General features: G+C 71.6%; 51 protein-coding genes (1 of these 51 running past the window's edge). 23 read left to right on the plus strand and 28 right to left on the minus strand.

Translation table 11 applies throughout. The features are described from left to right. Positions 1 to 111 precede the first annotated feature (111 nt). Genes ACFV88_RS15100 through ACFV88_RS15110 form a run of 3 tightly spaced genes read right to left on the minus strand, consistent with a single transcriptional unit; the run spans position 112 to position 2,683 of the window. A complete protein-coding gene (locus ACFV88_RS15100) occupies positions 112 to 774 on the minus strand; it encodes a hypothetical protein (RefSeq protein WP_385490633.1) in 663 nt (220 codons plus the stop codon). 57 nt (positions 775 to 831) lie between these two features. After that, positions 832 to 1,431, minus strand: coding sequence for a histidine phosphatase family protein (locus ACFV88_RS15105; RefSeq protein ID WP_385490636.1), 600 nt, complete (start codon positions 1,429 to 1,431; stop codon positions 832 to 834). Positions 1,432 to 1,474: 43 nt separating this feature from the next. Next, on the minus strand, positions 1,475 to 2,683 hold the full coding sequence (locus ACFV88_RS15110; RefSeq protein WP_385490639.1) for a pyridoxal phosphate-dependent aminotransferase: 1,209 nt from the start codon (positions 2,681 to 2,683) through the stop codon (positions 1,475 to 1,477). Between the two features lie 128 nt (positions 2,684 to 2,811). Here ACFV88_RS15110 and ACFV88_RS15115 point away from each other — a divergent pair, with 128 nt between their 5' ends. The 3 genes from ACFV88_RS15115 (at position 2,812) to ACFV88_RS15125 (ending at position 5,293) form a co-directional block, all read left to right on the plus strand. Then, complete coding sequence (locus tag ACFV88_RS15115) at positions 2,812 to 3,492, plus strand: winged helix-turn-helix transcriptional regulator (protein WP_385490641.1); 681 nt, start codon at positions 2,812 to 2,814, stop codon at positions 3,490 to 3,492. Between the two features lie 96 nt (positions 3,493 to 3,588). After that, a complete protein-coding gene (locus tag ACFV88_RS15120) occupies positions 3,589 to 4,251 on the plus strand; it encodes a TetR/AcrR family transcriptional regulator (RefSeq protein WP_385490644.1) in 663 nt (220 codons plus the stop codon). Between the two features lie 184 nt (positions 4,252 to 4,435). Next, a complete protein-coding gene (locus ACFV88_RS15125) occupies positions 4,436 to 5,293 on the plus strand; it encodes a lipase family alpha/beta hydrolase (RefSeq protein ID WP_385490646.1) in 858 nt (285 codons plus the stop codon). A 30-nt stretch (positions 5,294 to 5,323) separates the two neighbouring features. Here the strand turns inward: ACFV88_RS15125 and ACFV88_RS15130 are convergent, their stop codons facing one another. Beyond that, positions 5,324 to 6,487: an agmatine/peptidylarginine deiminase gene (locus ACFV88_RS15130; RefSeq protein WP_385490649.1), complete on the minus strand. Its 1,164-nt coding sequence runs from the start codon at positions 6,485 to 6,487 to the stop codon at positions 5,324 to 5,326. Between the two features lie 193 nt (positions 6,488 to 6,680). Between ACFV88_RS15130 and ACFV88_RS15135 the strand changes: the two genes are divergently transcribed. Next, positions 6,681 to 7,262 carry a TetR/AcrR family transcriptional regulator gene (locus tag ACFV88_RS15135; RefSeq protein WP_385490652.1) on the plus strand — a complete coding sequence of 194 codons (582 nt, stop codon included), beginning with the start codon at positions 6,681 to 6,683 and terminating at the stop codon, positions 7,260 to 7,262. Positions 7,263 to 7,313: 51 nt separating this feature from the next. Further along, positions 7,314 to 7,745, plus strand: a complete 432-nt coding sequence (locus tag ACFV88_RS15140; protein WP_385490654.1) for a DUF3995 domain-containing protein — start codon at positions 7,314 to 7,316, stop codon at positions 7,743 to 7,745. 39 nt (positions 7,746 to 7,784) lie between these two features. Here the strand turns inward: ACFV88_RS15140 and ACFV88_RS15145 are convergent, their stop codons facing one another. From ACFV88_RS15145 to ACFV88_RS15155, 3 genes are all read right to left on the minus strand, one after another. Next, positions 7,785 to 8,354, minus strand: a complete 570-nt coding sequence (locus ACFV88_RS15145) for a hypothetical protein (RefSeq protein ID WP_385490656.1) — start codon at positions 8,352 to 8,354, stop codon at positions 7,785 to 7,787. 67 nt (positions 8,355 to 8,421) lie between these two features. Further along, a complete protein-coding gene (locus tag ACFV88_RS15150; RefSeq protein WP_385490658.1) occupies positions 8,422 to 10,329 on the minus strand; it encodes a KedN5 family methylcobalamin-dependent radical SAM C-methyltransferase in 1,908 nt (635 codons plus the stop codon). Between the two features lie 450 nt (positions 10,330 to 10,779). Beyond that, positions 10,780 to 10,911, minus strand: a complete 132-nt coding sequence (locus ACFV88_RS15155) for a hypothetical protein (RefSeq protein WP_385490661.1) — start codon at positions 10,909 to 10,911, stop codon at positions 10,780 to 10,782. A gap of 74 nt (positions 10,912 to 10,985) precedes the next feature. On the opposite strand from ACFV88_RS15155, the gene ACFV88_RS15160 reads away from it, so the two are divergent. Beyond that, positions 10,986 to 11,396 carry a DUF6027 family protein gene (locus ACFV88_RS15160; protein ID WP_385490664.1) on the plus strand — a complete coding sequence of 137 codons (411 nt, stop codon included), beginning with the start codon at positions 10,986 to 10,988 and terminating at the stop codon, positions 11,394 to 11,396. 19 nt (positions 11,397 to 11,415) lie between these two features. On the opposite strand, the gene ACFV88_RS15165 is transcribed toward ACFV88_RS15160, so the two are convergent. The 7 genes from ACFV88_RS15165 to ACFV88_RS15195 are packed head-to-tail and all read right to left on the minus strand — an operon-like array spanning position 11,416 to position 19,399. Beyond that, positions 11,416 to 12,306, minus strand: coding sequence for a dimethylarginine dimethylaminohydrolase family protein (locus ACFV88_RS15165; protein WP_385490667.1), 891 nt, complete (start codon positions 12,304 to 12,306; stop codon positions 11,416 to 11,418). Positions 12,307 to 12,343: 37 nt separating this feature from the next. Continuing rightward, complete coding sequence (locus ACFV88_RS15170) at positions 12,344 to 13,597, minus strand: sulfotransferase (protein ID WP_385490670.1); 1,254 nt, start codon at positions 13,595 to 13,597, stop codon at positions 12,344 to 12,346. Beyond that, positions 13,590 to 15,521 (minus strand): methyltransferase domain-containing protein, encoded by a 1,932-nt coding sequence (locus ACFV88_RS15175; RefSeq protein WP_385490673.1) that lies wholly within the window; start codon positions 15,519 to 15,521, stop codon positions 13,590 to 13,592. Before ACFV88_RS15175 ends, ACFV88_RS15170 begins: the two co-directional genes overlap by 8 nt. Further along, a complete protein-coding gene (locus ACFV88_RS15180; RefSeq protein ID WP_385490676.1) occupies positions 15,518 to 15,970 on the minus strand; it encodes a rubrerythrin family protein in 453 nt (150 codons plus the stop codon). Before ACFV88_RS15180 ends, ACFV88_RS15175 begins: the two co-directional genes overlap by 4 nt. 1 nt (position 15,971) lies before the next feature. Continuing rightward, positions 15,972 to 16,715, minus strand: a complete 744-nt coding sequence (locus tag ACFV88_RS15185; protein WP_385490679.1) for a class I SAM-dependent methyltransferase — start codon at positions 16,713 to 16,715, stop codon at positions 15,972 to 15,974. Continuing rightward, positions 16,712 to 17,731 carry a sulfotransferase family protein gene (locus ACFV88_RS15190; protein ID WP_385490681.1) on the minus strand — a complete coding sequence of 340 codons (1,020 nt, stop codon included), beginning with the start codon at positions 17,729 to 17,731 and terminating at the stop codon, positions 16,712 to 16,714. The genes ACFV88_RS15185 and ACFV88_RS15190 overlap by 4 nt, the downstream gene beginning before the upstream one ends. A gap of 3 nt (positions 17,732 to 17,734) precedes the next feature. Beyond that, complete coding sequence (locus ACFV88_RS15195; RefSeq protein ID WP_385490684.1) at positions 17,735 to 19,399, minus strand: B12-binding domain-containing radical SAM protein; 1,665 nt, start codon at positions 19,397 to 19,399, stop codon at positions 17,735 to 17,737. A 178-nt stretch (positions 19,400 to 19,577) separates the two neighbouring features. Between ACFV88_RS15195 and ACFV88_RS15200 the strand changes: the two genes are divergently transcribed. Together ACFV88_RS15200 and ACFV88_RS15205 are read left to right on the plus strand one after the other, a co-directional pair. Continuing rightward, positions 19,578 to 20,732 (plus strand): sulfatase, encoded by a 1,155-nt coding sequence (locus tag ACFV88_RS15200; protein ID WP_385490687.1) that lies wholly within the window; start codon positions 19,578 to 19,580, stop codon positions 20,730 to 20,732. Further along, complete coding sequence (locus tag ACFV88_RS15205; protein WP_385490689.1) at positions 20,729 to 22,084, plus strand: MFS transporter; 1,356 nt, start codon at positions 20,729 to 20,731, stop codon at positions 22,082 to 22,084. The genes ACFV88_RS15200 and ACFV88_RS15205 overlap by 4 nt, the downstream gene beginning before the upstream one ends. Here ACFV88_RS15205 and ACFV88_RS15210 read toward each other — a convergent pair. After that, a complete protein-coding gene (locus tag ACFV88_RS15210; RefSeq protein WP_385490692.1) occupies positions 21,992 to 22,981 on the minus strand; it encodes a transcriptional regulator in 990 nt (329 codons plus the stop codon). The genes ACFV88_RS15205 and ACFV88_RS15210 overlap by 93 nt on opposite strands. 356 nt (positions 22,982 to 23,337) lie before the next feature. On the opposite strand from ACFV88_RS15210, the gene ACFV88_RS15215 reads away from it, so the two are divergent. From ACFV88_RS15215 to ACFV88_RS15240, 6 genes are read left to right on the plus strand one after another with little or no spacing between them, the layout of a single operon-like run. Further along, on the plus strand, positions 23,338 to 25,008 hold the full coding sequence (locus tag ACFV88_RS15215) for a non-ribosomal peptide synthetase (protein WP_385491221.1): 1,671 nt from the start codon (positions 23,338 to 23,340) through the stop codon (positions 25,006 to 25,008). Beyond that, positions 25,005 to 26,273, plus strand: coding sequence for an FAD-dependent oxidoreductase (locus tag ACFV88_RS15220; protein WP_385490694.1), 1,269 nt, complete (start codon positions 25,005 to 25,007; stop codon positions 26,271 to 26,273). The genes ACFV88_RS15215 and ACFV88_RS15220 overlap by 4 nt, the downstream gene beginning before the upstream one ends. Further along, the gene (locus tag ACFV88_RS15225) at positions 26,267 to 26,839 is read left to right on the plus strand and encodes a DUF6875 domain-containing protein (protein ID WP_385490697.1); all 573 of its coding nucleotides are present in this window, start codon (positions 26,267 to 26,269) and stop codon (positions 26,837 to 26,839) included. The genes ACFV88_RS15220 and ACFV88_RS15225 overlap by 7 nt, the downstream gene beginning before the upstream one ends. Further along, the gene (locus ACFV88_RS15230) at positions 26,836 to 34,203 is read left to right on the plus strand and encodes an amino acid adenylation domain-containing protein (RefSeq protein WP_385490700.1); all 7,368 of its coding nucleotides are present in this window, start codon (positions 26,836 to 26,838) and stop codon (positions 34,201 to 34,203) included. Before ACFV88_RS15225 ends, ACFV88_RS15230 begins: the two co-directional genes overlap by 4 nt. Positions 34,204 to 34,205: 2 nt before the next feature. After that, on the plus strand, positions 34,206 to 35,189 hold the full coding sequence (locus tag ACFV88_RS15235; RefSeq protein ID WP_385490702.1) for a methyltransferase: 984 nt from the start codon (positions 34,206 to 34,208) through the stop codon (positions 35,187 to 35,189). Further along, positions 35,186 to 36,307, plus strand: coding sequence for a cytochrome P450 (locus tag ACFV88_RS15240; RefSeq protein WP_385490705.1), 1,122 nt, complete (start codon positions 35,186 to 35,188; stop codon positions 36,305 to 36,307). The genes ACFV88_RS15235 and ACFV88_RS15240 overlap by 4 nt, the downstream gene beginning before the upstream one ends. A 63-nt stretch (positions 36,308 to 36,370) precedes the next feature. Here the strand turns inward: ACFV88_RS15240 and ACFV88_RS15245 are convergent, their stop codons facing one another. From ACFV88_RS15245 to ACFV88_RS15255, 3 genes are read right to left on the minus strand one after another with little or no spacing between them, the layout of a single operon-like run. After that, positions 36,371 to 37,204, minus strand: coding sequence for an SDR family oxidoreductase (locus ACFV88_RS15245; RefSeq protein WP_385490708.1), 834 nt, complete (start codon positions 37,202 to 37,204; stop codon positions 36,371 to 36,373). Continuing rightward, the gene (locus ACFV88_RS15250; protein ID WP_385490711.1) at positions 37,201 to 37,461 is read right to left on the minus strand and encodes a hypothetical protein; all 261 of its coding nucleotides are present in this window, start codon (positions 37,459 to 37,461) and stop codon (positions 37,201 to 37,203) included. The genes ACFV88_RS15245 and ACFV88_RS15250 overlap by 4 nt, the downstream gene beginning before the upstream one ends. Beyond that, a complete protein-coding gene (locus ACFV88_RS15255; RefSeq protein ID WP_385490714.1) occupies positions 37,461 to 37,679 on the minus strand; it encodes a VOC family protein in 219 nt (72 codons plus the stop codon). Before ACFV88_RS15255 ends, ACFV88_RS15250 begins: the two co-directional genes overlap by 1 nt. Between ACFV88_RS15255 and ACFV88_RS15260 the strand changes: the two genes are divergently transcribed. Further along, a complete protein-coding gene (locus tag ACFV88_RS15260; protein ID WP_385490717.1) occupies positions 37,656 to 38,384 on the plus strand; it encodes a substrate-binding domain-containing protein in 729 nt (242 codons plus the stop codon). The genes ACFV88_RS15255 and ACFV88_RS15260 overlap by 24 nt on opposite strands. A gap of 24 nt (positions 38,385 to 38,408) precedes the next feature. Here ACFV88_RS15260 and ACFV88_RS15265 read toward each other — a convergent pair whose 3' ends face one another. The 7 genes from ACFV88_RS15265 to ispH all read right to left on the minus strand — a co-directional run bounded on the left by ACFV88_RS15265 (position 38,409) and on the right by ispH (position 47,375). Continuing rightward, the gene (locus tag ACFV88_RS15265; protein WP_385490720.1) at positions 38,409 to 39,017 is read right to left on the minus strand and encodes a hypothetical protein; all 609 of its coding nucleotides are present in this window, start codon (positions 39,015 to 39,017) and stop codon (positions 38,409 to 38,411) included. Between the two features lie 254 nt (positions 39,018 to 39,271). After that, positions 39,272 to 40,297, minus strand: a complete 1,026-nt coding sequence (locus ACFV88_RS15270; RefSeq protein ID WP_385490722.1) for a hypothetical protein — start codon at positions 40,295 to 40,297, stop codon at positions 39,272 to 39,274. A 54-nt stretch (positions 40,298 to 40,351) separates the two neighbouring features. After that, the gene (locus ACFV88_RS15275) at positions 40,352 to 41,890 is read right to left on the minus strand and encodes a prenyltransferase/squalene oxidase repeat-containing protein (protein ID WP_385490725.1); all 1,539 of its coding nucleotides are present in this window, start codon (positions 41,888 to 41,890) and stop codon (positions 40,352 to 40,354) included. Between the two features lie 103 nt (positions 41,891 to 41,993). Continuing rightward, on the minus strand, positions 41,994 to 43,067 hold the full coding sequence (locus tag ACFV88_RS15280) for a polyprenyl synthetase family protein (protein ID WP_385490728.1): 1,074 nt from the start codon (positions 43,065 to 43,067) through the stop codon (positions 41,994 to 41,996). Next, positions 43,064 to 44,206, minus strand: a complete 1,143-nt coding sequence (ispG, locus tag ACFV88_RS15285) for a flavodoxin-dependent (E)-4-hydroxy-3-methylbut-2-enyl-diphosphate synthase (RefSeq protein ID WP_385490731.1) — start codon at positions 44,204 to 44,206, stop codon at positions 43,064 to 43,066. The genes ACFV88_RS15280 and ispG overlap by 4 nt, the downstream gene beginning before the upstream one ends. Further along, complete coding sequence (locus tag ACFV88_RS15290; RefSeq protein WP_385490734.1) at positions 44,203 to 46,062, minus strand: 1-deoxy-D-xylulose-5-phosphate synthase; 1,860 nt, start codon at positions 46,060 to 46,062, stop codon at positions 44,203 to 44,205. The genes ispG and ACFV88_RS15290 overlap by 4 nt, the downstream gene beginning before the upstream one ends. Continuing rightward, positions 46,059 to 47,375 (minus strand): 4-hydroxy-3-methylbut-2-enyl diphosphate reductase, encoded by a 1,317-nt coding sequence (ispH, locus tag ACFV88_RS15295; RefSeq protein ID WP_385490737.1) that lies wholly within the window; start codon positions 47,373 to 47,375, stop codon positions 46,059 to 46,061. The genes ACFV88_RS15290 and ispH overlap by 4 nt, the downstream gene beginning before the upstream one ends. 565 nt (positions 47,376 to 47,940) lie before the next feature. Here ispH and ACFV88_RS15300 point away from each other — a divergent pair. From ACFV88_RS15300 to ACFV88_RS15320, 5 genes are all read left to right on the plus strand, one after another. After that, positions 47,941 to 48,231: a hypothetical protein gene (locus ACFV88_RS15300; RefSeq protein WP_385490739.1), complete on the plus strand. Its 291-nt coding sequence runs from the start codon at positions 47,941 to 47,943 to the stop codon at positions 48,229 to 48,231. A 24-nt stretch (positions 48,232 to 48,255) separates the two neighbouring features. Continuing rightward, on the plus strand, positions 48,256 to 48,990 hold the full coding sequence (locus ACFV88_RS15305) for a hypothetical protein (RefSeq protein ID WP_385490742.1): 735 nt from the start codon (positions 48,256 to 48,258) through the stop codon (positions 48,988 to 48,990). A gap of 972 nt (positions 48,991 to 49,962) precedes the next feature. Continuing rightward, positions 49,963 to 50,901 (plus strand): HipA family kinase, encoded by a 939-nt coding sequence (locus tag ACFV88_RS15310; RefSeq protein ID WP_385490745.1) that lies wholly within the window; start codon positions 49,963 to 49,965, stop codon positions 50,899 to 50,901. A gap of 41 nt (positions 50,902 to 50,942) precedes the next feature. Beyond that, positions 50,943 to 51,248 carry a SelT/SelW/SelH family protein gene (locus ACFV88_RS15315; RefSeq protein ID WP_385490749.1) on the plus strand — a complete coding sequence of 102 codons (306 nt, stop codon included), beginning with the start codon at positions 50,943 to 50,945 and terminating at the stop codon, positions 51,246 to 51,248. Positions 51,249 to 51,524: 276 nt separating this feature from the next. Continuing rightward, positions 51,525 to 51,842, plus strand: a complete 318-nt coding sequence (locus ACFV88_RS15320) for a DUF5955 family protein (protein WP_385490752.1) — start codon at positions 51,525 to 51,527, stop codon at positions 51,840 to 51,842. A 39-nt stretch (positions 51,843 to 51,881) separates the two neighbouring features. On the opposite strand, the gene ACFV88_RS15325 is transcribed toward ACFV88_RS15320, so the two are convergent. Beyond that, positions 51,882 to 52,697 (minus strand): IclR family transcriptional regulator, encoded by an 816-nt coding sequence (locus tag ACFV88_RS15325; protein ID WP_385490755.1) that lies wholly within the window; start codon positions 52,695 to 52,697, stop codon positions 51,882 to 51,884. A gap of 160 nt (positions 52,698 to 52,857) precedes the next feature. Then, complete coding sequence (locus tag ACFV88_RS15330; protein ID WP_385490758.1) at positions 52,858 to 53,064, minus strand: hypothetical protein; 207 nt, start codon at positions 53,062 to 53,064, stop codon at positions 52,858 to 52,860. Between the two features lie 180 nt (positions 53,065 to 53,244). Between ACFV88_RS15330 and ACFV88_RS15335 the strand changes: the two genes are divergently transcribed. Next, positions 53,245 to 54,501, plus strand: coding sequence for a sensor histidine kinase (locus tag ACFV88_RS15335; protein WP_385490761.1), 1,257 nt, complete (start codon positions 53,245 to 53,247; stop codon positions 54,499 to 54,501). Next, entirely contained in the window at positions 54,498 to 55,169 is a 672-nt protein-coding gene (locus tag ACFV88_RS15340; RefSeq protein WP_385490763.1) for a response regulator, read from the plus strand. The genes ACFV88_RS15335 and ACFV88_RS15340 overlap by 4 nt, the downstream gene beginning before the upstream one ends. Before the next feature lie 15 nt (positions 55,170 to 55,184). On the opposite strand, the gene ACFV88_RS15345 is transcribed toward ACFV88_RS15340, so the two are convergent. After that, complete coding sequence (locus tag ACFV88_RS15345) at positions 55,185 to 56,189, minus strand: Gfo/Idh/MocA family oxidoreductase (RefSeq protein ID WP_385490766.1); 1,005 nt, start codon at positions 56,187 to 56,189, stop codon at positions 55,185 to 55,187. A 60-nt stretch (positions 56,190 to 56,249) separates the two neighbouring features. Between ACFV88_RS15345 and ACFV88_RS15350 the strand changes: the two genes are divergently transcribed. After that, positions 56,250 to 56,639: the start of a GntR family transcriptional regulator gene (locus ACFV88_RS15350; protein WP_385490769.1), read on the plus strand. 417 nt of this gene lie beyond the right edge of the window; 390 of the gene's 807 nt are visible here — the first part of the coding sequence; the start codon lies at positions 56,250 to 56,252; its stop codon lies off the right edge, out of view.

Here is a 56,639-nt window from a genome sequence, read left to right on the forward strand (position 1 = left end):
CCCGAACCCCCACCACGACCCCCGCCACATGAACGGGACCGACACACCCAAAACCGACAGCACGGGATTGACGAACGACATAGAGGCACCCCCCCCGCGGATGGGGTGCGGTCAGTCGCGGCGGGGGGAGGCGAGGAGGTGGCGACGGCCGCCGACCCGGGGTTCCGTGTGCTCGCTGACCTGCCAGCCCGCCCGGCCCAGAGCGTCGGCGCAGGCCCGCAGCCCGGCCGCGTCCGCCGCGTACACGCCGACCGCCTCGGGCTGCGCGGACTCCACCACTCGGTACCCCGGCCCCTGAGCGGTCTCGGGCACGCACCCCGCCGCCTCCAGCGCGAGCGCCGCCGCCGCGAGGAGGTGCGTGCGCTCCCAGCCGCAGGGTCGGTCCGTCGCCGCGTCCGTACGGGTCATGCGCCGTAGTTCCAGCAGCCCCGTCCAGGCACTGGCCACCTCACGGGCCCGACGGGGGCCGCCCCGGTCCGCCGCGTCACCGCCGAGGCGGGCGGCGAACACCCGGCCGGCAGGGGCGGGGTCGTCCACCACGGCGTCGGCCACCACGGCGTCGGCCGGCCGGCCGTGCTCGGGGGTGTCCGCCTCGGACCTGAGGCGGTGGCCCGCCGGAGTGAGGAACCAGTCGTGCGGGGGACGCGGGTGGCGGAACGCCAACCCGAGCCGTCCGAGCGCGGCGAGCTGCACGGGCGTGCCGCGCAGCCGCCCCGTCACGGGCTCGGCCGCCGCGACGACGCGTCGCTGCGCGGCGGTCGGTGGTCGGGCCATGCGGTGTTCTCCCCTCGGCGAGCGGGGAGCCCCCGTGCGCTCCCCGCTGTCCGCAGCCTACGGCGAGGGTCTGACATTCCACCCCGCGACGACGGGTCGACCGTGCTCGGTGCTGAGGCGGCACACCGTTCCGGTGGCGAGTTGGAACAGCGCCCCGTGCGACGGCGGGAGTCCGAGCCGTCGCGCCGTCAGCACCCGCAGGAAGTGCCCGTGGGCCACCAGTACGACGCTGCCCTCGTGGTTGGCCAGGGCGGCATCGGCCTTGGCCAACATCCGGTCGGCCCGGGCGCCCACCTCCTCGGGACTCTCCCCGGGGTGCTCCGGCGGTCCCGCGGTCACCCCGTCGTCGAACAGGAACCAGCCGGGGCGGGAGCGGTGGATCTCCACGGTGGTGATCCCCTCGTAGCCGCCGTAGTCCCACTCGTGCAGGTCCGGGTCGATGCGGACGTCCGTGAGCCCGGCCAGTTCGGCGGTCTCCCGGGCCCGCTTCAGCGGGCTGCTGATGGCGCACGCGATGCGGTGCGAGGTGAGCAGCGGCGCCAGCGAGCGTGCCTGTGCGCGGCCGTTGTCGGTGAGCGGGATGTCCGTCCAGCTCGTGTGCTGTCCGGAGAGGGACCACTCGGTTTCCCCGTGCCGGACCAGAAGAAGATCACCCATGGGTCCTTGATATCACCGAGGTGATCAAGGACCCGCTGCGGTGTCACTGCCGGTACCCGCCGAGGAACCGTCCGATCCGGCTGATCGCCGCGTCCAGGTCGTCGGCGTGCGGCAGGGTGAGGATGCGGAAGTGGTCGGGGCGCGGCCAGTTGAAGCCGGTGCCCTGGACGACCTGGATCTTCTCCCGCAGCAGCAGGTCGAGGACGAACTTCTCGTCGTCGTGGATCGGGTGCACGGCCGGGTCGATGCGCGGGAACGCGTAGAGGGCGCCCTTGGGTTTCACGCAGGAGACGCCGGGGATCTCGTTGAGCTTCTCCCAGGCGCGGTCCCGCTGTTCGTACAGCCGTCCGCCGGGCGCCGTCAGTTCGTGGATGGACTGCCGTCCGCCCAGCGCGGCCTGGATGGCGTACTGGGCGGGCGCATTGGCGCACAGCCGCATGGAGGCCAGCATGGTCAGGCCCTCCAGATAGCTGCGGGCGTGCTGCCGGGGGCCGGTGACGACCAGCCAGCCGGAACGGAACCCCGCGACCCGGTACGTCTTGGACAGTCCGCAGAAGGTCAGGACGACCAGGTCGGGTGCGAGGGCCGCGGCCGAGTGGTGCACGGCGTCGTCGTAGAGGATCTGGTCGTAGATCTCGTCGGCGAACACCATCAGGTGGTGCCGGCGGGCGAGGTCGAGGATGCCCTCGACGACCTCCTTGGGGTACACCGCGCCGGTCGGGTTGTTCGGGTTGATGATGACGACGGCCCGGGTCCGGTCCGTGATCTTCGCCGCCATGTCCGCCAGGTCCGGGTACCACTCGGCCTGTTCGTCGCAGAGGTAGTGCACCGCCTTGCCGCCCGCGAGGGTCGTGACGGCGGTCCACAACGGGAAGTCGGGTGCCGGGATGAGGACTTCGTCGCCGTCCTCCAACAGGGTCTGCACCGCCATGGACACCAGCTCCGAGACGCCGTTGCCGAGGAACACGTCGTCGACGTCGACCTCCAGACCGAGCGCCTGGTACCGCTGGGCGACCGCCCGCCGGGCCGACAGCACGCCCCGCGAGTCGGTGTACCCGTGGGCGCGCGGCAGCATCCGGATCATGTCCTGGACGATCTCCTCGGGGGCCTCGAACCCGAACAGCGCGGGGTTGCCGGTGTTGAGGCGCAGCACGCTGTGGCCCGCCTCCTCCAGTGCGTTGGCCTGCTCGATCACCGGGCCCCGGATCTCGTAGCAGACCTCGTTCAGCTTGCTCGACTGCCGGAACTCCATGTGCGGCCTCCCAGACCTGTGGGGCGGACGGCCTCCCGTGCGGCGGACCCGGCGCCCTGCGTGGCGTGATGCTTGGTTTTACCAAGTGGAAGCTTGGAAAGTCCAACAACATCGCTAGACTGCGGCGCATGCCACGTCAGCCGCATGCCGCGCCGGGCCGTTCCCGCCGCAGCTACGACCAGTACTGCGCCGCCGCTCGCGCCCTCGACTCCGTGGGTGACCGCTGGACCCTGCTGATCGCGAGGGAACTGCTCGCCGGGCCCCGCCGGTACACCGACCTGCACACCGACCTCCCGGGCGTCAGCACCGACATGCTGGCCTCCCGACTGAAGGACATGGAGCGCGACGGCATCGCCGAACGCCGCCGGCTGCCCGCGCCCGCCGCCGCGACCGTGTACACCCTGACCGCGCGCGGCCAGGAACTCCTCCCCGTCCTCGACGCGCTCGCCGAGTGGGGCGCCGGCGAACTCACCGGCCCCGGACCCACGGACGCCGTCCGCGCCCACTGGTTCGCCCTGCCGCTGCGCCGCCGCCTGGCCGCGCTCGGCGGTACGGGGACGGTCGAGGCGTACGTCGACGAGGGCGCGTTCCACGTACGGGTCGGGGTGCGACCGGTCGCGGGGCAGGACCACCCCGAGCCCTACGGTGACGGTCCGGCACCCGACGGCTCCGACACCCGGCTCACCCTCTCCACCGACACCTGCGCCGCGCTCGTCCGCGGTGACTTCACCCTCGCGGACGCGGTGCGCGACGGGCGGGTGCGGGTGGACGGCGAGGGAGAGATCGCCGAGTTGCTGCGCAAGCGCTGAGTCGCGCTCCCGTCCGCCCCGACACGCGCTCGGACCTGGGCGTCCACGGGGTGGCTGCCGACGCTCCGACGGTACGGCGGACGGTATGTTGGGCGCGTGGCCGGTGCGGTGGTGGACGAGGAAGGCGCCAAGGGGCGTCGCATCCGTGGCCTGGACGCCGCTCAGCGGCGGGCCAGGCGTCGCGAGGACCTGTTGGACGCGGCTTTGGAGCTGTTCTCCGCCCAGGGGTACCAGGACACCTCGATCGAGCAGATCTGCAAGCGGGCGTACGTCGGCACCAAGAGCTTCTACGAGGTCTTCACCGGCAAGGAGGCCCTGTACCTGGCGCTGCTCGACCGCATCGTCGCGGACGTCACCGCACGACTGCGCTCGGCGCTGGAGGAGTTGGGCGGCGACCAGGACGAGGGCGAGGCCGCGCGGGCCCTCATCCGGCACTTCGCGGACGCCTTCGTGGACGACGTACGGGTGGCGCGCGTGACGTTCGGCGAGGGCCGGGCCGTCACCCCGCTGGTCGAGGCGCACCGTCGGGCCAACCGTCGCTGGGCGGCCTCCTTCGTGGAGACGGCCTGGCAGCGGCTCGGGGTCGAGGCCGGCCCGCACGCACGCACGGTGGCCATGGGCCTGATCGGCGGCCTCTTCGACATCATCGCCGATTGGCTGCTGGACGCCGGTACCGCGCGGGCCGCCGAACGCGCGTCCCTCCAGGCCGGGCTGGACCGCTTCTACACGGTGATCAGCTCCGGACTCGACCCGTCCTGACGCACCGCCCTTCCCGAGGCGCCGCCCCTCCTGGTGCACCGTCCCCTGACGACCCGTCGCCCCTCGTGCACCGGCCCGCCCGGTGCACCGAACCGGTGCGCACTCTTTGGAAACGATGCCTTGTTCCTAACAAGGGTACGTGCTCTACTTCCGAGTAACCTACCCGCGAGCAAGGAGTTGCCGCATGGCCAAGCTCCGCACGTTCCTGGCAGCGCTGGTGCTGTCCGTACTCGCTTCCACCACCCTGGTGACGACGGCCTCGGCCGAGGCGCCGCCGCAGTCCGGGTGGAACGACTGGTCCTGCCGGCCCAGTGCCGCCCATCCCGAACCGGTGGTCCTCGTCCACGGGCTCGGCGCCAACGGCTGGGACAACTTCCTGACCCTGGCGCCCACGCTCCGCTCGGCCGGCTACTGCGTCTTCTCCGAGACCTACGGCAAGACCGTGCTGGGCGGACTGGCCGGCGGGCTCGCCCCGATGGCGGACAGCGCCGTCGAGGTCGGCGCGTTCATCGACCGCGTGCGCGCCGCGACGGGAGCCGCGAAGGTCGACGTCGTCGGCCACTCCGAGGGCACCACCGTCCCCGCGTACTACCTCAAGTACCTGGGCGGAGCCACCAAGGTCGACGACTTCGTCGGGTTCGGGTCCAACTTCCGCGGCACCACGCTGAACGGCCTGGCGAGCCTGGCCGCCGCCCTCAAACTCCAAGGTCCGCTGACCGCCATCGGCTGCGGCGCGTGTACGGACTACCTGCCCGGCTCGGCGTTCCTCGCCAAGCTCAACGACGGTCCCGTCGCCGTACCCGGACCGACGTACACCAGCATCGTCACCCGCTACGACACCGTGGTCACCCCGTACACCAGCGGTCTGCTCACGGGGGCCGGGGCCACCAACATCGTGCTCCAGGACAAGTGCCGCCTGGACTCGGCCGGCCACCTCGGCCTGGCCGTGGACCCGAACGTCGCCCAACTCGTCCTCCAGCGGCTCGACCCCGAGCACGCTCCGCAGTTCCGCTGCCGCCCCTTCACCACGCTCGGCATCTGACGCACGACGCGCACCCCGGCCCCGGTCCGGTCAGGCGGCGGGTTCGCCCGGCTGGTCGTGGGTCGCGCAGTGGATGCCGCCGCCGCCCGAGGCGATCGTGTCGATCCCGATCGGCACGACGTCCCGGTCGGGGAAGTGTTCCTGGAGGATGCCGCGGGCGCGTCCGTCGGCCTTCCGGTCGCCGAACCTGGGCATGAAGACGGCGTCGTTGGCGATGAAGAAGTTGGCGTAGCTCGCCAGGAAGTCGTCCCCCTCGCCCGTGATCCGGTCCAGGTCCGGCTGCGGTAGGTCGATGACCTCGAAGCGTCGTCCGCGGGCGTCCGTCGCCTTCGACAACACCGACTTCGCCTGGTCCGCGGAGCGCGACCAGGAGTCCGGCGGGGTGTCGGGGTGGGCCCGGTCCAGCAGGACCACGCCGGGCTCGGTGAACCGCACCAGGCTGTCCACATGGGCGTCGGTGATGTCCTCGCCGCGCACGCCCGCCAGCCAGATCACCTTCTCGACGCCCAGGGTCCGCTTGAGTTCCGCCTCGATGGTGTCCCGGCTCTTGCCCGGGTTGCGGTTGGCGTTGACGATCGAACTCTCGGTGATCAGCAGGGTGCCCTCGCCGTCCGGTTCGAAGGAGCCGCCCTCCGAGACCAGCGGGGCCCGGACCCGGGGAATCCGGTACTCGGGCAGCAGGGTGCGCCCGACCCGGGCGTCGTCCGCGTGCTCCTGCTTGTCGCCCCAGCCGTTGAAGTTGAAGTCGACGCCGATGACCTCGCCGTCCTCCTCGACGAACACGGGCACGGTGTCGCGGGCCCACAGGTCGTCGACGGCCAGCGGGATCACCTCGACCTGGGAGCCGCACGCCCGCTGCGCCGCCTTCACCTGCGCCGGCCGGGCCATCATGACGACCGCCTCGTACGCGCCGACGGCCCGGGCGATCCGTGCGATGTCCTCGCGCACGTAGGGCAGGTCCGCTCCCCAGACCGAGGACAGGGCCGGCCAGGACATGAAGGTGCGGGTGTGGCTCTCCCACTCGGCACCGAGTCGCCGCCCCGCACCGGGCGAGACCTGCCGGGGGGAGTCGACGGGGGCGCTGGAGCGCGGCGCGGTGCCGGAGGGGCCACAGGCGGCGGCGCCGAAGGCGGCGGCAGTGAACCCGGCGAGGGTGCGCAGGGTGGTCCGACGGGTGGGGAAGAGGGGCGACACGGAGAAATCCAATCGTGGAACCGGAGCGGGCGCATCCGGCGGGGCGGCCGGGCCGCCCTGTTCGCCACTGTGCCACTGACTGAAAATTCAGTCAAACGACAGTCGGGCGACGGGGCCGGTCGTCCGCTCTCGTCCGCGCACCCGGTCACCGGGCCGCACGGAACCGCTCCGGACCCCCGGTAGGCTGCGGATCATGGCGTCTCGCAGCACCCAGATCCTCGAAGCGGCCGCCCGGGTGATCGCCCGGCGCGGGGTCCGAGGGCTGCGCGTGGAGGAACTGGCCGCCGAGGCCGGCGTCTCCACCGCCCTGATCTACTACCACTTCAAGGACCGCACGGGGGTCCTGCGCCAGACCCTCGAATTCATCAGCGACCGCGCCGAGCGCTACACCACCGACCGCGACCCGGACGGCCCGCCGCCCGCCCCCCGCCAGGAGCTGGAGGAATCCCTCCTGCTCGAACTCCAGGACAGCGCGGAGGTGCGGGAGAACAGCACGGCCTGGGGCGAACTGCGGGCGAGCGCCGTCTTCGACGAGGCGCTGCGCGCGGACCTCGACCGGGCCACCCTGGTGTGGGTGCGGGAGGTCGCCGCGCTGCTGGGCCGGGTCCGACCGGCGGCGTCGGCCGCCTCGCTCACCGCCGCCGCCGAACGGCTCACCGCCGCGCTGGAGGGGCTCAGCATGCGGTGGCTCAGCGGCGGCATCGAGGTCGAGCACGCGCGGGAACTCATGCGCGGCGCCGTCGACGCCGAACTCGCCGCACTCCGCGCGAGCTGACCGACGCAGCCGCCCGTCCCGTGGTGAGGGCGGCTTGTTAGGTTGACCCGCATGAACGTCCAACGCGTTGCCAGCCGGACTTCCGCCTCGGCCCTGACCGTTCTCGCGGGTCTGCACGTCGCGTGGGGGCTGGGCTCGACCTGGCCGCTGCCCGATCGGGAGACCTTCTCCGACCTGGTGGTCGGGGGCGCGGGCTTCCCCCCTCCCGCCGCGTCCTTCGCCGTCGCGGGGGCACTGGGGACGGCGGCCGTGCTGGTCGCGGGTCGCCCCCACAAGCACCCCGCACTGTCCCGGCTGGGCACGGCCGGGACGGCCGCCGTCCTCGGAGCGCGTGCTGCGGCCGGGCTCGCGGGACGCACCGATCTGCTGTCCCCGGGGTCCTCGTCGCCCCGCTTCCGGCGCCTCGACCGCATTGCGTACGCACCCCTGTGCCTCGCCCTCGCCGCCTCGACGGCGCTCGCCGCCACCGCACGCGGACGGTAGGCGCTCCAGGGCCCGGGAGTACGGCGCGGCGTGCTCGCGTCAGCGGTGGCGAAGGTGCGCCAGCAGCCGTGCCTTCACGGCCGATCCCGTCCGCGCGCAGTGGTGCGCGGGCTTGCCCGTGGCCTCTCCCGAGGTGGCCGCCAGGGACGCCTCGATCCTGGCGCTGGACAGCAGGACCTGCGGCTCGCTCCAGTCCTGCGGCCATGCCTGGATCAGGTACCGCTCGGCGGGCTCCTCGTCGACACCGTCGGGATGGAGGCCGCGTCCGTGGGCGTGGACCCTGAGCCGGTACCAGCCCGGGCCCCGGCTGGTGAGATACGGAACTTCACCGACGACCTGTCCCGGGTCGACCGCCATCGCTCCAGCAGGGGAGTGGACGCTGGCCTCGACGACCTCCTCCCAGCGCCCGGGGCCCCCGGACGGGGCCTTCGGACGGATCTCGGTCCGCACGGTCACGACGCCGGTGTGGATGCCGGTCTTGATCCACGCTCCGTGGTCCATCGGCGCCAGGAGCCCGTTGGACCACCGCGTCGACTCGACCATGAGGTCTTGGCCGTCCGAGACGCAGAAGAGTCCGCCGTCCACGTGTATGACAAGCGACTTGCCCATGTCGCAGAGCCTAGTGCGGCCGAACGGCGGATCCGGGCGGGTGGCCGCGGACCGCGAGAAGGCAGGATCAGTGTGTGGACGCGTTGCCGTACGGAGTGTTCGTCCGTCGTGCGGTCAGCTCCTGGACCTCAAGGCAGCGACCGGCGTAGTAGGTCGCGAGTTCATGGTTGTCGAGGTAGTCGTCGAACCCGACGCGATACGCGAGCGTCAGTTCGACCGGCGAGGGTTCGTCGTCGAACGGCCGGCCCGCGCGGATGGCGTCGAGGACGTGCGGCATCGCGTACTGGAACCGCAGGCCGCTGCGGACGTAGTGCGGCAGTCCGTCGATGCTGCGCACCTCGGCGTCCTCGGCACCCGCTCCCGAGTAGATCGGGCGGGTCGTATGGTCGTAGCGGAAGACCTCGTTCAGCAGCGGCCGGTGCCGCCCGGGCACCTTCGGCAGGATCGCCTCCTCCCACCACCGCTGGAAGAGCGGCGCGAACCGCGGGTCGGCATAGAGTTTGTGCAGCGACTCGACGACCAGGCCGGAGTCGGTGAACTCGCGCCCGTGGCCGAGCAACTCGGCGACGGCGGGATCGGTCGAGTCCTGGAACCAGTCCGAAAGGATCAGCAGTACGGCGCTCTGGGTGAGCCCGGCGAGCTCCCGCAGCGGCACCCAGATGTGCCGGAAGTACATGTTCTCGCTCATCATCCGGGCCCAGAACATGAACCGCTGCATCGTCGTGTTCTCCGCGACCGTGACGGTGCGGTTGGCGAGAACGTACTCGAAGTCGTCGTTGTCGCCGCGCACGGTGACGAAGCCGTGCTCCTCGCGGTTCTCCGTGTAGCTCGTGTTGGGCAGCAGCAACAACGGGTAGACGGCTATGCGTGACACGTGTTCGGACAGCCGGTCGTAGCCCGTCAGGAAGGAGTCGACCGTCTCACCCGGCGCGCCCCAGATCAGCTCGGCGTAGGCGTCGAGTCCCTCCGCGGCGAGCCATGCCGCCAGATCCTTCCACTCGTTGAGCCGCATGTTGCTTCTGCCCATGTCACGCAACGCCGTGTCGTCCAGTGTCTGTAGCGCCACGGTGAACGAGCTCTGGAACCCCTCGGCCTTCATCCGGCGGATGATGTTGTGGAACGTCTTGGACTTGTTCTTCGCCCACGACGTCTCCAACGACTGCGGGAACCCGTACTTCTCGCGCGTCCTGACGAGGTCCTCGACGAACTCCGCGTCCGGCTGTCGCATGCCGAAGTTCGAGTCGCACAACACCACGGTCGGAATCCGGTGATAACCGAAGAGGTCGAGTTCCGCGCGCAGCCGCTCGCGGGAGAAGTCGCGCATCCGCTGGCCGACCGCGCCACCCCAATAACAGAACGAGCACTTGTACGGACAGCCGCGGTTGGTCTCCATCAGCGCGACGTCGTAGGGGAACCGGCCGTGGTGGTCGAGCAACGTGATGGCCCCGGTGAGAAACGGCGACGGGATGCTGTCCAGGTCGTCGATGCGCGGTGCCTCGGCAGTGGTGTGGATCGTGCCTTCCTCGTCGCGGTAGGAGATTCCCGGCACCTGCGCGAGGTCGTGCGGCGACTTCTCCTCCAGGACGGCGAGCAGCAGGTCGCGGAAGGTGAACTCGCCCTCGCCGTTGGCGACGACGTCGACTTCGGGGAAGCGTCGGAAGACGCGTTCCGCTTGGTGGGCGACGTGCGTTCCGCCGAAGACGACCCAGCCGTCCGGGCGCACCGACTTGTAGGTCTCGGCGAGCGCGCCGAACTGGTTGACGTTCCAGCCGAAGACCGAGAACGCCAGCACGTCCGGCACGACCCCGGAGAAGATCGTGCGCGCCATCGAGCCGAGCGACTCTCCACCGCGGAAGTTCTGTATTCCCACGTCGAACTCGGGTCCCACCACGGGATCGGCCCGTACCGCGGCCGTGAGATAACCGGCGGCGAGCGGCATCGATTCCTTGGGCATGTCCCAGGCGCCCTGTTGCACGATCAGCGCGCGCCCGCGCTTCTCCCGTGAACGTGGTCGTGGTCGTGGTAACGGAAGTGTGGACCGACTCACTGTTCTGCCCCTATGCCGTCAGGCCGCCAGGTTCCCGCGGGCGATTGCACACCGTGCACCGTGTGAAAGGTGGTCGTCCAACTGGCTCAGACGTTCAGCCGCGGACATCAGCGCGGCGCACGCTCACCGTCGGGGTGCCCTTCGACGGCGGGCGGACGTGGAGCGCGATGCAGCATCCAGAACACTCCGTTCTCTCGTCGAACGGGTCGGTCGTCCCGGCCACGCGCCTCCCGGTTGCCGCACACTACAACGCGCTGCCGGGTGGTCAACACTCCCGCCCTCCAGCACGATGAGCCCCGGCGAAGGGGGTCCGGGTGCCGGGCCGTCCGCGTGGGGGACGCCCCGGCCCTCCTACGCAGGAGGGCCGGGGCGGTTGGGTCAGATGCGGTAGCCGAGGCTGCGCAGCTGCTGGCGGATCGCCTCGTCGTCGGCCGTGGCGGAGCCGCTGGTCGCGGCGCCCGAGTCGGTCCGCACGAGGGCGACTTGCTCCTCACGAAGGTTCTCGTTCACTGGTTCTCCTTCCTGACTTCGGTGTTCATCCCTGCCCGGTCGGACAAGCTCGGTGCCGCCCTTAGGGTGGCGGCATGGATGGCGACATGGATGACCTGGCCTACGACGCGACCGGTACGCCGGCGGTTCGGCTGCGCCAATGGGAACGGTGCTGGCCACCGGACGACCCGCACGCCAACTTCAAGGCCGAGGTGGTCGACTACGGGCTCCTCGATCCGCTGGAGACCGTGCGCGGCATGTCCCGGAACCTGGACATCCCGGTCGGCGCGATCGTCCGGTACGTGCTGGCGAAGTGGGCCACCGGCGGCAGCGGCGGCCTGCTCGAACTCGGGCCGGTGATGGTGCCGCGCCTGTGGGAGCCGATCGCGGCGGCGGAGGAGGCCGATTCCGACGAGGAGCGGCTCGCGGCGTACCACCAGCTCCGGCAGATGATCTCCTGGCTGAAGGTGCCGCTGGACGACCCCACGGTGTACCCGGCTCAGTGATCGGCCAGGTGACCGGAGCTCAGTGCGCACGGCGCACCACCCCGGTCACGCAGCCGATTCCGCCGGCCGCCCACAGGTACTCGCCGATGTCGATCTCGTCGACGGCCACACCCGCCCGCTCCAGGGTCCGCCGGATTCCCGGGCAGCCCGCGGGCATCAGCACCCGCCCCGGCGCGAGCACCAGCAGGTTCATCCCGCGCCGCACCAGCAGTTCCTCGTCCGGCGGCAGCGCGATCACCCGGTAGCCGTACTCGGCGAGCAGCGCCGCCAACTCCGGTGGGCTCGCCGCCCGGTGGACGACGGCGGTGGACGAGTCGAGGAACACCACCGTGCCCAGCAGGTGCTGTACGCCCGGCGCCAGCGGCACCGTCACCACCCGCGCCCCCAGTTCCGCGACCGCCGAGGCGACCTCGGCCGCGCCGGCCGCGTTCGTACGGAACCCGGTACCGACGATCACCGTCGACGGGTCGATCCACAGCGCGTCGGCGCCCTCGAACACGGCGGTGCCGGACACCGTGCGCAGGATCGGGAACCCGGCCTCGGCCAGCGCGAGCGCGGCGTGCCGTTCCTCGCCGGCCCGCTGCGCCGACGCCATCCGCGCCAGCACCGCCCCGGCCGGGGTCATCCAGAACAAGTCCCGCGCGAACACCACGTTCGGCGTCGCCGCGGGGGACGTCAGGTGTACCTCGACCCCGTTGTCCCGCAGGCGGTCCGCCAGCGCGTCGTACTGCGCCCGCATCGCCGGGAGGTCCACCGGCCCGAGCATGAGCGAGGCCCCGGGTCGTCGCACCGCGGCGATGCTGTCCGGCGGGCGGACCAGCAGCACCGACCGCAGCGCGGCCGTCTCCGACCGGTACCCGCACGGCGCCCACACGTCCCCGGCCGCGACGTCGTCGACGTGCGACGTCATCCGGGGGACCCACCCCGCGCCGCCGTGGGTGCTCAGCTCAGATCCAGTGGTCGTCACGGGCATAACCAAGCCTCTCCGCCATCGCGAGCACGTCGGCGCTCAGCACGGACCGGATTTCGTCCTCCCGCGCCCGCCACCGGCCGGGGCGTGGTGCGGCGGTGGCCACGGTGGCGGCGATGCCGTCGGTCGCGGCCCGCTTCAGCGGCCCGTCGAACGGGACCCCCAGCCAGTCCGCGATCCGCTCGACGGCGTCCGCGCGGGCGTGCCGACCGCTGATCAGGTCCTCGAACCGCACCGTGTGATCCGCCCCGTGCGCGAGCGCCGCACGGTGACTCGACAGCCACTGGTGGGCGCAGACCCGGGGCAGGGCGGCGGCGGTGTACGCGGGCCAGCAGGGGGGTAGGTCGAACTTCCACCAGTGCCGGTCGGCCGGTCGCACGTCGGCGTATCCGGCGATGCGCAGTGGTTCGTCCAGCCGGTACGCGTGGAAGCCGTGGTGCAGCCACCCGTCGACCAGGCCGTTGATCGACGCGGCCGGGTTCCTGGTCAGGTGCAGCACCCGCAGGCGCGCGCGGGGGAAGACCGCCCGCAGGAAGTCGAGCCGGTAGGCGTTGCCCGGCGTCTTGATCACCAGTGGCTTCGTGGCGAGGTCGTGTTCGTCCGCGGGCCGCCACGGGCGGGGGAGGACGAAGGGCGGCTCTTCGACAAGTACGTCACCGGGCGGCCCGGTCGGTCGTGGTCCCGGACACTGCCCGGGAAGGTCGTAGTACCAAGGGTTCACGCCGGCCCTTCCGATCAGCGCCCGCGCGAACCGGGGGAGATCACGGTCCATTACCGCTTCGGCGGTCCGCACCAGGTCGACGGGATCGAGGCCCTGCCCCGGCCACTGCACGACCAGCCGCCACGCCGCGTCCACCGCCAGGTTCTCCATGCCGGTGCCGGGAGAGCCCGCGTCCAGGGCCAGTTCCGCCTCGAACAACGCCCGGGACCGTGGGTCGAGCTCGTGCCAGTGCGCCGCGTCCAGCACGTCGGATCCGGTGCCGCTGTGCGGGTGGTCGAGGCCGACCAGCCGCAGCAGCGGATTCAGCTCGGCGCGCAGGTGCAGCAGGTGCGGCGAGGACCGCAGCAGTTCGGCGAGCATGCTCGACCCGCCCCGCGAACTCGACACGACCACGACGAGATCGCGCACCTTCGTGCGCAAGTGCGGCACCGGCGTGCCCCGCAGCGGCCGCAGCACCTCCAGCCCGCGCACGACCTCGGCGACCGGGTGATCCACGGTGCGGCTAGGCATGGTCGGGTTTCCGCACCGAGTACACGCACCAGCGCCACCGGTCACGCACCGAGCCGTCCGGCAGCACCTCGAACGGGTGTGCGGCGCGCACCTCGCGCGGTGCGTCGTAGTAGAGGCGGTAGATCTCCTGCCGGTTCGCCGGAGTAGTCTCGTGGGTGTCGATCCACCGGTCGATCGACTCCCACAGGAAGTACTCCTCCATCTGCACGTCGGTGAACCCGCCGCCGGTGAGCAACGCCCGGAAGTCCTCCTCGCGGAACATCTGGTAGAGCAGTGGCTGCTTCTTCTTGAACACGCGGAACATCCAGAACGCGTCCACGTCCGCGTACGGCACGATCTGCCCGACGATGAACTGCCCGCCCGGCCGCAGCACACGGAAGATCTCCGACACCGGCCGCTCCGGCTGGGGCAGCAGGTGCAGCACCTCCCGGGTGACCACGAGGTCGAAACTGGCGTCGGGGAACGGCAGGTCGTAGACGGTGCCCTGGTGCACGACGTCCAGCCGGGTGGCGGCGAGCGCGGCCATCTCCGGGGTGAGGTCCAGCCCGACCATCTCGCCGACCCGGCCGCGGAACGCGCCGCCGACGACACCGCTGCCGCAGCACACGTCCAACATCCGCGCGTCCGGCGGCACCGCGCACAGCTCCGCGTGCTTGCCGAGCAGGTCCTCGTCGGTGAGCCAGGCGCACGAGTCGTGCCAGTCCTTCGAGCGGATCCCGAACTGCCGCTGGTAGACCTCGTAGTCGACCTCGACGGCCCGGGTCCGGGAGCGGGCCGTCCGCCCGGCCAGCCGCGCGGCGAGCCGGGCCCGACTCGCGTCGACGGCCCGTTCGGCGATGCGGCGGGCCAACTCCGGATCGGCCGCCAGTGCCCGCCGCACCTGCTCGGTGACGACGTCGAACACGCGGTCGCCCGCGTCGTCGTTGCGCAGGGTGCGTTTGGTCTGGCCGTCGAAGCGCGCGTCCGGGATCCGGATCGCGATCACCGCGGTCAGCCCCTCCAGGATGTCGACCACGGTCATCTTGTCCGCGGACGGGCCGAGGTGCTCGGCCACCACCCCGGCCAGCGCGGCGCGCAGGGCGTCCACGTGCGACCCGCCCAGGTCGGTGCGGATGGTGTTGACGTAGCTGAAGATCTGCTCCGCGTACCCCTCGGTCCACTGGACGGCGGCGTCGATCACGCACCCGTCCCCGGCCCAGGTGATGGTGGCCGGCTCGGCGTGCACCTTCTCGGCGTCGCGGGCGCGGTACGCGAGCAGGCCCCGCACCCCGGTCGTCTCGCACAGCGACTCGTGCCGCCCGGTGCGGTGGTCGGTGAGATCGACCCGCAGGCCCGGGTGCAGGTACGCGATGTCGAGCAGCCGGGCGTGCACCAGGTCCGCGTCGAGCGCGCACGAGGAGAAGATCTCCGGGTCCGGGCGGAACCACACCCGGGTGCCGCGGCGGTCGCTGTCGCCGACCCGCTTGAGCGGGGTCTCGATCGAGCCCCGGGCGAACGACTGGCTGTGGTGCGCGCCGTCGCGCCACACGTCCAGCCGCAGCCACTGCGACAACGCGTTCACGCAGGCCAGGCCCACGCCGTGCAGCCCGGCCGAGGTCGCGTACGAGGAGTGGTCGAACTTGCCCCCCGAGTGCAGCGTGGTGAGCACGAGCTCACACGCCGGGATCCCGGCCTCCGGGTGCGGACCGGTGGGGATGCCCCGGCCGTCGTCGGTGACCGAGCAGGAGCCGTCGCCGTGCAGCTCCACCGAGATCGTGCCGCAGTGCCCGGCGGCGGCCTCGTCCACGGCGTTGTCGACCAGTTCGAGCACCAGGTGGTGGGCGCCGTCCGAGCCGGTCGACCCGATGTACATCGACGGGTTGCGTCGTACCGCCTCCAGCCCGGAGTAGACGGTGATCGCCTCGGCGGTGTAGTCGGTGGTCATGGGGCTCCGTTCCCGGCGAACCGCGGCTCGGTCAGCCCGGTGAGGGCCTGCTCCAGCCGGTCCAGGTGCGTCTTCTTCAACGTGCACAGGGTCTCCAGCCAGCTCGCCAGATCGGCCACGCCTTCCGTGTGCGCCCGCGCCGCCAGGCCGGGGTAGCGTTCGGTGGCCTCCCCGAGGTCGCCGCTGATCGCCGCGGCGAGGTTGCGGCGGGTGTCGCCGAGCGCGCGGCCGGTGCCCGGGTCCTCGCCGCCCAGCAGGTCGCGCAGCACGTCCAGGTGCCCGTGGGCGGCGCAGACCACACTCTCGGCGAGCTCGCCGAACACCCGGGCGGCCTCGGTGTGACCCTCGATCTCGGCGACCCGTGCGAAGTAGGTGTACCGTGCCGCGGTGGCCGCCTCGGCGAGGAACGCGGCCTGCACGCCGTCGGCGAGGGACTGGTCCGGTTCCATGTCAGACCCTCGTTCCCGAGGCGACGACGAACAGCATGTGGTCGGTGATCCGCCCGTCCGCCTCGGCCACCGCGTGCCGTGCCCGGAACGCGGGGGACGCCTTCCGGTAGCGGTCCCGGATGGCCTCCCGCGCGTCCTCGCCGATCGCGCCGTTGTCCGACCACACGTCCACGTCCTCCACCGACACGTACCGCTGCGACCGCACCGGGTCGCACCCCGCGCCGGCGAGCAGGGCCTCGACGTCGTCGGGCCGGAAGAAGTGCCGCCGGGCCGGGTTGCGCAGCCGCAGGATCTCGAAGTACTCGTCGCGGTCGTCGTCCCCGTAGGCACACAGGTGGGTCAGCACGATCCGCCCACCCGGCCGGGTCACCCGCACCATCTCCCGCACCGCGTCCGGCAGCGTCATGAACTGGATGCCCTGACGGCACACCACGATGTCGAACGTGCCGTCACCGAACGGCAGCTCCTCGGCCGGGGCGATCACCAGTTCGTCGAGCACGTCGCGCGCCTGCTCGGCCATCTCCGGCGTGATGTCCACGCCGACCAGCCGCCGCACCCGCCCGGCGAACTGCCTCGACACCAGTCCGGTGCCGCACGCCACGTCCAGGACCGCGTCACCCGGCCGGGGCGCGGCCGTGGACAGCATCAGCTCGCCGAGCGCGTCGTCGGTGCACCACGAACTGGACCGGTCGTAGGTGCTCGCGCGGTCGGCGAAGTGCGTGCGGACGCTTCCCGTTTCGTTCATCTGCTCTCTCCTGCCAGAACCAGGGCGTGGCCCGACGTCGCGCGGCGGCGCAGCCGGCGGACGGTGGCGTCGCGCCGCCAGCGCCGGAAGTGGTTGCGGTCGGTGCGCAGCGATCGCGCCTCCACCGCCAGTCGCACCGCGAACCCGCGCAGCGCGACGCCGAGCGGACCGGGAGCCGGTTCGTCCAGCGAGGCCTCGTCGAACGGGTAGCCGAGCGTCTCCATGGCCCGCGCGGTCACGCTCTCCACCTGCCGCCGCTCCCGGTCGGACAGCCCCCGCCGGTGCGCGCCGATCCGGGCCGTGGTGATCGGATCGCCCGCCGTGCGCCAGGACGCCGACAGCGACGCGGTCACCCGGGCGTTGCCACTGAGGTGGTGCGCCAGCATCGCGGGCTCGACCGCCTCACCGATGAAGTCGCAGATCGCCCGGATCTCCCGGTCGGGCGCGGACACCAGGTCCTCGTACCGCACCAGGTGCACCACGGTCGGCCCCCACCGCTCCAGGGCCGCGCGGGCGAGCTCCTGTTCGGCCGCCCACCGCAGCGCCATGCGGTACGGGTGGCAGTGGCCGAACACGGCCCGCTTCGCCGACGCGACCACGTCGCGGGGATCGCGCACCAGCCACAGGAACCGCGCGTGAGGGAGTTCGGCGAGCACCTCGTCGACGTGTTCGACCATGAACGTGCTCTTGCACCCCCACCGGGCCGCGCCCTCCGCGACGCGGTACTGGTCGTAGATCGCCGACACCACCCCGAACAGCGACGGGCCGGCCGCCTCGGTCACCGCGGCCCGGTCGATCACGTGCGGCCACGGGTGGATGTGGTGGCGCAGCAGCCGCATCGCGTCGCCCACCATCGCGTCGACGTCACCGTCGTACGGGATGCCGGACAGGTACCGCATGAAGTGCGGCGGGTGCGGGACCGCGATCCGTGAGTGCGCGTCGAGCACCAGCCGCAGCAGGTTCGACCCGGAGCGCTCGGTCCCGATGATCAGGATCGGGCCGTCCTGAGGGGACACCGGTCAGACCCCGGCCGAGAGCTTCTTCGCGCCGCAGTCCATCAGCGTGCTCCCGACCGCGGCCACCTCCGCGTCGGCCACCTTGTCCAAGGTGTACTGCTCGGAACCGGGAACCAGGGGCGCGGCGGCGGAACTCCACTGAGTGCGCCAGCCGGTCCCGGCGTACGACGTCGAGCGCACGGTGCCGTCGGCCGGCTGCGGGTGGAAGTACTGGAAGTGCTCCGGCCAGTGCTGGAAGTCCATCACCGGGCCGGGCTGATAGGCGTCATACACCCGCTTGTACGCGTCCCGGCAGACCTGCTCAGGCAGTCCGCTCACGTTCAGGAACTCGTCCTCGTGCAGCGCCTGTTCGACCGACAGCCAGTTCAGGTGGTCGATCTCGGTGCGGATCATCTTGTTCCGCACCGCGTCCTGGTACACCGTCGTACCGGGCATGGCCGACAGGTACTTCACCCGGGTCACATGGTTGTACTGCTCGGCGAACTGCACCATGTCCGACAGGGACTCCTCGGTCTCGTTCGGCAGACCGACGATGAGCAGCGAGCCGAACCGCACGCCGCCGTCGAACGTGGTGCGCATCGCGCGGACGGTCAGGTTCTCGCTGCTGCCCTTGCGGGCCTCGCGCAACACCTCGCGGCCCAACGACTCGACGCCGTACAGGATGATGTCCGCACCCGCGTCCCGCATCGCGTCGATGCGCGGCACGTCCATGTCGGCGCACCGGGTCAGACAGGTCCACCGCAGATCGTGCTGGGAGATCACGTCGCACATCTCGATGGTCTGGCCGCGGTGCGAGCTGAACGTGAGGTCGACGAAGAAGCAGAACTCCACGCCGTACTGGGTTTTCAGCCAGTCGAGGTCGCGGTCCATCTTCTCCGGCGACTTCGCCCGCACCTGCGGGGTGGTGCGGTAGCAGAACGAACAGTCCATCTTGCAGCCGCGACTGTAGGACGAGATCACCTGCGGCTGCATGCCGAGCGGCGACCGCGACTGGGGCCACAGGTCGAGCCGCATCCTGGGCAGCGCGTCGAGATCCATCATCTGGCCGCGCGGCGCCGTGCGGCGTGCGTTTCCCTTCTCGTCCCGGTAGCAGATGCCCTTGATGGTCGGGAGGTCCTGCTTCCACGAGCCGCGGGCGTAACTCTCCATCAGCTCCAGGATGGTGATCTCACCCTCGCTGATCACCGCGATGTCGCAGTCGGTGTCCGACATGAACACCGACGGAACCGAAGTGACCAGCGAGCCGCCGCAGATGATCGGTATGTCCGGGTGCGACTCGCGGACCATCGCCATCAGCGCGCGACAGAACGGGAAGTTGTCCTCGAACGTGCACACACCGAGCACGTCGGTGCCTTCGATGATCTGCTCGTACGCCGCCTGTAGTGGGTTCGGGGTGTAGCGGACGTCGACGATGCGCACCGGGTACCCGGCGTTGTGCAGCACGGTCGAGATGTACGTCGCACCCTCGTAGGGTGAGGTGAGGAAGAACTCCCACCCGCGCGGCATGGTGAACGGCGAGGGCCCGACGATGAGGGTGAACCTCGGCAGCGTGGGATCGACAGGCACCGGTTCGGCGTCCTGGTTGCGCATTTGCTCGATGTAGCGCTGGTCGACGCCGCCGTTCGCGTCGGCATACAGCTCCAGGGCCAGGGACAACTTGCGCGCCATGGTGAATTCTCCCTCGTGTCACGGGGGTGGACGCTCCGCCAGGTGACTGTAATGGCGGGGTGTGCCGTTCGGCACGGGTGTTCATTCATGCCGCACTGTTCGTCCTTGTCGTACGCGGGGAGCCCGTTGTTAGCCTTCGGTCCCGCTGGCGTCGACGGACGAAAACAGAGGAATCCCGGTGACCACACAGCCGAACATCCTGTTCATTTCCCTGGACACCGTGCGCGCCGACGTGGCCTATTCGGGGAAGTACCCCGGCGTGGAGCGGCTGCGCGCGAGCGGGGTCAGCTTCACTCAGGCGATCTCGTCGTGCCCCCTGACACCGGTCAGCCACGCCACGGTGTTCACCGGGCTCCAGCCACCCCGCCACGGGGTCAGACACCTGTTCCGCGAAGCGCTGGACAAGCAGGTTCCGACGCTGGCGGAGTGCCTGTCGGCGGCCGGTTACACGAACGGCGCGGTGGTGTCCTGCCCCGGCCTGAACCAGTGGTACGGGATCGACCGCGGTTTCGACTTCTACGACGACGAGATCCCGCTGCTGCCCGACGGCCGGGACCCGCTGTCGGTCGGCGACGTGAAGCTGCGCGGACTGGCGCTCAAGCGCGCGCCGCTGGTGGTCGAACGCGCCACCCGCTGGCTCCAGTCGCTGGACGGCGCCAGCCCGTTCTTCCTGTTCGCGCACTTCTTCGACGCGCACTGGCCCTACGAGCCGCCCGAGGACGTCGGCGTCGAGGTGGCGAACCCGTACGAAGGCGAGATCGCCTACACCGACCACTACGTCCAGCTCCTGCTGCGCCGCATCGCCGAGATGGGCCACGACATCGAATCGATGCTGGTGGTGTGCTTCTCCGATCACGGCGAGGACCTGGCCGGGTGGTACCCCAACGACCACGCCGGCGACCTCGGCCACCCGTACGAAGAGGGCCACGGCTGCCTGCTGTTCGACGCGACCCAGCACGTGCCGCTGATCATCAGCGGCCCCGGGGTGCCGGCGGGAATGAGCGTGGACAGCCAGGTGCGGCTGGTCGACATCATGCCGACGGTGCTCGACCACCTCGGGCTGGACCCGCGGTCGTCGGACGGTGCCTCGCTGGCCGAGTTCTTCGCGAGCGGCACCGGGGCGTCCCGCGAGGCGTACTCGGAGACCTACTTCCCGCAGGAGCGGGCCGCCGCCTCGGACGAGTACCCGGACCTGAAGGCGCTGCACGCGGTGCGGGCGGACGGGCGGAAGGTGATCTGGGAGGCGGACGGGCAGCAGGTGTGGGCCTACGATCTCGCCGCCGACCCCCACGAGCTCGGCGGGCGGGTCCTCGTGTCCGATGAGGACGCGTGAAACCAGGGGCGACCTCGACGCCTCGTTCGGTCCGCCGGGTGCTCGTCGCGAGCACGATCGGCACCGCCATCGAGTGGTACGACTTCTACCTGTACGCGACGGCGTCCGCGCTGGTGTTCGGCCCGCTGTTCTTCCCGGGAACGTCGACTGCCGGCGGTGTGCTCGCGTCGTTCGCCACCTACGCGGCCGGGTTCGTCGCGCGCCCGCTGGGCGGCCTGCTGTTCGGCCACTTCGGCGACCGGGTGGGCCGCAAGTCGATGATGGTGTGGACGCTGCTCGTCATGGGCGTCGCCACGTTCGGCATCGGCCTGCTGCCCACGTATGACACGGCCGGGGTCCTCGCGCCGGTCCTGTTGGTGACGTTGCGCGTTGCCCAGGGCATCGGCATCGGAGGCGAATGGGGAAGCGCGGTGCTGCTGAGCACCGAACACGGCCCGCCCGAACGTCGGGGCTTCTTCAGCAGCTGGCCCGCGATGGGCTTCGCGGTGGCGCTGTTCGGCAGCAACCTGACCTTCGTGCTGATCTCCAAGCTGCCCGAGGAGGACTTCCTGACCTGGGGGTGGCGGCTGCCGTTCCTGGCATCGAGCGTCCTGGTCGGCATCGGCATCTGGGTCCGGCTGGGGGTCGAGGAGACACCGGAGTTCCTGCGTGCCCGGGCGCAGAACCGCGCCGCCCGGGTGCCGGTGATCATGGTGCTGCGGCGGTGGCCGCGCCGTGTGGTGATCGGCATCCTCGCTTCGCTCGGCACCGGGTCGGTGATCGCGACGTTCACCGTGTTCCTGGTGGCGCACGCGGCGAAGGCCGGGCCTCAGGTGCGGTCGACCGTGCTGACCGGGCTGATGATCGCGGCCCTGGCCGAGTGCGTGACCCTGCCGGTGTTCGGCGCGCTGTCCGATCGGTTCGGCCGCCGCCGGGTCATGATCTTCGGCTACCTGGTCGCGGTGGTGGCGATGGTCCCGGCGGGCGCCTGGCTGTCCTCGGGCGATCCCGTGCTGGTCGCCCTGGTGTTCATCCCCGCGCTGACTATCGCCCACGGTGCGATCTACGGTGCCCTGGCGGCGTTCCTGGTGGACCTGTTCCCGACCATGGTGCGGTTCTCCGCGATCGCCGTGACCTACCAGGTGGGCGTCACCATCTCCAGCTTCTTGCCGCTGATCGCGGTCGCGATCACCGGTGACTCGTCGACGCTGCTCCCGGTGGTCGCCATGTTCGCGGTGGTCGAACTGGCGGCGGCGATCGCCGTGGCGTGCGCGCCGGACTCACGCGCTGACGGGGACCCGGCCGCGGACCCGGCAGGCGAGCGCCGACCAGTCAGCCGCGCAGTCCAGGGCGAGGTCGGCAACGACCGGTGACCAGCGCTGGGGGACGGCGGCGGCGAGGCGGTCCCACTGCGCGGCATCGAGGGTGTTGGCGTCGAGCAGCCGCAGGAGCGCGCGGCCGACCTCGGAGAACCGCAACGACGGATCGGTGCGCAGCGAGAGCAGGAACCGGCCTCGTTCGGCGCGCGGCGCGCCGTTGGTGACGTGGTCACCGCCGGTGTCGTTGACCGGTGCGTTCTTTTCCGCGCGCTGTCCTGCGGAAAGGCGATGCCGTGATGGAATGGGATCCTCGCCGCGGCGCATTCTTTCCCGGACGTCCCGGGCGGTGCCGACCGATATTCCGGCGATGCGGGCGATCTCCCGTAACGAAAGATCCGGGTTCTTCGAAATCGCCTGACTCGCAATCGTGCGTCCGTGGGAGGCGTCGAGTGGCCGCACTTTCCCGTCGCGGCCGAGGCGGGTGTTCAACTGAGTCATTTCCCCGGTTGAACCCTGCCGGATCGCGGCCACCGTCTTGGTGGACACCCCGGCCGTCGACGCGATCAGGCGGTCCGACAAGTGCGGATGCGACGAGAGGATCCGGGAGGTGGCGGCGGTGCGGTCAGCCAGCGTCAGCGGTAACCCCTGGGTCACGTTGACGCTCACGGCCAACACGAACGCGTCCTCCTCGGTGCCGTCGACGAACTGCACCCCGATGGTCGCGTCCCCGCGCAGTCTGGCCGCGCGCAGGCGGTGCACGCCGTCGATCACCTGCATGGTCGGCCGGTGAACGAGGATCGGCGGGAGGTCGTCCGGACACTGCGCGAGCGCGCTGACGTGGTCGGGACTGGAGCCGGCGACCCGCACGAGGCGCGTTTCGGTCACCTGATCGACCGGCACGAACGTCGGTGGCGTGTCCCTTGACCGCGTACCCAACGATGTCCCGATCATCCGAACTCCTCCAGCTGGGCCAACCCATTTCCGGGCACGACGTGGGCACGCTCGGCAGCGTGTGACTGATTCAGATCTCGGGAAGCGGCTACAAGGTACTGGCCGGGCCATGGAACCGAACAGACCGGCGGGACAGGATTTTTGTTAGCAAGTTCTCACGCAAGTTCTCACAATTGCCATTGAGGTCGGCGCATCGGATGAGTGCTGTTGTAAGCACCTCGTCGACCTCGTTGACATCGATCCGCGTCATGAGACAGAGTTCCCCTCGTTCCCTTAATGGATTTCCGTGGGTCACGGAGTGTGAAACCGCAGTGGACGCGCGATTAGAAAAGGTGAATCCCTTACCGGCCGAGACGATGGTGGGGATGTTCCGGCGCCAGGTCGTTCGGGCCCCGGAGTCGATCGCGGTGGTCGCCGCTGACGGCACGCTCTCCTACGGTGAGCTCGACGCCCGCGCTCGGGCGGTGGCGGGCGGGCTGCGAGACCGTGGGATCGGGCCGGACGACATCGTCGCCGTCGCGATCCCGCGCGGCGCGGACATGGTGGTGGCCGTCGTCGCCGTGCTCGCCGCGGGAGCCGCGTACCTGCCGGTCGACCCCGCCCAACCGCCGGACCGGGTGCTCACCGTGCTCGCCGACGCCCGTCCCGCCCTGGTGCTGACGCCGCAGGAGCTGCGGGCGCTGGAGGCCGCGGGGACGTCCGCCGCCCCGGTGGCGGATCCCGATCCGGCGTGCGCCGCCTACGTCATCTACACCTCCGGTTCGACCGGAAAGCCCAAGGGCGTGGTCGTTCCCCATGCGGGGATCGCCCATCTCGTCGCGGCGCAACGGGAACGCTTCGGCGCCCGACCGGGTGCCCGGGTGTTGCAGTACGCGTCGGTCGGCTTCGACGTGGCCGTCGCCGACCTGTGCATGGCGCTGCTCACCGGGGCCACGCTCGTTCTCGCGCCGCCCGAGGGCCTTCCGCCCGGCGAACCGTTCGCCCGGTTCATCGCCGAGCACGGCGTCACCCATGTGTGCATGCCACCGAGCGCCCTGGCCACCCAGCCGGACCTGGCGCTGCCTTCGGTCGCCTGCCTGATCGTGGCGGGGGAGGCACTGGGCCCGGACCTCGTCGCCCGATGGTCTGCCGGCCGCCGGATGATCAATGCCTACGGCCCGACCGAGACGACCGCGTGCGCCACCATGAGCGCGCCGCTCACCGGCGGCCCGGTGGTGCCGATCGGGGCGGCGATCCCCGGCACCGAACTACGGGTGCTGGACGAGAAGTGCGCCCCGGCCGCCGAGGGCGAGCTGTACATCGGCGGCGCCGGGGTCGCGCGCGGCTATCTGGGCCGCCCCGGGCCGACCGCAGAGCGGTTCGTCGCCGACCCGTGGGGTCCGCCCGGGTCGCGCATGTTCCGCACCGGCGACCTGGTCCGCGTGCTGCCGGACGGTGACCTGTTGTTCCTCGGTCGGGCCGACGACCAGGTGAAGATCCGCGGCCACCGGGTCGAACCGGCCGAGGTGGAGGCCGCGCTCGGCGCTCACCCGGCGGTGGCGCGGGCGGCGGTCGTCGCCCACTGCGGACCGCTCGGCGCCTACCTGGTGGGCTACGTGGTGCCGCGCGGGGCGAGCGTGCCGGACCTGCGCGCGCACCTCGCCGAGCGGCTGCCGGCCCACCTCGTCCCGGACCTGATCGAGGTGGTCGGGCACTTCCCGCTGACCCCCAACGGAAAACTGGACCGGGCCGCGTTCGCCGAGCCCGCGCCGCGGGCGTCGGGCGCGCTCGCCGACGACCTCGCCCGGTTGTTCGCCGAGGTGCTGTCGGCGGATTCGGTCGCGCCGGACGACGACTTCTTCGCCCTCGGCGGCACCTCGCTCATGGCCACCGCGCTGGTCAGCCGGATCCGGGTCGAACTGGCCGTGGACGCGTCCGTGGCCACTGTGTTCGACGCCTCCACACCCGCCGATCTCGCCAAAACGCTGTCCGCGATGGACCCGATGGACCCGATGGACCCGGTGGGCTCGGCTAGGGGCCGGACATGAACGTCGTCATCGTCGGGGCGGGCATGGCCGGAACCATGCTGGCGATCCGACTGGCCCGCCGCGGCCACCGGGTGGACGTGGTGGAGCGGCGCGCCGACCCGCGCGGCACGAACGGCCCGGACGCCGCGTCGATCAGCGTCGGGCTGTCCGAACGCGGGCGGGCGGCGTTGCGCGACATCGGTCTCCTGGAGGAGGCCCTGGCCAAAGCGGTTCCCATGCGCGGGCGGATCGTCCACCACAGCGGCCGGGCCACCTACCAGCCCTACGGCGCGGACGACACCGAGGTGCTGCACTCGGTCCGCCGCCACGACCTCAACATCGCCCTGCTCGACGCCGCCGAAACGGTTCCCCGGGTGCGGCTGTGGTTCGGGCACCGCGTCACCGGCCTGACCGGTACCGAGGTGCGGACCCCGGCCCGGACGTTCCCGGCGGATCTCGTCGTGGGTGCGGACGGCGCGTACTCGACCGTGCGCACGCACCTGCACCGCCGGGTGCGCGCCGAGTTCCACCAGACGCACCTGGACTGGGGCTACCGGGAGTTCACCATTCCGGCCGTCGACCGACCGGAGGCGTTGCACGTGTGGCCGAGCAGACGAGGACTGGTGGTGGCACACCCCAACCCGGACGGATCGCTGACCGGCACCGTGTTCCTGCCGTTCGACGGCGACACCGGGTTCTCGGGGCTGCGCGACCCGGCGCGGGCCGGGGCGTTCCTGGCCGAGGAGTTCGGCGACCTGACCGATCTGGTGCCGGACCTGGTCACGCAGTTCCTCGCGCACGAGCCGGGCAGCCTGGTGTCGGTGCGCACCGCGCCGTGGCAGCACGACCGTGTCGTCCTCGTCGGCGACGCCGCGCACGCCGTGTTCCCGTTCTACGGCCAGGGGATGAACGCCGCGTTCGAGGACTGCGCAGTGCTCGACGCGTGCCTCGCCGAGTACGCCCCGGGCGACGCGCTCGCCGCGTTCGAGGCCCGCCGCCGCCCGCACACCGACGTGCTCGCCGAGTTGTCCGCGCAGAACTTCGTGGAGCTGCGCGACCGGGTGCGCTCACCGGTGTTCCTGGCCCGCAAGCGGGTCGACTTCGCGCTCGGCCGCCTGATACCGGGGTGGCGGACGCTGTACGCGATGATCAGCCACAGCAGCCTCCCGTACGGCGACGCGCTCGCCCGGGCCCGCCGCCAGGACCGCCTCCTCGGTGGACTCGCCGGGCTCGGCACGGTCACGTTGCTCGCTGCGGCGCGGTGGAAGCGGAGCGGGAGATGCTGAGCCACCCGGAGGGTGACGTCGCGCTGTTCGAGCCGGATCACCCGGACCTGCCTGCCGCCGCCGAGGTGGTGCTGGCATGGGCGCGGTCCTACCTGTGTCGACCGCACCCCGATCTGGGGCGGGGCGGCGACGTCTGCCCGTACACGGCCGTCTCGCTGGAACGGGGCGGGTTCTTCCTCGCGGTACACCCGGGGCGGCCGGACCTGCGGGCGGTGATGACCGCCTACCGCGACTGGTTCCCCGATCTGCCGCCGCGTGAGGGGCCGCAGGCCAGATACCGGACGGTGCTGGTGGTGCTGCCGGACGTCACGCCCGGGGAGATCGACCGCACGCAGCGGGAGCTGAAGCCCGGATTCGTGGAACGCGGCCTGATGGTCGGTGAGTTCCACCCGGGACCGCCGTCCGCGACCGGTCTGTGGAACGCGGACTTCCGGCCGATGCGCAGCCCGCTGCCGTTGCTGGCGGTGCGGCACATGGTGGCCGCCGACGCGCCGTTCCTGCGGGCGGACCCGGAGCATCTGGCGGCGTACCGGCGCCGGTTCGGAGATCGGGGAGCCTACCGATGACGGTCCCGCTCCCGCCCGGGGCCCGGCGACTGTGGTTCCTCGAGGCGTTCGCCGATGGCGCACCCCTGCACAACAACCCGGCGGTGTTCCGGTTGACCGGCCCCGTGTCGGTGGACGCGCTCCGGCGCGCGGCGGATCTGGTGGTGGCCCGGCACCCGGTGCTGCGCACCACCTTCGACGAGGTCGACGGCGAGCCGGTCGGACGGGTGGGTCCGGTGGGCGCCGCGGACGTCGTGGTGCGGACGGTGCCAGCCGCAGCCGCAGCCGCAGCCGCAGCCGCTGCGGCGTTCGCGGGGCAGGCCGCACGGGAGCCGTTCGACCTGCGCACCGGGCCGCTGTTCCGGATCCGGCTGGGCAGGATCACGCCGACCGACCACGTACTGGTGATCAACACGCACCACGCGGTCGTCGACGGTACGTCACTGTCGGTGCTGTGCGGGGAGATCAGCGCCCTGTACGCCGACCCGGCCCGGTCACTGCCGGACCCTGGAGCGCCGCCGGACGTCATCGACCACGACCCGTCCCGCCGGGTGTCCGATCTGGACGGCGTGCCGGACCTGCTCACCCTGCCCACCGACCGGCCCCGCCCGAGGATGCGCGCCTTCCGGGGGGAGCTGCGCCGCCACGCCGTCCCCGAGGGTCTCACCGCGCGGGTCGACGCGCTCGCCCGCGCCACGCGCGCCACCCGGTTCGTCGTGCTGCAGGCCGCGTACGCCGCCACCTTGGGCACGACGGCGGGTCAGGACGACGTCGTGGTCGCCACCCTGTGGTCCGGGCGGCCGGGGCCGGAGTTCGCCGGCGTCGTCGGAATGTTCGTGAACCCGGTGCCGTTGCGGGTGGGGATCGGCAGCGATCCGACGTTCCGCGAGCTGGTGGCCAGGGCCCGCCGCGCGGTCGCGGCGGGACTGGGCGGCGCGGCAGTCCCGTTCGACCGGATCGTCGAGGCGGTCGGCGCCTCCCGCGACCCGAGCCACGCACCGCTGTGCCAGGCGCACCTCGTGATGCAGGACCCGCCCGAGGTGGTGCTCCCCGGCGTGCGGGCGGAGCGGATGTTGCCGGACACGGGCACGGCCGACGTCGACCTCACCGTGATGGTGGAGTCCGGCGGCGCGGAGATGGCCGTGGTCACCGAGCACGACACGGACCTGTTCGACGGGGCGACGGTCGACGGTGTCGCCGGGCGGTTGCTGGCCTTGCTGGACCGTGCGTGCGCCGATCCCGATCGCCGGTTGTCGGCGTTGACGGCAGGGCCCTCGGTGGTGGCCGCGTCGGTGGTCGGGCCGGCCGGTGCTCCGGAGCCGTCGACCGTGCTGGAGCTGATCCGGTTCGGCGCGGACGGCCTCGCGGTGGGTGAGTTGTCCTACGCCGAGTTGGAGCGCCGTTCGGCGGCGCTGGCCTCGGTGCTGCGGGCGAAGGGCGCCGGGCCCCAGGCGTGGGTCGCGGTGGACCTGCCGCGCGGCACGGACCTGGTGGTGGCCATCCTCGGGATCTGGCGGGCGGGCGCGGTGTACGTGCCGGTGGAACCGTCGTGGCCCGAACCGAGGCGCCGGGCCGTCACCGGTGCCGCCCGCGTGGTGCTGACCGAGATCCCTGACCTGCCGGAGGAGTTCGAGCGCGTCGATCCCCACCTCGCCCCCGAGTCACTGGCGTACGTGTTCCACACGTCCGGATCGACCGGCCGTCCGAAGGCGGTGGGCGTGCCGCACCGCGCGGTGGCCGGGATGCTCGCCCGGTCGACGACGTTGGTGGGGCTGGGCGCCGGGGACGTGGTGGCGGCCATGGTCTCCCCGGCGTTCGACATCTCGGTGTGGGAGCTGGTGGGGCCGCTGACGGTGGGCGCCCGGGTGGTGGCGGTACCGCCGGAGATCGTCGTGGACGGTCCCGCGCTGGCACGGCGTCTGAGGGCGGAGGCGGTCACGGTCGTCCAGGTCACCCCCTCGGTGTGGGCGGTGTTGGTGGCGGCCGGGGGCGTGCCGGAGTGCGTGCGGGTCCGGGTGTCGATCGGGGAGGTGCTGACGCCGGAGCTGGCCGGGGCGCTGGGCGGGGCCGAGCTGTGGAACACGTACGGCCCGACCGAGACGACGATCTGGTCGACCGCCGAACGGGTGCACCGAGGCGACCGGTTCGGCATCGGCGACCCGCTCGACGGCGTGGCCGGATACCTGCTGAACGCGGGCCTGCGACCGGTTGACGACGACGTGGTCGGCGAGGTGTACCTGGGGGGTTTCCCGCTGGCGCGCGGCTATCTCGGCGCGCCCGGCCGGACGGCGACGAGGTTCGTCGCCGACCCGTTCTCGCCGGTCCCCGGCGCGCGCATGTACGCGACGGGCGACCTGGCGCGGCGCCGGCCGGGCGGTGTCGTGGAGTTCGTCGGACGGGTGGACGCACAGCTCAAGGTGCGTGGTCACCGGGTGGAACCGGCCGAGGTGGAGGCGGCGCTGCGGGCGGACCCGGAGGTCGCCGACGCCCGCGTGGCCGGTGACGGTGACCGCCTGGTGGCCTATGTGATCTGGGCCGCCGTGCGGCCCGGCTGGCCGGGGGTGCGGGAGCGGCTGAGTCGTGTGCTTCCCGCCTACCTGGTGCCGTCGGCGGTGGTGTCCGTGGACGCGTTCCCGTTGACGAGCTCCGGCAAGCTGAACGTACGTGCTCTGCCCCCACCGGCGGAGGAGGTCGCCGCCCCTGATCCCCACCCGGGTCTGGAGACCACGATCGCGGAGATCTTCGCGCGCCTGCTGGCTCGCCCGGTGAACCGCGACGACGACTTCTTCCTGTCCGGCGGCCATTCCCTGGCGGCAGCGAAGGCCGTCGCCAAGATCCGGGCGTCGGTCGGCGTGGAGGTGACGATCAGAACCCTGTTCGCCCACCCCACCGTCGCCGCCCTGGCCGCCGCGATCGAGGCGGGCCAGGGGGATCCCGACACTCCGGAGATCCGGGACGCCTCGGGCGTGTCGGGGCCGGTGCCCGCGCCACCCGGACGGCTGTCCGGCCCGCAGCACGGACTGTGGATCATCCACCAGGTGGGCCAGGACAACGGCGCCTACGTCGTGCACGCCGCGTTCCGGTTGGAAGGTGCGCTCGACGAGGCGGACCTGCGCGCCAGGTTCGCCCGCACCCTGGCCATCCATCCCGCCCTGCGATCGGCGATCGTCGTCCATGACGACACCCCGCAGCTGAGCGCGGCGCCCTACACGGACGAGTTGCTGACGAGGGCCTGGCGCACCACCGACCTGAGCGCCCACGAGGACCCGTGGCCGGAGGCCGAACGCCTGGCCGCCCGGGACGCCGACCGCCCCTTCGACCTGACCCGGCGCCCATTGGCGCGGGCCCACCTGATCAGAACCTCGCCCACGACCCATCTCCTGACGATCACCGCTCACCACATCATCTGCGACGACACCTCGATAGCGATCCTGCTGGCGACCCTGACCACCGTGGATCCGCTCTCCTCGCCCCCGTCCGGTGCCACGGACGTCCAGGGTCCGGGGCCCGCGCTCAGCACAAGGACCAGCGCACCGGGACCACCGATCCCCGTGCCGGCAGCCGTGGGTCCACGGCAACGAACCACCGAATTCTGGGCGGAAACACTCCGCGACGCCCCGCCCGCCTCCGGACCCTCGCCGGACCACCCGTACGGCACGGCCCCCACCCCCGCATCGGGCGGATCGCCGCACCCGGAATCCGGCCCGGGCCCGGCTCACGCCCGCGGCGCGGGCGCCGGCCCCGGTGCCACCCACCGGTTCACCGTCCCGGCCGGGCTCGCCCGCCGCTTCGCCACCTGGTGCCGGGGCGAACGGGCCACCACCTTCGCCGGTCTCCTCGCCGTCTTCGCCCTCGTCTCCTCCACCCGGGACGGTGGTGACGACCTCGTCGTCGGCGCCCCGGTCAGCACCCGCCCGGCCGGGTGGGACGACGTGATCGGCATGTTCGTCACGACCCTCCCGCTCCGGCTCCGCACGAACCGTCGAGCCACCCCCCGCGACCTGCTCGCCGACGCCACCGCGGTGGTGGCCGACGCGATGGACCACGCCGACGTCTCCCTGGCCGACATCCTCACCACGGTCCCCACCCCACGGGAGGACCACCCCCTGTTCCGGACGATGCTGGTCCTCAACCGCGAGACGGCCCCCGTCACCTTCACCGGCCTGACCACCACGCCGCTGCCGATCGACCGCGCCACCAGCCGTTTCGACCTCACCCTCCACATCAGGGAACGCGAGGGCGACTGGCCCGCCCTCATCGACTACCGCACCGAGCGGTACGAGGCGGACACGATCACCAGGATCGCCGACCAGGTGCTGGCCGTCATGGAGGCCGTGGTCCGCCACCCCGGCCTTCCCCTGTCCCACCTGGACCTGCTGTCCCCGGCCGACACCGCCGTCCACACCGCCCTCGACACCCGGTCCGAGCCGGCCTCCCCGGGCGGACCGGACACGCCGTCCACCGGTCCGGCCGCCCACACCCGCCCGGCCGCCACGACCGTGGTGGACCTGATCGCGGCCCGCACCGCCCGGACCCCCGACGCCACCGCCGTCCTCGACCTCGCCGCCGCTCCCCTCACCTACCGCGACCTGGACCGCAGGTCCTCAGCCGTCGCCCATCACCTGCGCGGGGCCGGCATCCGCAGCGAGGACCCGGTCGCGATCACCATCCCGTCCAGCGCCGACGCGATCGTCGCGATCCTCGGCGTGCTCAAGGCGGGCGGGTGCTTCGTCCCCATCGACCCCGCCCAGCCCCCCTCCCGCCAACACGCCCTGATCACCGCAAGCGGTGCGCGGACCGTCCTGACCCGCGACGACCTCCCCGCCACCGGCCACCACGAACCCACCCCCCTCCACCCGTCCCAGCTCGCCTACGTCGTCCACACATCCGGCACCACCGGCGAACCCAAGGGCGTCGAAGTACAGCACGACACCCTCCTCAACCTCACCACCGCGTTCATCGCCGAACACGGCCTCACCGCCGCACACCGCCTCCTCATGGTCCCGCCCCCGCACTTCGACGCCGCGTTCGGCGACGTCTTCCCGGTCCTCGCGGTCGGGGCCACCCTGGTCATCCACCCCGACCCGGGCGGCCTCACCGGGCCGGACCTCCTCAAGCTCTGCGTCGAGCACCGACTGTCCGCGGTGGACACGGCGGCTCCCCTCTGGCAGCGCTGGGTGGCCGATCTCGCCGGGGAACGCCTCCCGTTGGAGATCATGATGGTCGGCGGCGACATCGTCCCGGCGGCGACCGTCCGCGCGTGGGCGGAGCACGGCATCCCCCTCCACAACCACTACGGCCCGACGGAAGCCACCGTCTGCGCGACCAGCCACCGCACCGTCGACGGCCGCGAGCACCCCACCCGCCTGCCGATCGGCCGCCCGCTGCCGAACGTCCGCGTCCACCTCCTCGACCCGGCTCTGCGACGGGTGCCCGTCGGCGTGGTCGGTGAGGTCTACATCGGAGGGACGGCGCCCGCCCGGGGGTACCGGGGCAACCCGGCCGCGACCGCCGCGGCGTTCTTCGCCGACCCGTACGGCGCCCGCCCCGGCGCCCGCATGTACCGGACCGGCGACCTCGCGAGACTGAACCCGCACGGCACGCTCGAATTCGTCGGCCGGGCCGACGACCAGGTCAAGATCCGCGGCAACCGGGTGGAGCCGGGGGAGGTGGCGGCCGTGCTCGCCGCGCACCCGGCCGTCGCGGAGGCCGTGGTGGTGGCCAGGGGCGACCGCCTCATCGGCTACGTCGGCGCCCCGACCTCGACCGCGCCCATCGGGACCACACCCATCGGGACCGCGCCCATCGGGACCGCGTCCACCGCGAACGCACCCGATCCAACCACCCCCGACCCGCGGGTCGCCGTCCCGGACGTTCCCGACCTGCGCGCCTTCTGCGCCGACCGCCTGCCCGCGCACCTCGTGCCGGACACCGTGGTCGTCCTGGACGCCCTCCCCACCACGAGCACCGGCAAGGTCGACAACGCCGCCCTCCCCGAACCCCCCACCCGCCCCCGCACCCCGGCCGATCCGCCCCGGACCGCCACCGAGCGGGCCGTCGCCGCCATCTGGGCCACCGTCCTCGACCGGTCCGACGTGGACCGCACCGCGGATTTCTTTGCCCTCGGCGGGCACTCGCTCATCGCCGCCCACGTCCTCGCCGCCGTCCGCGACCGCCTCGGCGCCACGGTGCCGATGCGCACCCTGTTCAACGCCCCCACCGTGGCGGCGTTCGCGGCAGCCGTCGACGACGGTGCCCCGGCGGACCTGCCCACGGTCGACCGATTGCGCGCCGACGCCGTGCCCCCACCCGAAATCCGTCTCCGCACCGTCCACCCACCCGGCGTCCCCTCGGCCGGCACGGCGCGCCGGATCCTGCTCACCGGCGCCACCGGCTTCCTCGGCCGCCACCTCCTCGACCAGCTCCTGGCCAGGACCGACGCCCGGATCCACTGCCTCGTCCGCCAGGGCTCGATCGATCGGCTGCCGGTCACCGACCGGGTGATCCCGGTCCCCGGCGACCTGTCCGCACCCGGCCTCGGTCTGTCCACGGCGAACCACGACACCCTCACGACCGTGGACGCGATCTACCACAACGCCGCCGTGCCGCACTTCGCCGCGCCCTACGACGCCCTCAAACCCGCGCACGTCGACGCCACCGCCGCCATCCTGCGCCTGGCCGGCGACAGCGGCGCCCCGCTGCACCTGATCTCCACCCTCGGCGTCTTCCTCGGCGACGCCTACGACGGCCGCGTCATCACCGAGGCCGACGCCCCCACCGACCCGAGCGGCCTCACCAGCGGCTACGACCTCAGCAAATGGGTGGCCGACGCCATGGCCGACGCCGCCCGCGGCCACGGCCTGCCCGTCTCGATCCACCGCATCGCGGCCATCGTCGGCGACACCACCACCGGCGCCGCCGACCCGCGCTCCGCGTTCAGCCGCTGGCTCACCGGATGCATCGCCGCGGGCGCCGTCCCGGACACCGCCGAGGTGCTGGACATGGTGCCCGTGGACACGGTGGCCGCGGCGATCGTCGCGCTCTCACTGGCCCCGGACCACTTCTGCCGGGACCACCACTACCACGGCGACGGCGGCCTCACCCGGGCCGCCCTCGCCGCCGCCCTCACCTCGGCCGGTCACCCGACCGAGGTGGTGCCGTACCACCGATGGCGGGAGCGGATGCTCGCCGACCCGGCCGGGCCCTTCGCCCCGCTCGCCTTCTCCCTGCCCGAACGCCCCCGCCCGCACCCGCGGTTCGACTGCTCCCGCACCTGGGCCGCCGCGGCCGGGGCAGGGGTGGAGTTCCCCCCGGCCAACGAGCGAATGCTGCGCAGGCACCTGGACTTCCTCACCGGGGCCGGCGCGCTTTCCGGAAGTGGATGACCATGCCCTTGCCCGAAGAATCCTCTGGTGTCCCGGCTCCGGTACTGGACCGGCTCGGCGCGGCCGGGTACCGGGCCATGATCGCCGGTGTCCGGCTCGGGGTGTTCACCGCGCTGGAAACCGGCCCGCTGTCCGTCGAGGAGCTGGCCACCACCATCGGCGGTGACCCGGCCGGGGTGCGCAGCCTGGTGAACGTCCTGGTGACCTTCGGCTACCTGCGGCGTGACGGCGACTCCGACGGGGTCACGACCGTCGCGACGCCCGGCCCGGTGGACGCCGAACTGTTCTGGCACGAGGTCCTGTTCGAGCACTGGGCCGACATCGAGGACACCATCCGTACCGGCACGCCCCGCCGCGGCTTCTACACCTGGCTGAACGAGCGCCCCGCCAGCGGGGCCCGCCTGCGCCGGATGCTCGCCGGCGCCGCCGTGGACCTGGCCGATGACATCGCCGCCGCGCTGCCTCCCGCAGCGACCGTCCTGGACGTCGGGGGCGGCCACGGCGACCACGCCGTCGAACTGTGCCGCCGTCGCCCGGACGTGCAGATCACCGTCTTCGACCTGCCCGAGACGATCACGGCCCTGCGCGAAGACGCCCCACCGGACCGGGTGACGGCGCGGGCCGGCGACTACCTCACCGACGACCTGGGGTCCGGGCACGACCTGGTACTGCTGTTCAACGTCCTGCACGGCCACCGCCCCGAGGAGTGCCGCGAGTTGTTCCGGCGCGCGGCGAAATCGTTGTCCCCCACGGGAAGCATCGCCATCCTCGACCACGACCGGGAACCACCGGCCGGGCTCGGCCCGGCCGCGGCCGGGTACCTCAGCATGTTCGACCTGACCCTGTGGCAGGGCCACGCCGGCGGCGTGCACCGCTACGCCGACCTCGCGGCATGGCTGGGCGAGGCCGGACTCACCGAGACGCGGATCGTGCCGCTCGCCGCGTCCCCGCTGGAGAAGCTGCTGATCGCCGGCCGGCCGTCGTGACCGCCGACCCGTACCCGGGCTACGCCTGGTTGCGCGAGCACGACCCGGTCTGCCCCGTCGACGACCCGCACGTCCCGGGCCGGACGTGGCTGGTGACCCGGTACGACGACGTCCGCGCCTGCCTGGCGGACCGCCGCCTGGGCAGCGGCGCCCCGGTCAACCCCGACCCGCACCCGCCCGGTCTGTCCCAGCTGGACGATCCCGGACACGCCAGGCTGCGCCGGCTCGTCGCCGCGGCGTTCACCCCCGCCGCGGTGTCCCGCCTGCGCGAGCGCACCGCCCGGACCTGCGCACACGCCGTCGAGTCGTTCGCCGGGCGGGGGCGCGCGGACCTCGTCGCCGAGTACACCCGGCAGGTCCCGGTCGCCGTCGTGCACGACCTGCTCGGCATCCCGGAAGCCGAACGCGCGCCCGCCGCCGACGTGCTGGACATGTGGTACCGCGCGAAGTTCCAGCAACCGCGCGACGAGGCGAAGTTGACCGAGATGCTGGGTTACGTACGGAAGCTGGTGGCCTACAAACGCTCGCACCCGGGGGACGACCTGCCGACGCGGTTGATCGAGTCGGGCGCGCTGACCGGGGACGAGCTGGAGGTGATGGTGATGACGGTGATCGGCGCCGGTCACATCACCATGATCCAGTTCCTCGGCACCACCGTCCTGCGCCTGCTCGACCACCCCGACCAACGAGCCGCCCTGCTCGGTGGCGACATCGACTGGTCCCGGGCGACCAACGAGCTGCTGCGCCTGGATCCGCCGGACCACGTGGCGGAGTACCGGTACGCGGGCGAGGACCTGACGATCGCGGACGCCCGCGTGGCGAAGGGCGACGTGGTGCTGCTGTCGCTGGCGGCGGCGAACCGCGACCCGAACCGGTTCCCCGACCCGGGCGCCCTGGACCTCACCCGTGACGCCCGCCCGCACCTGGCGCTCGGCCACGGCCCGCACACCTGCCTGGGCAGCCATCTGGTGAAGCTGGAGACGGAGATCGCGATCACCACGTTGTTCGGCCGTCTGCCGGACCTGACCCTGGACGTCCCGAGCGGCGAGGTCGACTGGGGCTACGCCCCGACGTTCCGCGGCCCCCGGGCCCTCCCGGTCACCTTCACGCCTCCATGAGCCGGTGACCTCGTCACCACGGGAGGACGCGCCGTCGTGCGCCGGTAGAACGGGTGCGGACGTTCAGGCAGGTGCGGGCGTTGCCTCCTCGGCCGCACGGCTGACCTGCTCCCATGCCGCCCAGGTGTCCATCCGCTTCCGTGAGAGGTCGAAGGCGAGGTCGTAGACCATGCTGCCGAACAGCAGGCGCAGCGGAGGGTCGTCGCTGCCCACGAGTTCCAGCAGGGCCCGGGCCGCCAGTCGTGGCGCGCTGTCGACCGAACCGTCCGCCCACTGCTGCTCCAGTTCGGCTCGCAGCCCAGCGTATTCGGGGCGAGGTTCGGTGGACAGGACGCTGGTGTACAGGTCCGTCCAGTACCCACCCGGCTGCGCGATGCTCACCTTGACGCCGAACCGTGCGGCCTCGTGGGCGAGTGCCTCGCTCAGGCCCTCCAGTGCGAACTTGCTCGCGCTGTACAGGCCGGTCGAGGGGAATCCGCCGAGTGCGGCGATGCTGGAGACCTGCACGATGTGCCCGGAACCCTGCCGTCTCAGGAACGGCAGCGCGGCCTGGCTGACCCAGAGCGCGCCGAAGAAGTTCACGTCGAACTGGGCCCGTGCCTGGGCCTCGGTGAACTCTTCGATCATGCCGTTGGACATGAACCCCGCGTTGTTCACCACCACGTCAAGCCCGCCGTAGTGCTCGACGGCGGTGGCGATGCCGGCGAAGACCGCCGCCCGGTCGGTGACGTCCACGGGCAGGGTGAGGAGCCGGCCGGGGTGGGCCGCGACCAGGTCCTCCAGTCCCTCGGTTCTCCTGGAGACGGCTGTCACCGAGTCTCCGGATTCCAGCGCCGCCTGGGTGAAGGCCCTGCCCAGACCGCGGCTGCCTCCGGTGATGAACCAGACTCGGCTCACGACGTGTGTCCTTCCCTCAGATGGTCTGCTGTCAGGTGGTCTGCGATCAGGTGGTCTGCGATGCGGTGCCGCACCTCGGCCCGTCCTGCGCGCAGTTCGGTGGAGGACGCCGTCCACGAGGCGAACATCGGGTCGTGCGCGACCGCGTGTTTGCGGCGGGCGGTCAACTGCTGTGGATCGGTCGTGGCGCGGGTGGGCACGGCGTCCGATTCGGTCCATCCGAAGACCGTCCACGTGACCCACGGCACGGCGTGCATCAGGCGTCGACCTCGGTGGTCCATTCGACGAGCTGGACCACCACTCCGTTGGGGTCGGTGAGTTGGAGGAGCTTCTCGCCCCACGGCTCGGTGCGCAGCGGCATGGTGATGTTGGCCCCTTCCGCACGCAGACGTTGCTCCTCAGCGGCGATGTCCTCCACGGTGAACGCCACGATGATTCCGCTCGCCCGCTGATGCCGCTGGTCCTCGGGGAGCACCTCGGTGCCGCGGCGCAGCAGGACGAGATCGGCTGCGGCATACTGAGTTTGGAGCGGGCCAGGCTGGCCGCACAGGGGAAGACGGGCGTTCTTCGTATCGGCATGCTGCCCAGCAACGCCTATGACCTGCGGCCCTATTGGGAAGCCTTCCGCGCTCGGTGTCCCGAGTGGGGGCTCCAGATCCGAAACGTGCCGTTCCAAAGACCGTTCGAGCCGCTCCGTTCCGGGGAGGTCGACGTCATGGTGTCGTGGCTTCCTGTCGAAGAGCCCGATCTGACCGTCGGGCCGGTCCTGTTCACCGAGCCTCGGGTGATGGTGGTGAGCCCCGACCACGAACTGGCGGACAGGCGTTCGGTGTCCGCCGAGGCATTCGGTGACCACGGTGTCCTCAAGGGCCCGGACAACCTGCCGGACTACTGGGAGGATGCCTTCTCCCCCTTCCGTACTCCCCGTGGACGCCCCATCGAGCGACGAATAGTCGTGCCGAACCTGGACAACCTGTTCACCATCGTCAGTACGAGCCAGGTCACCCACGTCCTCGGCGCCCACGTCCTTCGGTTTCATGTCCGCCCGGACATCGTGTACCTGCCCGTCCACGACGGACCTCGGCTGAGCTGGGGCCTGGTCTGGTCAAGTGACATGGAATCCGCGCCGGTCCGAACCCTTGCTCAGGTGGTTCGCGACCTGGGTGGCTGGACCGCCTGAAGCCTCCTGCTCTCCTCCTGTGTCCTAGCCGATGATCTGGGCGAGGATGGTGCCGTTCTGGCTGGTCAGGCCGCCGGGTGTCAGGCACGGCAGTGGGTTGACGAGTGCGTAGATCCAGGTGAGCACACCCGTGGCGCCGGTGAACTCGCCCGCGGTGACGGTGCCTGTGCCGGTGGTCTGCGTGATGCCGGCGGTGGTGGTCGTGGCGTAGACGAGGCCGCTGACCGTGGAACTCTGCCCGTTGTTCCAGTGGATGACCAGGACGTTGCCGGGGTCGAGCCGGACGTTGTTGCAGGAGGCGTTCGGGACGGGAAAGGAGTAGGGGGATGTGATCACGCCGGTGATGCTGGGGTCCGTGGAGACGCAGGTGGGAACGGAGTCGGTCGCGGAGACGGTGACGGTCTGTGGTGTGAGTGTCAGGCCGGGGCTGTAGGTGACCTGGGTGGTGCCGGTGCAGGTGGTTGAATCGGCTGCGTGTGCGGGCACTGCCACACTGGCGCCCGTCACGGTCAGGACCGTGACGGCCAGCCAGCGGACCGCCTGTCGCAGCGGCTGCCGTGCGGGGGACATTTTCATGATCGCCTCACTCGATTCCGGGCCGCCGGTCACGGCGGCCCGCTCCTTGGCGGGCACGGTCTCGAAGACCTGCCCGTGTACCGCGCTGGGCTGGCGGAGATGGCGAGCTGCCGATTCCCGGGACGACGGAGTGACGTCAGTCAGAGGCTGCCCCGAGGCCGGCGAAGTAGCCGTACACGGAATTTCTGGCTGCGGGGGGAGTCCGGTGCACGACGTAGGAAGCGATCTCGACGAGATGGGGGCGTGCCGGTGATCGTCGAGCACGAGCGGGCGACGGACGCCGGGCGGACCTGCGGAGAGACCCGCGGCGGTCACGACTCCAGGGCCACGTCCACGCCGGGGCTGTAGCGGTGGCTTTCATGGATGAATTCCATACTGCCCCCCAGCCAGAGGATCACTTCATCGATGTAATCCTTGGTGGCAGGGATATGTCGTTCGTGTGCACATGTGGACGGGTAGAAGTACTCAATTCGGTCTCGAATTGAGAGTAGCGTGTTCATGCGTGCCTGCAATAGGGAGGTGTAGTGGCGGACGGTTTCGTGGGAGGTGCTGCCCAGGGTGTGCTGGAGACTGGTGAAGGTGTTGGGGACGGCTTCGAAGGCGTGCTCCCGTTGCAGAGACCCCAGATCCGTGACCATATTGGTCAGATCGCATACCAGAAGCCGGACGTTTTCCATGAGGAAGCTGTCCAGAACGGCATCCGGCAGTACTGTCGGACTGATCAGCTCCACTAGGCAGACCCCGATCGGCGCCACACAACTTCGCAGCTTGTAGGTGCTGAACGTCAGGTAGTCCGGAACCTCGCCTGTTCTCCGCAGTGCGATTTCCCAGAGGACTGAACTCTGGTATTCGTGGAAGCAGCGCGAGAATCGCCGTTCCCAGCCCGGATTCTTGAAGTGGGTGCGCGATGTGGTCCAGAGTTCGAGGAGGGCCCTACCGAACGGGGATTTCAGGGACTCCGGCTCGATCGGGGAATTGGCCTTCGGGGACACTATGGTCCCCATGTTCCGGAGGAATGCCAGATACTCCGGTGAGAGGCTGTCGTAGGGTGTCTCGTCCGTGTGCACGTCGACGGCAAACAGGAACACAGTCCAGCGGGTCGCCAGGGACAGGTCGGCCAGTGAAGCATTCGGGTAGGCCAGGGACGCACAGCGCGCGTAGCCGCATTCCATGCATTCCTGGAAGAATTTCTCGCTGCTCACGATGCCGATGTCCCGCGCCCACTCGAGCGCCTGCTCCTGGACCTCGTCCACGTGCACGTGCACGTTCATGGCGTGGGGTACAGGTCGCCGGCTGACGTCATCCGGCCAGATCTCTTTCCAGGGACTTTCAGACATGTGCATCCTCTCCGGGGCGGTCGTGCAGGAGGTGTGCGATTGCGCGTACCCGGGCTACGGGTACGCGGTTGCCAGATGAAGGGCGGAAATGATCGCGGACCGAGTCAGGTGCGGTGCGGTGAAGAGTCCTCGGCCGTTCCACATCTCGGCGTACTGCGCGTCGTTGTCGTCGAGGTGGTGGCAGAGGTAGGCGAACGCCCGCGTCAGGGGTGAGGTGTCCGTCGTGAGCCCGGCCCGTACGAGGGCGTCGAGGGCGAGGACGGCGTATGCGGTTTCCTCGGGCTGTCCTTGAGCAACTCCCCAGGAGCCGTTGGGATGCTGGGTTTCCCGCAGCCACCGGGCCGTCTTCTCCAGGAGCTTCGGTGCGGTGGAAGCCAGGCCGAAGGCGACGTGCGCTGTCGCGTAGTACGGGGAGGTGTGCCACTTGTCGTACCAGTAGGCGCCGTCGATGCGTTGGTCGGCGATGTATCCGGCCGCCTTCTTGATCTGGGCCGCATAGCGTCGTGGCTCCGGACCGAATGCTTCGGCGATCCGGGCATTGACGGCCACCGAGCCGTCCCGTTCGAACTCGTAGCAGGTGAAGTAGCTGTCCCGCTCGAAGGTCAACAGGTGGGGCAGGTAGGGCGTGACGTCGGTGCCCGCCCGGTGGAGGATGGTCATCGCCATGGCCGTGTCGTCGGCGTCGGGGAGCGGGAAGGTCGCGCTCATGGTGACGACACCGTCGGTGTCGAGGATCGCGCGCAGCGTCGCCAGGTGCTGGTCGATGCCGGTGGGGCGCAGTCCGGCCCGGACGATCGGGTAGAGGGCCCAGCCGAGGATGAAGATCTCGATGGGGGCGAGTTCGGGGAAGCCGCCGTCGGGGGACCGTGCGGCGAGGCGGCGCAGGAAGCTCTCGGCGGCGGCGTTCTCGCCGTGGCGGCACAGGGCCGCTGTGGCCGCCGGGGAGCAGCCGATGCTTCCGTCGTCCGCCTGGAAGCGCTCGGCCTGCCGGGCGAGGAGCTGCGGGCTGACGAGTTCGGCCGAGTACAGCAGGGGGGAAGGCGCGTCGCTGGGCAGTACTGCGGGGAGCCGGCCGAGTTTGGCGGTGCGGAGTTGCTCGATGTCGGTGAAGCGCTCGGCGGGCAGGTTCAGGCCCGCGCGGCGGCCCTGGTCCAGCAGGTACGGCACGGCCAGTTCGAAGGCGGACGTCTGGTGGGGGGAGGTGCGCCGGTCCTCGGAGTGTCGCCACAGGTAGTCCACGCCGGCCTGGACCGCGCTCTTGGCCCACGGCTCGCCGCACCGGCCCAGGGAGGCCACGGCGGCGAGGGTCGAGACCAGGCGGTCGACCGCCACGGGGAGCGTGCCGCCCCAGGAACCGTCGGCGTGCTGATGGTGGCGCAGCCAGTCCAGGGCCTGGGGAAACCAGGGGGTTCCGGCGGCGTCGCGCAGGCCGGCGACGAACGCGGTGTTGTAGGTGTTCGAGCTGGTGGGGTTGGAGTCCAGCGTGGCGAGAAGGTGTGCCGCGCGCTGGGTGAGACCGGGCGGTGGGATCATGGTGCGGCCCTCACTGGTGGTGAACTCGCTGTGGGCGGCGAACGGCCCGTCCGTGGTCACTGCGCAGCTCTTCGGGAAGGGCGGAGGCGAAGCACTCGTCGGCCGTCCCGACGTCCCGGTGGCCGAGTTCGGCGAGCCGGTTCGCGCTGTCCGGGGGCGGTCGTCATGCGGACCTCCGGACGGCGTTGTTCGCGAACTCCTCCAGAAGGCGTGCGGACGTCGCTTCCAGCGGTGCGGCTCGGAGGTGTTCCAGGGCCTGTCCGTACCGTTCGGTGATCATGGTTTCGACCCGTTGGACGGCACCGCTGGCGGTGATGATGCTGCGGGCGGTGGCGGCCTGGTGGTGGGTGAGGCCGCGGTGGCCGAGGAGGGGGCGGAGCCGGTCGGCCTGGGCACGGGTGGCGTGGCGCAGGGCGAGGGCGATGAGGACGGTGGCCTTGCCTTCGCGCAGGTCGTCGAGTGCGGGTTTGCCGGTGCGGGTGGGGTCGCCGAAGACGCCGAGGAGGTCGTCGCGGAGTTGGAAGGCTTCGCCCAGGGGGATGGCGAACGCGGACAGTGAGTCGAGCAGGCCCCGTTCGGCGCCGGCGAGGGCGGCGCCGATGTGCAGGGGGCGTTCGATGGTGTATTTGGCGGTCTTGTAGCGGCAGATCGCCAGTGCCCGGCTGACGGTGCCGGCGCCGGTGGCGGTGGCGGTGACGTCGAGGTACTGGCCGTACATGACCTCGGTGCGCATGGCGTCGAGCAGGGGCAGGACCCGGGTGAGCTGCTGGTGGTTGAGGCCGGCGGTGTGCAGGAGTTCGTCGGACCAGGTGAGGGCGAGATCGCCGATGAGGACGGCGGCGCTGGTACCGAGTCGGTTGGCCGTGGCGGCGGTGCGGCCGGGGGCGTGTCGGGTGGCGAGGGCGCGGTGGAGGGTGGGGTGTCCACGGCGGATGTCCGAGCGGTCCATGACGTCGTCGTGGATCAGGCAGAAGGCGTGGAACATCTCCAGGCTGGCGGCGGTCCTGACGACCGGGAGCGGGCGGCCACGCCCACCGGCGACCTGCCAGCCCGTCAGGCAGAGGAGGGGGCGGATGCGTTTGCCGCCGGCGGCCAGGAAGTCCGTCAGGAGTGCGGTCACTTCCCCCGGCAAGTGCTGTCCGGCTGCGGCGCGGGCTTTGTCGGTGAGGAAGGCGTCGAGGGCGGCGTCGATCTTGGCGCGGGCCTGGTCGGGCTGGGTCGGGGCCGTGGTGGTCATGAGGGGTCCTGTGGCGGTGCCGGGATGTCCTGGGGAACCGGTTCGTCGGTGAGGCGGAGCGCTTCGTCGAGGAGGGCTTCGACGATCTTGTTTTCAGGGACGGTGCGGATGATCCGGCCCCGGCGGAAGATGCGGCCCTTTCCATTGCCGCAGGAGACGCCGAGGTCGGCTTCCCGGGCTTCGCCGGGTCCGTTGACGACGCAGCCCATGACGGCGATGCGCAGGGGGTGGGGGAAGTCGTCGAAGGCGGCTTCGACCTGGGTGGCGAGGCGGTGGATGTCGACCTGGAGGCGGCCGCAGCCGGGGCAGGAGACGATCTCCAACTTGCGGGGGCGCAGTCCGAGGGAGGAGAGGATGTGGCAGCCCGCTTTCACCTGTTCGACGGGTGGGGCGGAGAGGGAGACGCGGAGGGTGTCGCCGATGCCTTCGCCGAGGAGGATGCCGAAGGCGACGGCGGTTTTGATGGAGCCCTGGAAGGCGGGTCCGGCTTCGGTGACGCCGAGGTGGAGCGGGTAGTCGCAGGCGTCGGCGAGAAGGCGGTTCGCGGCGATCACCGTGCCCGGGTCATGGTGCTTGACCGCTATCTTCAGCTGGGTGAAGCCGTGTTCCTCGAAGAGGGAGCACTCCCAGAGGGCGGATTCCACCAGGGCTTCGGGGGTGGCCCGGCCGTGTTTGGCCAGGAGGCGGGGGTCGAGGGAGCCTGCGTTGACGCCGATCCGGATGGGAACCCCGGCCGCTGCGGCAGCCTTGGCGATCTCGGCGACCCTGTCGTCGAACGCGCGGATGTTGCCGGGGTTCACCCGTACGGCGGCGCAGCCGGCGTCGATGGCGGCGAAGACGTAGCGGGGCTGGAAGTGGATGTCGGCGATCACCGGCAGTTTCGACCGGGCGACGATGAGGGGGAGGGCGTCGGCGTCGTCCTGGGAGGGTACGGCGACGCGGACGATGTCGCAGCCTGCTGCGGTGATCTCGGCGATCTGCTGGAGAGTGGCGTCCACGTCTGCGGTGGGGGTGGTGGTCATGGTCTGGACGGAGACCGGGGCGCCGCCGCCCACCAGGACGTCGCCGACGTGGAGTTGGCGGGTGCGGCGCCGCTGCGGAGCGCGGGCGCGCGCGGGCAGACCGAGGTCGGTGGTCATCGTGTCCTGCCTTCTCGCTCGGGCTGCTGGGTGTGGTGCGGGAGCCCGGCGCGGGCCCGGAGCACGGCGTGGACGATGCCTCGGCTGTCGAGGCCCGCCGCGCCGAGGAGACCGGCGCGGGTCGCATGGGGGAGGAAGCGGTGCGCCAGCCCCAGGGCGCGCGTGGGCATGGTGTTCCCCGTGTCGGTGAGCGCCTGGGCGACGGCCGTTCCCATGCCGCCGGAGCGGATGCCGTCCTCGACGGTGACCACCAGGCGGTGGCGTGCGGCGAGTTCGGTGAGCTGGTGGGGGACGGGCAGGGCCCAGCGGGGGTCGGCGACGGTGCATCCGACCCCACGGCGGTCGAGCTGGGCGGCGGCTTCGACGGCCGCTGCGGCGAGCGGGCCCGCGGCGACGAGCAGGACGTCCCGGACTCCGGAACGGAACAGGACGTCGACGGGGCCGTGCCGTTCCAGGGCCTCGACATCGCCTGCTGCTTGGGCCTTGGGGAAGCGCAGGGCGGTGGGTCCGGCACGGTGGCTGACGGCCTCGGTGAGGAGTTCCCGCAGTTGTGCGGCGTCGCGGGGAACGGCCACCCGTAATCCGGGGACGGCGTTGAGGAGTGCCAGGTCCCATATGCCGTGGTGCGAGGGGCCGTCGGGACCGGTGATCCCCGCGCGGTCCAGGACGAAGGTCACCGGCAGGCCGTGCAGGGCCACATCCATCAGGACCTGGTCGAACGCGCGGCCCAGGAACGTCGCGTAGACGGCCACGACGGGGTGGAAGCCGTCCATCGCCAGCCCGGCCGCCGATGTGGCCGCGTGCGCCTCGGCTATCCCCACGTCGAAGACCCGGTCGGGAAACTTCTCCCGCATCAGGTGCAGTCCGGTGGGCCGCAGCATCGACGCGGTGATCGCCACCACGCGCGGGTGGTCCGCCGCCACGGACACGAGTTCGTGCGCGAACACGCTCGTCCACGACCGACCCGGGGCCTTGGCGGCAGCGGTGGGGCGGCCGGTGGAGGGATCGACGACACCGACCGCGTGCAGGCAGTCCGCCTCGTCCGCCTCCGCGAGCGGATATCCCCGGCCCTTGACCGTCACCACGTGCACGAGGACCGGACGGGCCAGCGACCGTGCCCGGCGCAGCGCCTTCTCGACCGCGGCCGTGTCGTGGCCGTCGACCGGTCCGACGTAGCCGAAACCCAGATCGGTGAACACGTTCCGGTGTCCCGGGTGGTCCGCTGTCCCGGTTCCCGGCCGCTTCAGTGCGCCCAGATGTTCGGCGAGGGCACCGGTGGTGGGGGCGTAGGAGCGGCCGTTGTCGTTGAGCACCACGATCACCGGACGTGAGGGGGCGGCGCCGAGGTTGTTCAGGCCCTCCCAGGCCAGTCCGCCCGTGAGGGCGCCGTCGCCGATGACGGCCACCACCGCGCGGCCCCTCTCACCGCTGAGGGCCCGTGCCTTGGCGAGGCCGTCCGCGTAGGAGAGGGCGGTCGAGGCGTGGGAGTTCTCCACCAGGTCGTGGGGCGACTCGGCCCGCGACGGATACCCCGACATGCCGTCGGCCTGCCGAAGGGATCCGAAATCCTTGCCGCGGTCGGTCAGCAGCTTGTGGACGTAGGTCTGGTGCCCGGTGTCGAAGACGATCGTGTCGCTGGGCGGGTCGAACACCCGGTGCAGCGCGAGGGTGAGCTCCACCACCCCCAGATTCGGGCCCAGATGACCGCCCGTCGCGCACACCGTCTCCACCAGGAACGCCCTGATCTCCGCCGCCAGTTCGCCCAGCCGTTCCCCGGGCACGGCCCGCAGCGACGCCGGGGTACCGGCCTTCGCCAGCAGCGGGAAACGGGCGGCGTACGTGCTGGTCGTGCTCATCGGGTCGTCCTTACCGCGGCGGGCGGTGCGAAGTAGGTGTCCTCGGTCGTGGTGATCCGTTCATGCACGGTGAGCGGCCCCAGCCCGGCCAGCGCGGAAAGGGTCTGCCGGACCAGGTCATGCGGGGCGGACGCCCCGGCGCTGAGCCCGACCGTGGCTGCGTCGCGCAGCCAGTCCGGCCGGATGCGGGAGCAGTCCTCGATCAGCTGGGCCGGTGTGCCCGCCTTGCGCGCCAGCTCCACGAGCCGAACGGAGTTGGAGGAATTCTCCGAGCCCAGGACCAGTACGAGGTCCGCCTCGGCGGTGACGGCCTGCAGGGCGTGCTGGCGGTTGGTGGTGGCGTAGCAGATGTCCTCGGAGCCTGGGCCGCGCGCCTGGGGAAAGCGTTCCTTGAGCGCGTCGATGGTCGCCCGCGTCTCGTCCACGGCGAGCGTGGTCTGCGTCAGGTACGTGATCTTCGAGGGGTCCGGCAGGTCCAGGCCGGCGATGTCCCGCACACTGCCGACGACCACGGTGGCGTCGGGGGCCTCGCCCTGGGTGCCCTCGACCTCCTCGTGGCCCGCGTGCCCGATGAGCACGATGCTGTTGCCGCGCTCGGCGTAACGGCGTGCCTCCGCGTGGACCTTGGTCACCAGCGGGCACGTCGCATCGACCACCGTCAGGCTCCTGCGGGCCGCCTCCGCACGGACCTGCGGGGAGACACCGTGGGCGGAGAACACCACCAAGGACCCCGGGGGCACCTCGTCCAGTTCCTCCACGAAGACCGCCCCGCGCTCCGTCAGGTCGGCGATGACGTGGGTGTTGTGGACGATCTGCTTGCGCACGAACACCCGCCGGCCACCGGGTCCGTGCTGCTGTTCGAGGAGGGCCTCGACGACCTCGATCGCCCGTTCCACCCCCGCGCAGAACGATCGCGGGGACGCCAGCAGTACCGTCCTGGGCCCCATGACCCGTGCCCAAGAGGCCACGGCGGCCTCCGCCACCGGCCGTAGGCCCGCCTCGGCATCCGCCACCACCACGGCCACACCACCGGAGCCCTCCGCGCCCAGGTCGTCCCTGGCCCAGTGAGCGCTCGCGGTGGCAGGTGCGACGGCGGCCCGGCGATCACTGCCCGGCCCTTCCTGCAGCAGTTGGACCGTACCCGTGACCACCCGGTGCCCCGCCGCGCTGAGCGCCCCCGCGACCATCGGCGCGGCAGAGCAGGACAGGACCCGCCCGTCGGGCCGTCGCAGGTGGTCTGCAACCAGCATCTGACCGGCGGGTAGTGCTGCTGCCGGGGCGGCGACGTACCAGGACACAGATGACCGCGACATGTCTGTCCACTCGCATTCAGCACGGGAGATCGGCACCGGCAGGTCTTCACTGCCGAGGAGGACCGCGCGGCGAAGCGGCCACCACCCACGGTGGTGCGCCGGGATTGAGTGACCGATCCAGGCGGGTACCTCCCTTGCAGTACATCCGCCGGAATCCAGTCTGTGCAGGGGTGTCGGGGCGCGAACGTGCTGCGCGTGCTGCGCTCGTGCGCCCTTGTGAAAGCCCCTGTGTCCGGATCATCTTTGGCTAGGGCTGAGAACGGGGAAGCGATGTCCTCTCAGCAACCGAACGCACGGCTCGGGCGACTTCTCATGGAGGCGGGATGGAACGCGACCCTGCTCGCGCGCGCGGTCTCCTCGGTCGCCTCCGAACGCGGCCACGACCTGACCGTGAACCGCTCGACAGCGACGCGCTGGCTCGCCGGAGCGCATCCCCGTCCGCCCGCGCCCACCTACATCCCTGGAGGCGCTTTCCCGGCGCCTGGGCAGACCCCTGGCCGCTGCCGACGCCGGTCTGACCCGAGTTCCTGCCCGCATACCGGACTGGTCCTGGAAGGCAGACCCCGTGCACCATCTGTCCAAGCTCACCCACAGCCAACTCGACCCCCGCAGGGGAGAGGTACTGGGCGTGGACGTCTACAGCCTCGCAGCGCTGGAGGTCCCTGATTGGGAGGACCTGCTCTCACGGACCGTGGCCCGCCGCGCCGGCGTCCTGGCCGGCCGCCGCGTGGGCCGAGCGGAAGTGGAAGCGCTCCAGAGCATGACCGTGGTCTTCGCGGCCTCCGCCGGAAGCTTCGGCGGCGGACACGCCCGCACCGCGCTCACCACCTACCTCGCCGACGACGTCACCCCGTGACTCCTCTCCGTCGCCAGTGAGCAGGTGCACCGACAACTCCTCACCCACACGGCACAGCTCACCATCCTCCTGGGCAACATGTGCGCCGACGACAGCGACAACGTCCTGGCCCAGCACTACCACCGCACAGCCGCCCACCTGGCCGCAGAAGCCGAAGACCCCCACACCTACACCATCGCCCTCAGAGCCCTCGCCTCCCACGCCCTGGACCTCGGCCACCGGCAGCCCTCCCTCGTCCTGACCGAACAGGCGGTCGCCACCGCGACCCGTCACTCCTCACCCCTGGCCCAGTCCTTCACCCAGTCCCAGCTCGCCCTGGCCCACGCACGGGGCAACAACCGTTCCCGAGCCCTCCTCGCGCTGCACAACGCGGAAGTCCTCCACGGCCAGGCGGACCAGAACCTCACCGACCCCTTCGACAGTTACCCGACCGCAGCCCTGCACTACCAGCGCGCCCGAACGCTGACCGCGCTCAGAGACCATCAGGCAGCCGACCGGGCCTACACCGCCTCGCTCCGCGCCCGCGCCCCGCAGGCACGCCGCGCCAGGGCGCTGACCACGGCACTCCTGGCCGAGTCGCAACTGCTCCAGGGCAACCTCGAAGAATCCCTCACCACCTGGAAGCGCTTCCTCATCGACTACCCGGGCCTGCGGTCGGCCCGCGCCACCGCCTCCCTCACCACCATGCGCCAGGTACTGCGTCCCTACAGCACCCACCCCGACGTGGCACTCCTGACCGAGGAAGCCGCAGCCCTGTGACACCACGACCCACACCCTGCACGGGGGCGCGGTGTGGCCACGTCAGCACCGACGAGAACAGCTTCACCCCGGGAGTTCGGGGGCCCGGGCGCACGGTCGGAATCCCGCGTGAACCGGAACTCTCGTATTCGTGAATCATTTTCGGTCGGCGTTCTTCGATTCTTCGTGACTGCTTCGAATCGGTGTGAAATGCCCCCGCGGAGAGTGGCGAGAATATCCTTCGAGGGTCGTTCTCGTATTTCCTGCGGTTGCCTGATCCGGTGCTGCGGCGGGGCGGGTAGGGGGGTGATCGCCGTTCCAGCCCATCGGTGCCGGTCCGGAAGTCGGCTGCCGGGAACCGTCCGAGGGCAGGTGTACGCACTTCCAGCGTGCCGCGTTTTCTCGCGCAGGGCGTGCACTGATGTCCGGATAGTCGGAAGTGTTCCGGCGGCGGTCAGGCGTTCCGCTGGCACGTCCGGGCAGATGGCGTAGACGCAAATCGATTCTGCGGGTGGAGTGGCCGAAATTCGGACCGATGCTCCGCAGGCGATTTGCGGTACGCGGGATAAAAATCAAGGATGGATGATCCTTTTTCTTTCAGTCCGCTGGGAGAGCCGGGGGAAACCTCGACGCACGTGCCGGAGGCCGGAATGCAGACGGGGCGGCCGGACGGGCCGTGCCCCTGGGGCACGGCCTGCCCGGGAGCGATGCCATCCACGCACACGGACCGAGTCCGGCGTCCGGGACGGGGCGACGACCAAGTGCCCCCGCGGCCCGGCACGCTCAGCGAGGCTTCGCACGGCTGACACCTCGTGCGCGGTGCAGAACGGCCGCAGCCGGTCGGCGCCGGAATCCCCGCAGGGACGCGTGCAGCTGCCGCAGAGCCTGGTCCACTGCGGCCCGGTCCGGATGATCCGGGTTCGGCGGGGCACACCGGTTCCCACGAACCACCGCCGCGGATTCGCCGGGAGCCACGCCGTATAACCTGGGGAAATGCTGACCGAGGTCACCGTCACCCACTACGTGGCGCCCCTGCACGAGGGCGGTTCCGTGCCCGGCATCGTCGAGGCCGACGACCTCGGCACCTATGTCGTCAAGTTCACCGGAGCAGCCCAGGGCCGCCGAGCGCTGGTCGCCGAGGTGATCGTCGGGGAACTGGCGCGCGCCCTCGGGCTCCGCGTACCGGCACTGGTGCGCGCCCACTTCGACCCGGCCGTCGCCGCCCACGAACCGCACCAGGAGGTCCGGGACCTGCTGGCGGCCAGCGCGGGGCTCAACCTCGGCATGGACTACCTCCCGGGAGCCGTGGACTTCGTCCCGGACGCCCCGCCCGCCGCCCTGCGGGTCGACCCGGTGGAGGCCGGGCGGATCATCTGGCTCGACGCGCTGACCGCCAATGTCGACCGCACCCTGCACAGCTCCAACCTGATGGTCTGGCCCACCTTCGGCGGCCCTTCCCTCAACGTCCCCCGGCTGTGGCTGATCGACCACGGGGCGGCCCTCGTCTTCCACCACCGGTGGGAGAGCGCCGACCGGGCCGTGACCAAACGGTACGACTTCCGCCGCCACGCGCTCGGCGGTTACGCGCCCGACACCGCTGCCGCCGATGCCGAACTCGCGCCGCGCGTCACCCGGGACCTGATGCGGGACGTCACCGCCCTGGTGCCCGACGCCTGGCTGGCCGGTGAGGCCGGCTTCCCGGACGCCGACGCCGTCCGGGACGCCTACGCGGACCACCTCACCGCCCGCGCCCGGGCGTCCGAACACTGGCTGCCCACCGACTTCCCCGCCCGCGCCCACCTCGCCGAAGAGGACGCCCGCCGCGCGGCGGCCACCGAAGCCGGCCGCCCGGCCTGGCTCAAGCGCGTCCCGGACCTGCACGGGCAACCCCCGGCAGAGCAGGACTGGTCCGTGCACCTGGACCGAAGCTGACCACCTGGACCGAAGCCGGACCGAAGCTGAGAGGCCACACCATGACCGCGCCGCCGACCGACGACACGCCCCCCGCCGCACACCGCGTGCAGATCGAGTACTGCACCCAGTGCCGCTGGCTGCCCCGGGCCGCCTGGCTCGCCCAGGAACTGCTCACCACCTTCGAGGCGGAGTTGAGCGAGCTGTCCCTCGCGCCGGGCACGGGCGGGGTCTTCGTCGTCCGGGTCGACGGCGAGGAGGTCTGGGACCGCAAACGGGACGGGTTCCCGGAGCCGACGGCCGTCAAGCGCCGGGTCCGGGACCGGGTGGCCCCGGGGCGCACCCTCGGGCACACGGACCGCCCCTGACCGGGCTGCCGGCAGGCGCAGGATCGATTCGGCACGGAGTCACACCACCCCCCGGAGCGCGCCGGCGCTCCGCGCGCTCCCACGATCGCCAACGCGCCGTCAGATTCGACCGCGCGAAGGACTGTTGGGCAAAGGGGAGGGGAAATTCCGTCCGCTCAGTGGCGGGCACCCCGTCCGGTGGCGTTTACTGGCCCGACCCCACGGATCCGACCGGTCCGGACGGGGACGGCGAGCCTTGAGCAAAATGCGCACAACGTAGTGCGCGGGGGGAGAGCTGTGTTGCGGAGCGTGGGACAGAAGCCAGTGACCGGCAGCGACGACGACCCGCGGGTTCTGGAGCTGCGCGCCGCGGTTTCCCGGCTCCGTCGCGAACTCGCGGTGCATCCGGCCGAGTTCCCCGACCGGACGATCGCCGAGGACGAGCTCGCCGCCCTCGACGCGATGACGGTCGACGGCGCCCCCGAGACCCCCCGGTTGCGGCGCTCCCTGCTGCTGATCGCGGGCTCCATCGGCTCGGTGAGCGCCCTCGCCGTGAGCCTGGCCCGGGTCCGCAACGCGGTCGACCTCTTCGGCGGTCCGCCGACGGTCCGCTGACGCACCGTCAAGCGTGGTGGGTCCGGTCGCCGGTGGGGCTCAGGTCGACGACTCCGCCGCGGTGGCCAACTCGGCGGACAGTTCCCCCGCGACCTGTTGGAGCACCGGGACGATCCGCCGCGTCGCAGCTTCGGTGACCCGCCCCGTGGGGCCGGAGATGGAGATCGCCGCGGTGGTCGGCGAGTCGGGCACCCGGACGGCGAGGCACCGCACCCCGAGCTCCTGCTCGCCGTCGTCGACCGCGTAGCCGCAGCGTCGTACGTCCTCCAGCGCGCTGAGGAAGCCCTCCACGGTGGTGATGGTGCGTTCGGTCGCCGGCGGCATCCCCGTACGGCCCAGCAGGGCGCGCACCTCGTCGGGGGAGAGCTGGGCGAGCAGGGCCTTGCCGACGCCGGTCGAGTGGGGGAGCACCCGCCGCCCCACCTCGGTGAACATCCGCACCGAATGCCTGGAGGGCACCTGCGCCACGTAGACGATCTCGTCCCCGTCCAGCAGGGCCAGGTTCGCGGTCTCGCCGGTCTCCTCGACCAGCCGGGCGAGGTGCGGCCGGGCCCAGGTCCCGAGCAGTCGGGACGCCGACTCCCCGAGGCGGATCAGCCGCGGTCCCAACGCGTAGCGCCGGTTCGGCTGCTGGCGCACGTACCCGCAGGACACCAGGGTCCGCACCAGCCGGTGGATGGTCGGCAGCGGCAGCCCGCTGCTCGCGGACAGTTCGCTCAGGCCGATCTCGCCCCCGGCGTCCGCCATCCGCTCCAGCAGGTCGAAGGCCCGCTCCAGGGACTGCACTCCGCCGCTCGCGGCGGGGGACGCCAGGGGTCGGGCGGCGTCGGTGGGGCGGGTGCTGGGCGTCGGCACGGCGCGGTCCTTTCGGGGCGGGCGGGCGAGGGAGCAGCCTACCGGGGGGCCGTCCCCGCCCCCGAGCACGGCTGCCGTGTTGCCCCGCGGCCCGCGGGGGCTCCGCGACGGGCCGCGGCGACTCCTCGGCCGTTCCCGCGGCCGTCCTCGGAAGCACGGGCTACTTCCCCTGTTTCTTCATGCTCTCCGCGACCCCGAACAGCGCGAACGCGAACAGCAACAGCGCGATGCTGGCGAACAGTTCGTACCCGTCCAGGAACGCCACGTGCCTCAGCAGGCCCCAGTCCCCCCAGCCGAGTTCGTTCGTGAGCCCCATGGCGCCCTGCACCAGGGCGACGAAACCAAGAAACCCCCACAGATGCCTCATGGACGTGATCCTCCTCGGCGCGGACCGCCCCGGGACATCGGCCACCGGACGTTCCCCGCCGGCCGGAAGTCGCGGGTCCGCCCGGGGCCGTCAGCCGATGGTCGAGGCCACGCCAACTTTGGTCGGTGGGCGTGTCGCACGGTACGGGTGCACCCGTACGGGTGCGTAGATTTGCTGGTCATGAACGGCCAAGAACCCCCCGTGCCAGCGGAGTCGGTCCCCGCCTTCCGGCTGCGCTGGCTGCTGCCCTCGGCGGTGGCCGCCGAGTTGTACCCGGAACGGGTCAAGGGCCGGTACCCCCGGCGGACCCTGCGCGACTGGATCGTCGACTTCCTGTGCTTCCTGATCGCCGTCACGATCGGGCTGCTGGTGGCGGAGAACCTGGTCCAAGAGCCGGACGTGCCGGAGCCGTTGATCGTGGCGGACCAGGTGCTCGGCGCCCTCTCCTGCGGTGCGGTGTGGCTGCGCCGCCGCTGGCCGGTCGGGCTCGCGGCGGCCCTGGTCCCGGTGGGGCTGCTGTCCACGACCGCCGCCGGAGCCGCCCTCGTCCTGCTGTTCTCCCTGGCCGTGCACCGACGTTTCGCGTACGTGGCCTGGGTCGCGGGTGTCTCCCTCGCCCTCGCCCCGCTGCTCTTCTGGTGGCGCCCTGACCCCGAACTCTCGTACGGCGTGTCCATCATGTTCACGGTGCTGATGACCGCCACCGTCGTCGGCTGGGGGATGTTCGTCCGCTCGCACCGCGAACTGCTGCTGTCGCTCCAGGACCGGGCCCGGCGTGCCGAGACCGAGGCGGAACTGCGCGCGGAACAGGCCCAACGGCTCGCCCGGGAGTCCATCGCCCGGGAGATGCACGACGTCCTCGCCCACCGGTTGACCCTGCTCAGCGTGCACGCGGGTGCCCTGGAGTTCCGCCCGGACGCCCCTCGGGAGGAGATCGCCCGGGCCGCCGGGGTGATCCGGGAGAGTTCCCACGAGGCGCTCCAGGACCTGCGCGAGATCATCGGAGTGCTGCGCGCGGGGGAGGGGGAGGAATCCGGCCGCCCGCAACCCACCCTCGCCGCCCTCGACACGCTGGTCGACGAGTCCCGCGCGGCGGGCGCCACGGTGCGGCTCGCCAACCGGGTCACCGATCCCCGTGCCGCCCCCGCCTCCGTGGGCCGCACCGCCTACCGCATCGCCCAGGAGGGGCTGACCAACGCCCGCAAGCACGCCCCCGGCTCCGAGGTCACGGTGTGTCTGACCGGCGGCCCCGGGGAGGGGCTGACGGTCACCGTGCACAATCCGGCACCGGCCGGGAAGGTCCCCGCCGTGCCCGGCTCCGGCCAGGGCCTCATCGGCCTCACCGAACGGGCCACCCTCGCCGGTGGCCGGATCGAGCACGGGCCGGACGACGCCGGGGGCTTCCAGGTCACCGCCTGGCTACCGTGGCCCTCATGACTGCGATCAAGGTGCTCCTGGTGGACGACGACCCGCTGGTCCGCGCGGGTCTGTCCCTGATGCTCGGCGGAGCCGAGGACATCGAGATCGCGGGGCAGGCGGGCGACGGCTGCGAGGTCCTCGCCCTGGTGGACCGGCTGGCTCCGGACGTCGTCCTGATGGACATCAGGATGCCCACCGTGGACGGCCTCACCGCCACCGAACTGCTGCGGGCCCGGGCGGGCGCCCCCGAGGTCATCCTGCTGACCACGTTCCACGCCGACGAACAGGTCCTGCGGGCGCTGCGGGCGGGGGCCGCCGGCTTCGTGCTCAAGGACACCCAGCCGGCCGAGATCGTCGACGCGGTGCGCAAGGTCGCCGCCGGGGTGCCCGTCCTGTCGCCGACGGTGACCCGTCAACTCATCAGCAGGGTCGCGGGCGACGACTCCCGGCAGGACCGCAGCCGGCGCGCCCGGGAACGGCTGTTGGTGCTCGGCGAACGCGAGCGGGAGGTCGCCGTGGCCGTCGGCCGCGGGAAGTCGAACGCGGACATCGCCGCCGACCTGTACATGAGCGTCGCCACCGTCAAGACGCACGTGTCCCGCGTCCTGGCCAAGCTCGAACTCAACAACCGGGTGCAGATAGCCCTGTTGACCCATGACGCCGGGTGGCTGCTCGACGACGAGTGACCCGGTGCGGCCCGTTCACGCCCCGGGGACCTCGTCGATCCGCACCGCCCGCCGTTCCCGCCGGGACCGTTCGCACGCTTCGGCGATGCGCAGCGCCGTCAGCGCCTCGCGCCCGTCGCAGGGGTTCGCCCGCTCCCCGCGCACCACGTCCACGAAGGCCGCCAACTCCGCCTCGTACGCGGGGGCGAACCGTTCGAGGAAGCCGGGCCACGGTTTGTCGGCGGGCGGCGGGCCGGCGGCTTCCGTGGACGCGATCGGGGTGCGGTCGTCCAGCCCGACCGCCACCTGGTCGGCCTCCCCGGCGAGTTCCATCCGGACGTCGTAGCCGGCGCCGTTCAGCCGGGTCGCCGTCGCGGTGGCGAGGACCCCGTCGTCCAGGGTCAGCACCACCGCCGCGGTGTCCACGTCCCCGGCCTCCCGGAACATCGAGGGCCCCGCGTCGGACCCGGCGGCGTACACCTCCACCACCTCCCGGCCGGTCACCCAGCGCAGTGCGTCGAAGTCGTGGACCAGGCAGTCCCGGTAGAGGCCCCCGGACAGCGGGAGGTACGCGGCGGGCGGCGGAGCCGGATCGGAGGTCATCGCCCGTACGGTGTGCAGCCGTCCGAGGCGGCCCTCGCGCACCGCCTCCCGGGCCCGGACGTACCCGAAGTCGAAACGGCGCTGGAACCCCATCTGGAGGACGGTGCCCGCCGCGTCCACGTCCCGCAGCGCGGACAGGGTGCCCGACAGGTCCAGGGCGATGGGCTTCTCGCAGAAGACCGGCAGCCCCGCCCGGGCCGCCCGGGAGATCAGCTCGGCGTGCGCAGCGGTGGCGGTGGTGATCACCACCGCGTCGACGCCCCAGGTGAAGATCTCGTCCACCCCGGGCGCGGTGGTGGCCCCGATCCGGTGGGCCAGTGCCTGGGCCCGCGCGAGGTCGGCGTCCGTGACGACGAGGGAACCCACCTCGCGGTTGCGGCAGAGGGATGCCGCGTGGAACGTCCCGATGCGGCCCGTCCCGATGAGTCCGATGCGCATGGGTACAAGGTGGAGCCGCCCGCACCCCCTGTCAATGGTTTGTCCGGACAATCGAACCGCATGGCTTCCCGTCCTTGGGCCGGACGGCTACGCTCCCCAACCGTGTCCAGACCCGCAGCCGAACCGCCCGTGACGCTCCACCTCGGTGTGGACCGGAGCAGCCCGGTCCCGCTGTACTTCCAGCTCGCCCAGCAACTCGAAGCGGCGATCGAACGCGGCACGCTCACCCCGGGCAGCCTGCTGGGCAACGAGATAGAACTCGCGGGACGCCTCGGTCTGTCCCGTCCCACCGTCCGCCAGGCCATCCAGTCGCTGGTCGACAAGGGGCTCCTGGTGCGCCGCCGGGGCGTCGGCACCCAGGTGGTCCACAGCCAGGTCAAGCGCCCGCTGGAGCTGAGCAGCCTGTACGACGACCTGGAGGCGGCCGGCGGGCGGCCCGCGACCCGGGTC

Origin of the sequence: Streptomyces sp. NPDC059816 (assembly GCF_042732055.1) — a bacterium.
Lineage (GTDB): Bacteria > Actinomycetota > Actinomycetes > Streptomycetales > Streptomycetaceae > Streptomyces.

Excerpts from the sequence above, each read along its gene's own strand:
- ACFV88_RS15100 (WP_385490633.1), bottom strand. The coding sequence starts at position 774 with ATGGCCCGACCACCGACCGCCGCGCAGCGACGCGTCGTCGCGGCGGCC.
- ACFV88_RS15105 (WP_385490636.1), bottom strand. The coding sequence starts at position 1,431 with ATGGGTGATCTTCTTCTGGTCCGGCACGGGGAAACCGAGTGGTCCCTC.
- ACFV88_RS15110 (WP_385490639.1), bottom strand. The coding sequence starts at position 2,683 with ATGGAGTTCCGGCAGTCGAGCAAGCTGAACGAGGTCTGCTACGAGATC.
- ACFV88_RS15115 (WP_385490641.1), top strand. The coding sequence starts at position 2,812 with ATGCCACGTCAGCCGCATGCCGCGCCGGGCCGTTCCCGCCGCAGCTAC.
- ACFV88_RS15125 (WP_385490646.1), top strand. The coding sequence starts at position 4,436 with ATGGCCAAGCTCCGCACGTTCCTGGCAGCGCTGGTGCTGTCCGTACTC.
- ACFV88_RS15135 (WP_385490652.1), top strand. The coding sequence starts at position 6,681 with ATGGCGTCTCGCAGCACCCAGATCCTCGAAGCGGCCGCCCGGGTGATC.
- ACFV88_RS15140 (WP_385490654.1), top strand. The coding sequence starts at position 7,314 with ATGAACGTCCAACGCGTTGCCAGCCGGACTTCCGCCTCGGCCCTGACC.
- ACFV88_RS15145 (WP_385490656.1), bottom strand. The coding sequence starts at position 8,354 with ATGGGCAAGTCGCTTGTCATACACGTGGACGGCGGACTCTTCTGCGTC.
- ACFV88_RS15160 (WP_385490664.1), top strand. The coding sequence starts at position 10,986 with ATGGATGGCGACATGGATGACCTGGCCTACGACGCGACCGGTACGCCG.
- ACFV88_RS15165 (WP_385490667.1), bottom strand. The coding sequence starts at position 12,306 with ATGACGTCGCACGTCGACGACGTCGCGGCCGGGGACGTGTGGGCGCCG.
- ACFV88_RS15170 (WP_385490670.1), bottom strand. The coding sequence starts at position 13,597 with ATGCCTAGCCGCACCGTGGATCACCCGGTCGCCGAGGTCGTGCGCGGG.
- ACFV88_RS15175 (WP_385490673.1), bottom strand. The coding sequence starts at position 15,521 with ATGACCACCGACTACACCGCCGAGGCGATCACCGTCTACTCCGGGCTG.
- ACFV88_RS15180 (WP_385490676.1), bottom strand. The coding sequence starts at position 15,970 with ATGGAACCGGACCAGTCCCTCGCCGACGGCGTGCAGGCCGCGTTCCTC.
- ACFV88_RS15185 (WP_385490679.1), bottom strand. The coding sequence starts at position 16,715 with ATGAACGAAACGGGAAGCGTCCGCACGCACTTCGCCGACCGCGCGAGC.
- ACFV88_RS15195 (WP_385490684.1), bottom strand. The coding sequence starts at position 19,399 with ATGGCGCGCAAGTTGTCCCTGGCCCTGGAGCTGTATGCCGACGCGAAC.
- ACFV88_RS15210 (WP_385490692.1), bottom strand. The coding sequence starts at position 22,981 with ATGATCGGGACATCGTTGGGTACGCGGTCAAGGGACACGCCACCGACG.
- ACFV88_RS15215 (WP_385491221.1), top strand. The coding sequence starts at position 23,338 with ATGGTGGGGATGTTCCGGCGCCAGGTCGTTCGGGCCCCGGAGTCGATC.
- ACFV88_RS15220 (WP_385490694.1), top strand. The coding sequence starts at position 25,005 with ATGAACGTCGTCATCGTCGGGGCGGGCATGGCCGGAACCATGCTGGCG.
- ACFV88_RS15225 (WP_385490697.1), top strand. The coding sequence starts at position 26,267 with ATGCTGAGCCACCCGGAGGGTGACGTCGCGCTGTTCGAGCCGGATCAC.
- ACFV88_RS15230 (WP_385490700.1), top strand. The coding sequence starts at position 26,836 with ATGACGGTCCCGCTCCCGCCCGGGGCCCGGCGACTGTGGTTCCTCGAG.
- ACFV88_RS15235 (WP_385490702.1), top strand. The coding sequence starts at position 34,206 with ATGCCCTTGCCCGAAGAATCCTCTGGTGTCCCGGCTCCGGTACTGGAC.
- ACFV88_RS15250 (WP_385490711.1), bottom strand. The coding sequence starts at position 37,461 with ATGCACGCCGTGCCGTGGGTCACGTGGACGGTCTTCGGATGGACCGAA.
- ACFV88_RS15260 (WP_385490717.1), top strand. The coding sequence starts at position 37,656 with ATGCCGCTGGTCCTCGGGGAGCACCTCGGTGCCGCGGCGCAGCAGGAC.
- ACFV88_RS15270 (WP_385490722.1), bottom strand. The coding sequence starts at position 40,297 with ATGTCTGAAAGTCCCTGGAAAGAGATCTGGCCGGATGACGTCAGCCGG.
- ACFV88_RS15280 (WP_385490728.1), bottom strand. The coding sequence starts at position 43,067 with ATGACCACCACGGCCCCGACCCAGCCCGACCAGGCCCGCGCCAAGATC.
- ispG (WP_385490731.1), bottom strand. The coding sequence starts at position 44,206 with ATGACCACCGACCTCGGTCTGCCCGCGCGCGCCCGCGCTCCGCAGCGG.
- ACFV88_RS15290 (WP_385490734.1), bottom strand. The coding sequence starts at position 46,062 with ATGAGCACGACCAGCACGTACGCCGCCCGTTTCCCGCTGCTGGCGAAG.
- ispH (WP_385490737.1), bottom strand. The coding sequence starts at position 47,375 with ATGTCGCGGTCATCTGTGTCCTGGTACGTCGCCGCCCCGGCAGCAGCA.
- ACFV88_RS15310 (WP_385490745.1), top strand. The coding sequence starts at position 49,963 with ATGCTGACCGAGGTCACCGTCACCCACTACGTGGCGCCCCTGCACGAG.
- ACFV88_RS15315 (WP_385490749.1), top strand. The coding sequence starts at position 50,943 with ATGACCGCGCCGCCGACCGACGACACGCCCCCCGCCGCACACCGCGTG.
- ACFV88_RS15330 (WP_385490758.1), bottom strand. The coding sequence starts at position 53,064 with ATGAGGCATCTGTGGGGGTTTCTTGGTTTCGTCGCCCTGGTGCAGGGC.
- ACFV88_RS15335 (WP_385490761.1), top strand. The coding sequence starts at position 53,245 with ATGAACGGCCAAGAACCCCCCGTGCCAGCGGAGTCGGTCCCCGCCTTC.
- ACFV88_RS15340 (WP_385490763.1), top strand. The coding sequence starts at position 54,498 with ATGACTGCGATCAAGGTGCTCCTGGTGGACGACGACCCGCTGGTCCGC.
- ACFV88_RS15345 (WP_385490766.1), bottom strand. The coding sequence starts at position 56,189 with ATGCGCATCGGACTCATCGGGACGGGCCGCATCGGGACGTTCCACGCG.